Annotated in this window: 53 protein-coding genes (2 of these 53 only partly in view); 37 read left to right on the plus strand and 16 right to left on the minus strand. The window is 68.9% G+C overall.

The genetic code is table 11. The annotated features are described in order from the left end of the window. On the minus strand, nucleotides 1-1775 hold the 5' portion of the coding sequence (gene uvrB / locus J2X21_RS17915; RefSeq protein WP_310330859.1) for an excinuclease ABC subunit UvrB. 355 nt of this gene lie to the left of the window's left edge; the window shows 1775 of its 2130 coding nt (coding positions 1-1775); it begins with the start codon at nucleotides 1773-1775; the stop codon falls past the left edge of the window. A 104-nt stretch (nucleotides 1776-1879) separates the two neighbouring features. On the opposite strand from uvrB, the gene J2X21_RS17920 reads away from it, so the two are divergent. The 8 genes from J2X21_RS17920 (at nucleotide 1880) to J2X21_RS17955 (ending at nucleotide 7929) form a co-directional block, all read left to right on the plus strand. Then, entirely contained in the window at nucleotides 1880-3067 is a 1188-nt protein-coding gene (locus J2X21_RS17920) for an amino acid aminotransferase (protein WP_310330860.1), read from the plus strand. A 119-nt stretch (nucleotides 3068-3186) separates the two neighbouring features. Continuing rightward, entirely contained in the window at nucleotides 3187-4518 is a 1332-nt protein-coding gene (locus J2X21_RS17925) for a polyhydroxyalkanoate depolymerase (protein WP_310330862.1), read from the plus strand. Continuing rightward, entirely contained in the window at nucleotides 4515-5159 is a 645-nt protein-coding gene (gene rsxB, locus J2X21_RS17930; RefSeq protein ID WP_310330865.1) for an electron transport complex subunit RsxB, read from the plus strand. The genes J2X21_RS17925 and rsxB overlap by 4 nt, the downstream gene beginning before the upstream one ends. A gap of 11 nt (nucleotides 5160-5170) precedes the next feature. Continuing rightward, nucleotides 5171-5815, plus strand: a complete 645-nt coding sequence (gene nth / locus J2X21_RS17935; RefSeq protein ID WP_310330867.1) for an endonuclease III — start codon at nucleotides 5171-5173, stop codon at nucleotides 5813-5815. Between the two features lie 12 nt (nucleotides 5816-5827). Next, nucleotides 5828-6040 carry a DUF904 domain-containing protein gene (locus tag J2X21_RS17940; RefSeq protein WP_310330869.1) on the plus strand — a complete coding sequence of 71 codons (213 nt, stop codon included), beginning with the start codon at nucleotides 5828-5830 and terminating at the stop codon, nucleotides 6038-6040. After that, nucleotides 6037-6336, plus strand: a complete 300-nt coding sequence (locus tag J2X21_RS17945) for a cell division protein ZapA (RefSeq protein WP_310330871.1) — start codon at nucleotides 6037-6039, stop codon at nucleotides 6334-6336. Before J2X21_RS17940 ends, J2X21_RS17945 begins: the two co-directional genes overlap by 4 nt. A 325-nt stretch (nucleotides 6337-6661) precedes the next feature. After that, on the plus strand, nucleotides 6662-7120 hold the full coding sequence (locus J2X21_RS17950; protein ID WP_310330873.1) for an EVE domain-containing protein: 459 nt from the start codon (nucleotides 6662-6664) through the stop codon (nucleotides 7118-7120). Then, nucleotides 7117-7929, plus strand: a complete 813-nt coding sequence (locus J2X21_RS17955; RefSeq protein WP_310330874.1) for a sulfite exporter TauE/SafE family protein — start codon at nucleotides 7117-7119, stop codon at nucleotides 7927-7929. The genes J2X21_RS17950 and J2X21_RS17955 overlap by 4 nt, the downstream gene beginning before the upstream one ends. Here the strand turns inward: J2X21_RS17955 and J2X21_RS17960 are convergent. Next, entirely contained in the window at nucleotides 7926-8924 is a 999-nt protein-coding gene (locus J2X21_RS17960) for a GGDEF domain-containing protein (protein WP_310330878.1), read from the minus strand. The genes J2X21_RS17955 and J2X21_RS17960 overlap by 4 nt on opposite strands. 218 nt (nucleotides 8925-9142) lie before the next feature. Here J2X21_RS17960 and J2X21_RS17965 point away from each other — a divergent pair, with 218 nt between their 5' ends. From J2X21_RS17965 to J2X21_RS17990, 6 genes are all read left to right on the plus strand, one after another. Continuing rightward, the gene (locus J2X21_RS17965; RefSeq protein WP_310330882.1) at nucleotides 9143-10372 is read left to right on the plus strand and encodes a BaiN/RdsA family NAD(P)/FAD-dependent oxidoreductase; all 1230 of its coding nucleotides are present in this window, start codon (nucleotides 9143-9145) and stop codon (nucleotides 10370-10372) included. A gap of 157 nt (nucleotides 10373-10529) precedes the next feature. Then, nucleotides 10530-10742 (plus strand): 30S ribosomal protein S21, encoded by a 213-nt coding sequence (gene rpsU / locus J2X21_RS17970; RefSeq protein WP_012346814.1) that lies wholly within the window; start codon nucleotides 10530-10532, stop codon nucleotides 10740-10742. Nucleotides 10743-10842: 100 nt separating this feature from the next. Next, a complete protein-coding gene (locus J2X21_RS17975; RefSeq protein WP_310330884.1) occupies nucleotides 10843-11289 on the plus strand; it encodes a GatB/YqeY domain-containing protein in 447 nt (148 codons plus the stop codon). A gap of 9 nt (nucleotides 11290-11298) precedes the next feature. Continuing rightward, nucleotides 11299-11643 carry a TIGR01244 family sulfur transferase gene (locus J2X21_RS17980; RefSeq protein ID WP_310330885.1) on the plus strand — a complete coding sequence of 115 codons (345 nt, stop codon included), beginning with the start codon at nucleotides 11299-11301 and terminating at the stop codon, nucleotides 11641-11643. Nucleotides 11644-11741: 98 nt separating this feature from the next. Then, on the plus strand, nucleotides 11742-12350 hold the full coding sequence (locus J2X21_RS17985; RefSeq protein ID WP_310330888.1) for a TRAP transporter small permease subunit: 609 nt from the start codon (nucleotides 11742-11744) through the stop codon (nucleotides 12348-12350). Then, the gene (locus J2X21_RS17990) at nucleotides 12350-13924 is read left to right on the plus strand and encodes a TRAP transporter large permease (protein WP_310331233.1); all 1575 of its coding nucleotides are present in this window, start codon (nucleotides 12350-12352) and stop codon (nucleotides 13922-13924) included. Before J2X21_RS17985 ends, J2X21_RS17990 begins: the two co-directional genes overlap by 1 nt. 69 nt (nucleotides 13925-13993) lie before the next feature. Here the strand turns inward: J2X21_RS17990 and J2X21_RS17995 are convergent, their stop codons facing one another. The 3 genes from J2X21_RS17995 to J2X21_RS18005 form a co-directional block, all read right to left on the minus strand. After that, nucleotides 13994-15076: a TRAP transporter substrate-binding protein gene (locus tag J2X21_RS17995; protein WP_310330891.1), complete on the minus strand. Its 1083-nt coding sequence runs from the start codon at nucleotides 15074-15076 to the stop codon at nucleotides 13994-13996. A 99-nt stretch (nucleotides 15077-15175) separates the two neighbouring features. After that, nucleotides 15176-16543 (minus strand): metalloprotease PmbA, encoded by a 1368-nt coding sequence (gene pmbA / locus J2X21_RS18000; protein WP_310330893.1) that lies wholly within the window; start codon nucleotides 16541-16543, stop codon nucleotides 15176-15178. 46 nt (nucleotides 16544-16589) lie between these two features. Next, nucleotides 16590-18083: a serine hydrolase domain-containing protein gene (locus J2X21_RS18005; RefSeq protein ID WP_310330896.1), complete on the minus strand. Its 1494-nt coding sequence runs from the start codon at nucleotides 18081-18083 to the stop codon at nucleotides 16590-16592. A gap of 57 nt (nucleotides 18084-18140) precedes the next feature. On the opposite strand from J2X21_RS18005, the gene yjgA reads away from it, so the two are divergent. Next, a complete protein-coding gene (gene yjgA, locus J2X21_RS18010; RefSeq protein WP_310330897.1) occupies nucleotides 18141-18677 on the plus strand; it encodes a ribosome biogenesis factor YjgA in 537 nt (178 codons plus the stop codon). Then, a complete protein-coding gene (gene mog / locus J2X21_RS18015) occupies nucleotides 18670-19239 on the plus strand; it encodes a molybdopterin adenylyltransferase (protein WP_310330900.1) in 570 nt (189 codons plus the stop codon). Before yjgA ends, mog begins: the two co-directional genes overlap by 8 nt. On the opposite strand, the gene J2X21_RS18020 is transcribed toward mog, so the two are convergent. The 3 genes from J2X21_RS18020 to J2X21_RS18030 all read right to left on the minus strand — a co-directional run bounded on the left by J2X21_RS18020 (nucleotide 19236) and on the right by J2X21_RS18030 (nucleotide 24111). Continuing rightward, nucleotides 19236-22493 carry a two-component regulator propeller domain-containing protein gene (locus J2X21_RS18020; protein WP_310330902.1) on the minus strand — a complete coding sequence of 1086 codons (3258 nt, stop codon included), beginning with the start codon at nucleotides 22491-22493 and terminating at the stop codon, nucleotides 19236-19238. The genes mog and J2X21_RS18020 overlap by 4 nt on opposite strands. Nucleotides 22494-22557: 64 nt before the next feature. Next, nucleotides 22558-23334, minus strand: a complete 777-nt coding sequence (cysE, locus tag J2X21_RS18025) for a serine O-acetyltransferase (RefSeq protein ID WP_310330903.1) — start codon at nucleotides 23332-23334, stop codon at nucleotides 22558-22560. A gap of 42 nt (nucleotides 23335-23376) precedes the next feature. Continuing rightward, entirely contained in the window at nucleotides 23377-24111 is a 735-nt protein-coding gene (locus J2X21_RS18030) for an RNA methyltransferase (RefSeq protein ID WP_310330905.1), read from the minus strand. 273 nt (nucleotides 24112-24384) lie between these two features. Here J2X21_RS18030 and J2X21_RS18035 point away from each other — a divergent pair, with 273 nt between their 5' ends. Both J2X21_RS18035 and J2X21_RS18040 read left to right on the plus strand, forming a co-directional pair. Then, nucleotides 24385-25323 (plus strand): inositol monophosphatase family protein, encoded by a 939-nt coding sequence (locus J2X21_RS18035; RefSeq protein WP_310330908.1) that lies wholly within the window; start codon nucleotides 24385-24387, stop codon nucleotides 25321-25323. 224 nt (nucleotides 25324-25547) lie between these two features. Further along, a complete protein-coding gene (locus tag J2X21_RS18040) occupies nucleotides 25548-25862 on the plus strand; it encodes an energy transducer TonB (RefSeq protein ID WP_310330910.1) in 315 nt (104 codons plus the stop codon). Nucleotides 25863-25911: 49 nt separating this feature from the next. On the opposite strand, the gene J2X21_RS18045 is transcribed toward J2X21_RS18040, so the two are convergent. From J2X21_RS18045 to J2X21_RS18055, 3 genes are read right to left on the minus strand one after another with little or no spacing between them, the layout of a single operon-like run. Further along, nucleotides 25912-27243: a hypothetical protein gene (locus J2X21_RS18045; RefSeq protein ID WP_310330911.1), complete on the minus strand. Its 1332-nt coding sequence runs from the start codon at nucleotides 27241-27243 to the stop codon at nucleotides 25912-25914. Beyond that, nucleotides 27240-28469 (minus strand): PEP-CTERM sorting domain-containing protein, encoded by a 1230-nt coding sequence (locus tag J2X21_RS18050; protein WP_310330913.1) that lies wholly within the window; start codon nucleotides 28467-28469, stop codon nucleotides 27240-27242. Before J2X21_RS18050 ends, J2X21_RS18045 begins: the two co-directional genes overlap by 4 nt. 21 nt (nucleotides 28470-28490) lie before the next feature. Continuing rightward, complete coding sequence (locus J2X21_RS18055; RefSeq protein WP_310330915.1) at nucleotides 28491-29561, minus strand: porin; 1071 nt, start codon at nucleotides 29559-29561, stop codon at nucleotides 28491-28493. 153 nt (nucleotides 29562-29714) lie between these two features. On the opposite strand from J2X21_RS18055, the gene J2X21_RS18060 reads away from it, so the two are divergent. From J2X21_RS18060 to J2X21_RS18110, 11 genes are all read left to right on the plus strand, one after another. Continuing rightward, nucleotides 29715-30635 (plus strand): LysR family transcriptional regulator, encoded by a 921-nt coding sequence (locus J2X21_RS18060; RefSeq protein ID WP_310330918.1) that lies wholly within the window; start codon nucleotides 29715-29717, stop codon nucleotides 30633-30635. Then, complete coding sequence (locus J2X21_RS18065) at nucleotides 30628-31566, plus strand: Bug family tripartite tricarboxylate transporter substrate binding protein (protein WP_310330920.1); 939 nt, start codon at nucleotides 30628-30630, stop codon at nucleotides 31564-31566. Before J2X21_RS18060 ends, J2X21_RS18065 begins: the two co-directional genes overlap by 8 nt. Before the next feature lie 126 nt (nucleotides 31567-31692). Further along, entirely contained in the window at nucleotides 31693-34254 is a 2562-nt protein-coding gene (gene mutS / locus J2X21_RS18070) for a DNA mismatch repair protein MutS (RefSeq protein WP_310330922.1), read from the plus strand. Further along, nucleotides 34251-35039 carry an alpha/beta fold hydrolase gene (locus tag J2X21_RS18075; RefSeq protein ID WP_310330924.1) on the plus strand — a complete coding sequence of 263 codons (789 nt, stop codon included), beginning with the start codon at nucleotides 34251-34253 and terminating at the stop codon, nucleotides 35037-35039. The genes mutS and J2X21_RS18075 overlap by 4 nt, the downstream gene beginning before the upstream one ends. A gap of 198 nt (nucleotides 35040-35237) precedes the next feature. Then, nucleotides 35238-36869, plus strand: a complete 1632-nt coding sequence (locus tag J2X21_RS18080) for a CTP synthase (RefSeq protein WP_310330925.1) — start codon at nucleotides 35238-35240, stop codon at nucleotides 36867-36869. Between the two features lie 5 nt (nucleotides 36870-36874). Continuing rightward, nucleotides 36875-37732 carry a 3-deoxy-8-phosphooctulonate synthase gene (kdsA, locus tag J2X21_RS18085; RefSeq protein WP_310330927.1) on the plus strand — a complete coding sequence of 286 codons (858 nt, stop codon included), beginning with the start codon at nucleotides 36875-36877 and terminating at the stop codon, nucleotides 37730-37732. A 4-nt stretch (nucleotides 37733-37736) separates the two neighbouring features. After that, nucleotides 37737-38027: a DUF1330 domain-containing protein gene (locus J2X21_RS18090; protein WP_310330929.1), complete on the plus strand. Its 291-nt coding sequence runs from the start codon at nucleotides 37737-37739 to the stop codon at nucleotides 38025-38027. 83 nt (nucleotides 38028-38110) lie between these two features. Next, nucleotides 38111-39397 (plus strand): phosphopyruvate hydratase, encoded by a 1287-nt coding sequence (gene eno / locus J2X21_RS18095; protein WP_310330932.1) that lies wholly within the window; start codon nucleotides 38111-38113, stop codon nucleotides 39395-39397. Between the two features lie 21 nt (nucleotides 39398-39418). Then, on the plus strand, nucleotides 39419-39709 hold the full coding sequence (locus J2X21_RS18100) for a septum formation initiator family protein (RefSeq protein WP_310330934.1): 291 nt from the start codon (nucleotides 39419-39421) through the stop codon (nucleotides 39707-39709). Next, the gene (gene pnuC / locus J2X21_RS18105) at nucleotides 39709-40326 is read left to right on the plus strand and encodes a nicotinamide riboside transporter PnuC (RefSeq protein WP_310330935.1); all 618 of its coding nucleotides are present in this window, start codon (nucleotides 39709-39711) and stop codon (nucleotides 40324-40326) included. Before J2X21_RS18100 ends, pnuC begins: the two co-directional genes overlap by 1 nt. After that, on the plus strand, nucleotides 40323-40844 hold the full coding sequence (locus tag J2X21_RS18110) for an AAA family ATPase (protein ID WP_310330938.1): 522 nt from the start codon (nucleotides 40323-40325) through the stop codon (nucleotides 40842-40844). Before pnuC ends, J2X21_RS18110 begins: the two co-directional genes overlap by 4 nt. Here the strand turns inward: J2X21_RS18110 and J2X21_RS18115 are convergent. From J2X21_RS18115 to J2X21_RS18125, 3 genes are all read right to left on the minus strand, one after another. Continuing rightward, nucleotides 40823-44347: a hypothetical protein gene (locus J2X21_RS18115; RefSeq protein ID WP_310330941.1), complete on the minus strand. Its 3525-nt coding sequence runs from the start codon at nucleotides 44345-44347 to the stop codon at nucleotides 40823-40825. The two genes, J2X21_RS18110 and J2X21_RS18115, sit on opposite strands and share 22 nt — an antisense overlap. A 121-nt stretch (nucleotides 44348-44468) precedes the next feature. Next, entirely contained in the window at nucleotides 44469-45431 is a 963-nt protein-coding gene (hslO, locus tag J2X21_RS18120) for an Hsp33 family molecular chaperone HslO (protein ID WP_310330943.1), read from the minus strand. Further along, the gene (locus tag J2X21_RS18125) at nucleotides 45428-45952 is read right to left on the minus strand and encodes a gamma carbonic anhydrase family protein (RefSeq protein ID WP_310330944.1); all 525 of its coding nucleotides are present in this window, start codon (nucleotides 45950-45952) and stop codon (nucleotides 45428-45430) included. The genes hslO and J2X21_RS18125 overlap by 4 nt, the downstream gene beginning before the upstream one ends. Nucleotides 45953-46505: 553 nt before the next feature. Between J2X21_RS18125 and J2X21_RS18130 the strand changes: the two genes are divergently transcribed. From J2X21_RS18130 to J2X21_RS18165, 8 genes are all read left to right on the plus strand, one after another. Beyond that, nucleotides 46506-47288, plus strand: a complete 783-nt coding sequence (locus J2X21_RS18130; protein WP_310330946.1) for a ferritin-like domain-containing protein — start codon at nucleotides 46506-46508, stop codon at nucleotides 47286-47288. Next, a complete protein-coding gene (locus J2X21_RS18135) occupies nucleotides 47288-48205 on the plus strand; it encodes a DMT family transporter (RefSeq protein WP_310330949.1) in 918 nt (305 codons plus the stop codon). Before J2X21_RS18130 ends, J2X21_RS18135 begins: the two co-directional genes overlap by 1 nt. A 35-nt stretch (nucleotides 48206-48240) precedes the next feature. Continuing rightward, complete coding sequence (aptA, locus tag J2X21_RS18140) at nucleotides 48241-49557, plus strand: omega-aminotransferase AptA (RefSeq protein WP_310330951.1); 1317 nt, start codon at nucleotides 48241-48243, stop codon at nucleotides 49555-49557. 257 nt (nucleotides 49558-49814) lie between these two features. Then, nucleotides 49815-51005, plus strand: a complete 1191-nt coding sequence (locus tag J2X21_RS18145) for an esterase-like activity of phytase family protein (RefSeq protein WP_310330953.1) — start codon at nucleotides 49815-49817, stop codon at nucleotides 51003-51005. Further along, on the plus strand, nucleotides 51005-51892 hold the full coding sequence (locus J2X21_RS18150) for a DMT family transporter (RefSeq protein ID WP_310330956.1): 888 nt from the start codon (nucleotides 51005-51007) through the stop codon (nucleotides 51890-51892). The genes J2X21_RS18145 and J2X21_RS18150 overlap by 1 nt, the downstream gene beginning before the upstream one ends. A gap of 9 nt (nucleotides 51893-51901) precedes the next feature. Then, a complete protein-coding gene (locus J2X21_RS18155; protein ID WP_310330957.1) occupies nucleotides 51902-52753 on the plus strand; it encodes a PIG-L deacetylase family protein in 852 nt (283 codons plus the stop codon). 4 nt (nucleotides 52754-52757) lie between these two features. After that, a complete protein-coding gene (locus J2X21_RS18160) occupies nucleotides 52758-53738 on the plus strand; it encodes a succinylglutamate desuccinylase/aspartoacylase family protein (RefSeq protein WP_310330960.1) in 981 nt (326 codons plus the stop codon). A gap of 4 nt (nucleotides 53739-53742) precedes the next feature. Continuing rightward, entirely contained in the window at nucleotides 53743-54645 is a 903-nt protein-coding gene (locus J2X21_RS18165) for a substrate-binding periplasmic protein (RefSeq protein ID WP_310330962.1), read from the plus strand. Here the strand turns inward: J2X21_RS18165 and J2X21_RS18170 are convergent. Both J2X21_RS18170 and yghU read right to left on the minus strand, forming a co-directional pair. Beyond that, nucleotides 54642-55271, minus strand: coding sequence for a glutathione S-transferase family protein (locus J2X21_RS18170; protein WP_310330965.1), 630 nt, complete (start codon nucleotides 55269-55271; stop codon nucleotides 54642-54644). The two genes, J2X21_RS18165 and J2X21_RS18170, sit on opposite strands and share 4 nt — an antisense overlap. Continuing rightward, nucleotides 55268-55828, minus strand: the 3' portion of a protein-coding gene (yghU, locus tag J2X21_RS18175) for a glutathione-dependent disulfide-bond oxidoreductase (protein ID WP_310330969.1). 309 nt of this gene lie beyond the right edge of the window; the window shows 561 of its 870 coding nt (coding positions 310-870); its start codon lies beyond the right edge, outside the window — the gene reads right to left on this strand; its stop codon occupies nucleotides 55268-55270. Before yghU ends, J2X21_RS18170 begins: the two co-directional genes overlap by 4 nt.

Below are 55828 nucleotides of genomic sequence, written 5' to 3' on the forward strand. Positions count from 1 at the left end.
GTCTCGCCGATGGCCTTGCGCATGGACTCGGTGATCTTGTCCGCGTACAGGATGGCCTTGCCGTTCAGGTTGCGCGCGGCCCGGCCTATGGTCTGGATCAGACTGCGCTCGGCGCGCAGAAAGCCTTCCTTGTCCGCATCCAGGATGGCCACCAACGACACCTCGGGGATGTCCAAGCCCTCGCGCAGCAGGTTGATACCCACCAGCACGTCGAAGGCGCCCAGCCGCAGGTCGCGCAGGATTTCGACGCGCTCCACCGTATCGACGTCCGAGTGCAGGTAGCGCACCTTGACGCCGTTGTCGCTCAGATAGTCGGTCAACTGCTCGGCCATGCGCTTGGTCAGCGTGGTGATCAGCACGCGTTCGTTGGCTTCGACGCGCAGGCGGATCTCCTGCAGCACATCGTCCACCTGGTGCGTAGCCGGCCTCACCTCGACGATGGGGTCCACGAGCCCGGTGGGCCGAACGACCTGCTCGACCACCTGACCCGCGTTGTCCTGCTCGTACTGGGCCGGCGTGGCCGACACGAAGATGGCTTGGCGCATCTTGCGCTCGAACTCGGCGAACTTCAGCGGCCGGTTGTCCAGCGCGGATGGCAGGCGGAAGCCGTATTCCACCAGCGTCGTCTTGCGCGCCCGGTCGCCGTTGTACATGCCGCCGAACTGGCCGATCAGCACATGGCTCTCGTCCAGGAACATGACGGCATCTTTGGGCAGGTAGTCCACCAGCGTGGGCGGCGGGTCGCCAGGCTCGGCCCCGGACAGGTGGCGCGTGTAGTTTTCGATGCCCTTGCAGTGACCCACCTCCTGCAGCATTTCAAGGTCGAAGCGGGTGCGTTGCTCCACGCGTTGCGCCTCGACCAGCTTGCCTTCCTTGACGAAGAATTCGACGCGCTCACGCAACTCCTGCTTGATCGCGTCGGCCGCCGCCAGCACGCGCTCACGCGGCGTCACGTAATGGCTGCTGGGGTAGACGGTGAAGCGCGGGATCTTCTGCCGCACCTGGCCGGTCAGCGGGTCGAACAGCGACAGCGCCTCGATCTCGTCGTCGAACAGCTCGATGCGGATGGCCAGCTCCGAGTGCTCGGCAGGGAACACGTCGATGGTGTCGCCGCGCACGCGGAAGTGGCCACGGCTGAACTCCATCTCGTTGCGCGTGTACTGCATGCGGATCAGGTGCGCGATGACATCGCGCTGCCCTATCTTGTCGCCCACCCGCAGCGTCATGACCATCTGGTGGTAGTCCGCCGGCGAGCCGATGCCGTAGATGGCCGAGACCGACGCCACGATGACCACGTCGCGCCGCTCCAGCAGACTCTTGGTGCAGCTCAAGCGCATCTGCTCGATGTGCTCATTGATCGCACTGTCCTTCTCGATGAACAGGTCGCGCTGCGGCACATAGGCCTCGGGTTGGTAGTAGTCGTAGTAGCTGACGAAGTACTCGACGGCGTTCTTGGGGAAGAAATCCTTGAACTCGCTGTACAGCTGCGCGGCCAGTGTCTTGTTGGGCGCGAAGACGATGGCCGGCCGCCCCAGGCGGGCGATGACGTTCGCCATCGTGAAGGTCTTGCCCGATCCGGTCACGCCCAGCAGCGTCTGGTAGCTGAGGCCATCGTTGATGCCCTCACAAAGCTGAGCGATGGCCGTGGGCTGATCCCCCGCCGGAGGGAAAGGCTGGAACAGCTGGAACGGGGAGCCTTCGAAGCTGACGAATTCGCCCTTGCGTTCCTCGGTGTCCCCGTCGGAGGCGGTCTGGGCGTTCAGGGCGTCTTGCATGGGGGAATCCTGGGAAAATCTCTGCTTGCGCAACCCGTCAGCTTAAGCGCAGTACCCCGCTGACCGCCCTCCCCCTGCTGCCAACGCCTATTCAGGAATCCGTCATGTCTTTGTTCGCCGACGTCGCCCTCGCCCCCCGTGATCCCATCCTCGGTCTGAACGAGCAGTTCAATGCCGACACCCGCCCGGGCAAGGTCAACCTCGGCGTCGGCGTCTACTACGACGCCAACGGCAAGCTGCCGCTGCTGAAATGCGTGCAGGAAGCCGAAGCCGCCATCGCCGCCACCCCAAAGCCGCGCGGCTATCTGCCCATCGACGGCATCGCCGCCTATGACAAGGCCGTGCAGAAGCTGGTGTTCGGCGCCGAGCGCAAGGATGTGGCCACCGTACAGGCGCTGGGCGGCACCGGCGCGCTGAAGATCGGCGCCGACTTCCTGAAGCACCTGAACCCCGGCGCCAAGGTGCTGATCTCCGACCCCAGTTGGGAAAACCACCGCGCGCTGTTCACGCAGGCCGGCTTCACCGTCGAGACCTATCCGTACTACGACGCCGCCAACAAGGGCATCAACTTCGCCGGCATGCTGGCCGCGCTGAATGCTGCCCCGGCCGGCACCGTCGTCGTGCTGCACGCCTGCTGCCACAACCCGACCGGCTACGACATCACCGCTGCCCAATGGGGCGAGGTGGTGGCCGTCGTCAAGGCCAAGGGCCTGACACCCTTTCTGGACATGGCCTACCAGGGCTTCGGCTTCGGCCTGAAGGAAGACGGCGAGGCCGTGCGCCAGTTCCTGGCCGCCGGCATCGGCTTCTTCGTGTCCACCAGCTTCTCCAAGAGCTTCTCGCTGTACGGCGAGCGCGTGGGCGCGCTGAGCGTGGTCTGCACCAGCGACGACGAGGCCGCCCGCGTGCTGTCGCAGCTGAAGATCATGATCCGCACCAACTACTCCAACCCGCCCACCCATGGTGCGCAGGTTGTCGCCGCCGTACTGTCCGACGACAGGCTGCGCGGCCTGTGGGAAGAAGAGCTGGCCGGTATGCGCGTGCGCATCAAGGCCATGCGCGGTGCGCTGGTCGAGGCGCTGAAGGCCGCCGGCGTCACGCAAGACCTGGGCTTCGTCACCGAACAGCTGGGCATGTTCAGCTATTCGGGCCTCACCGCCGCCCAAATGCAGCGCCTGCGCAGCGAGTTCGGCGTCTACGGCGTGGACTCCGGCCGCATCTGCGTGGCCGCACTGAACGAGGGCAATCTGCCCGTCGTGGCCGCCGGCATGGCGGCCGTCATCAAGGGCTGAATGCACCGTTGAAGTGCCAAGGATTGGCGGTTTGACCGCCAATCCCATGTTGCAGCGCACAAGGCCGCAAGCGTTTTCTGGCACTATTGGCGCATCCAGTCCCTCGTCCAAGGCCGGTCATGCTGTATCAGCTCTTCGAAACCCAGCGCGCGCTGCTCAGCCCGTTCTCCGAGTTTGCCGCCGCATCGGCCAAGCTCTACAGCCACCCGCTATCGCCGTTCGCGCACACACCGATGGCGCAGCGCCTGTCGGCCGGGCTGGACCTGATGCACCGGCTGGCCAAGGACTACGAGAAGCCCGAGTTCGACATCAAGTCCGTCGAGGTGGATGGCGCCGACGTCGCCGTGCAGGAACTGGTGGCGCTGGAAAAGCCCTTCTGCCGCCTGCTGCGCTTCAAGCGCTACACCGACGACCTGACCGTGCTGGCCAAGATGAAGGACCAGCCCACCGTGCTGGTCGTGGCGCCGCTGTCCGGCCACCACGCCACGCTGCTGCGCGAGACCGTCAAGCAACTGTTGAAGGACCACAAGGTCTACATCACCGACTGGACCGACGCGCGCATGGTGCCGTTGGACGTCGGCCCCTTCCACCTGGACGACTACATCCGCTACGTGCAGGAGTTCATCCGCCACGTCGGTGGCGCGGACTGCCACGTCATCTCCGTCTGCCAGCCCACGGTGCCGGTGCTGGCGGCCATCTCGCTGATGGCTTCGGCCGGCGAGGAAACGCCCCGCAGCATGACCATGATGGGCGGCCCCATTGACGCCCGCAAGAGCCCGACGGCCGTCAACAATCTGGCCATGAACCGCAGCTACAGCTGGTTCGAGAACAACGTCATCTACCGCGTGCCGACCAACTTCCCCGGCGCCGGCCGCGAGGTCTACCCGGGCTTCCTGCAGCACACCGGCTTCGTCGCGATGAACCCGGACCGCCACCTGTCCTCGCACTACGACTATTTCCTGGACCTGGTGCGCGGCGACGACGAAGGCGCCGAGGCGCACCGCCGCTTCTACGACGAGTACAACGCCGTGCTGGACATGCCGGCCGAGTACTACCTGGACACCATCAAGACCGTGTTCCAGGACTTCGCGCTGGTCAACGGCACCTGGGAAGTCGACGGCGCCTTCGTGCGCCCGCAGGACATCAAGACCACGGCCCTGCTCACCGTCGAAGGCGAGCTGGACGACATCTCCGGCGCCGGCCAGACCAAGGCCGCCCATGACCTGTGCGCGGGCGTGCCCAAGCAGCACCAGTTCCACTACGACGTCATCGGCGCGGGCCACTACGGCATCTTCTCCGGCCGCCGTTGGCGTGAGCACGCCTACCCGCAGGTGCGTGACTTCATCGCCACCTATGAAGCCTCGCCGCTGAAGAAGACGGCCAAGGCCGCCCCCGTGAAGGCCAGCGCCAAGCCCGCGGCCAAGCGCACGCGCAGCACCCGCAAAGCGTGAGCCTCGCGGCCCTGATCGACGCCGCACTGCCGCAGACCCAATGCACCCGCTGCGGCTACCCGGACTGCCGCGGCTACGCCGACGCCGTCGCGGCGGGTGAAGCCGAGATCAACCAATGCCCGCCCGGCGGCGCCGAAGGCGTTGAACGACTCGCGGCACTCACCGGCCGCGCCGTGCTGCCGCTGAACCCCGTCAATGGCATCGAAGCCACGCGCGGCGTCGCCGTCATCGACGAGGCCTGGTGCATAGGCTGCACGCTGTGCATCAAGGCCTGCCCGGCGGACTGCATCGTCGGCGCGCCCAAGGCCATGCACGTGGTGGTCGCGGCCCAGTGCACGGGCTGCGAGCTGTGCGTGCCGGCCTGTCCGGTGGACTGCATCACGCTGCCCGAGTTGACGACCGCCACCGGCTGGGCCGCGTGGAGCCAGCCACAGGCCGACGAGGCCCGCGAGCGCTATGTATTCAAGCAGTTCCGCCGCCACCGCGAGGCCCAGGAGAACGACGCCCGCCTGGCCGCCAAGGCGCAAGCCAAGCTGGCCGACCTGCCCGCCGCGTCAGCCATCACCGACGCCGCACAGTTGGATCGCAAGCGTGCCGCCATCGAAGCCGCACTCGCCCGCGCCCGCGCGAAACGGACCTGACAATGCGCAGCATGAACGCCGCGCAGATCGAACGCTTCTTCGCCACCCTGAAAGCCGCGAACCCGGCGCCGCAGACAGAGCTGGAGTTCTCCAGCGTGTTCGAGTTGCTGACCGCGGTGCTGCTGTCAGCCCAGGCCACCGACGTGGGCGTCAACAAGGCCACGCGCAAGCTCTTCGCCGTCGCCAACACGCCGGCTGAAATCCTCGCGTTGGGCACCGAAGGCCTTGAAGCTCATATCAAGACCATCGGCCTGTACCGCAGCAAGGCCAAGCACCTGCTGCAGACCTGCCAGATGCTGATCGACCTGCATGGCGGCGAAGTGCCTCGCTCGCGCACCGACCTGGAAGCCCTGCCCGGCGTGGGCCGCAAGACGGCCAACGTCGTGCTCAACGTCGCCTTCGGCGAGCCCACGATGGCGGTGGACACGCACATCTTCCGCGTCGGCAACCGCACCGGCCTGGCGCCGGGCAAGACACCGCTGGCCGTCGAGTTGGGTTTGCTCCAGGGGGTGCCCGAGGCCTATCTCGTCGACGCCCACCACTGGCTGATCCTGCACGGCCGCTATGTCTGTCAGGCGCGCAAGCCGCTGTGCAACGTCTGTGCGGTGATTCAGGAGTGCGACTACGGCCGCGCCCTAAAATCCGCAGTTGCCTGACACCCCTCATCCATGGCCAGCCTGACCGACCTGACCGACCGCGTGGAGCGATTGCTCCTGCGTCACGACGAAATCCTGCGCACCAACCTGCTGCTGCAGGTGCAGCTCACCGCCATCACGCAGGAGCGCGACAGCCTGCGCTCGCGCCTCAACGCGGCGCGCGCACGCGTCGACGCGCTGCTGGAGCGCTTGCCCGTCGACACGCCCAAGGAAGACCAGCCATGAAGCAGATGGAAGTGACCATCATGGGCCAGAGCTACCTGCTGGGCTGCCCGGCCGGTGGTGAAGCGGCGCTGACCGCCGCGGTGGCACAGGTAGACCGCGAGATGAGCGCCATCCGCGATGCCGGGAAGGTCAAGGCACGCGAGCGCATCGCCGTGCTGGCCGCGCTGAACCTGGCCTATCAGCTCGCCGACTCGCCGCGTGAGACTCCGGCCCTGGCGCCTGTTGCAAGCCCCGATGTCGATGCCCTCATCAAGCGCCTGGATGAAGCGCTGGGACACGACGGACAGCTGCTGTAGGCCTTAAAATACACCCCGTCCATCGCTTTCCTCTGGGGCTTTATTTCCTTCATCCGATGCTCTATGAGCAAGGGCTTGGAAAATTCCGGACGGGCGTGAGCGTCTCGCGTCAGATGAACCCGAAGTCCGGCTGACTTCGCCCACCTGATTACCCCTGGGTGTTCAGGATCTCGGCCCCCAGGATTGCGGTGGACACCCCTATTCACGAGCCCACCCCCTACCGGCTTCGCCGGCCCCCTCAAGGGGGCGAACTCAGCGGCCTGGCAAAGCCAGTTCCGCGAGTTCCGCTGGGTAAGGCACTACGTCTTATCCAAGCAGAGGTGCCATGCGCTACTGGCTGATGAAGTCCGAGCCCGACGAGGCCTCCATCCTCGATCTGCAGAAGGCCGGCACCCTCCCCTGGACCGGCGTGCGCAACTATCAAGCGCGCAACTTCATGCGCGATGACATGCGGTTAGGCGACGGTGTTCTGTTCTATCACTCGTCCTGCCCCGAGCCCGGTATCGCTGGCCTCGCCGAGGTCTGCAGGGCGGCCTATCCGGACGCGACGCAGTTCGATACCAGCAGCCATTACTACGACGCCAAGTCCAAGCCCGAGGCACCGCGCTGGGTGCATGTGGACGTGCGCTGGCGTGAGACGACGCGTCTGCTGAGCTTGAAGGAAATGCGCGAGGCGCCCGAACTGGCCTCCATGCGCGTGCTGGAGCGCGGCAGCCGGCTGTCGATCACGCCCGTCACGCCCGCCGAGTGGCAGGCCGTGCTGAAGCGGCTGCGCCAGGCATGACCGCCGGCCTCACCGCCGAACTGCTGGCCTTGGGTCTTGCAGCCGGCTTTCTTGCCGGGCTGCTGGGCATAGGCGGTGGCATGTTGCTGGTGCCTTTCCTGACCTTCATCCTGAGCCAGCGCGGTGTCGAGCCGGGCATGGCCGTGAAGATGGCCATCGCGACGTCCATGGCCACCATCATGTTCACATCGCTGTCCAGCGTGCGCGCCCATCACAAGCGCGGCGCCGTGCGCTGGGACCTCGTCAAGGGACTGGCGCCGGGCATCCTGGCCGGCGGCCTGCTGGCGGGCGCCGGCCTGTTCGCGCTGCTCAAAGGCGCCTGGCTGGCCCTGGTGTTCGGCGCCTTCGTCAGCTTCTCCGGCTGGCAGATGCTGCGCAACAAGCGCCCCGCTCCCAGCCGCCAGATGCCTGGCGCCACGGGCCAGTTCTGCGCCGGCTCGGGCATAGGCCTGCTGTCGGGCTTGGTGGGCGCCGGCGGCGGCTTCGTCAGCGTGCCCTTCATGGTCTGGTGCAACGTGCCAGTGCATCTGGCCGTGGCCACCAGCGCCGCGCTCGGCTTTCCGATCGCGGTGGCCAACACGCTGGGCTACGTCGTAGGCGGATGGGGCATGGAGCCCGCATTACCGGGCGCCGTCGGCTATCTGTACCTGCCGGCGCTGGCGTTGATTGCCGCCGCCAGCGTGACGATGGCGCCGCTGGGTGCCCGAACCGCTCACGCGATGGACGTCTCGCAGCTGAAAAAGGCCTTCGCGACGCTGCTGTTCGCGCTCGCCGCCTACATGCTCTGGAAGGGCTTCAGCGAGCTCTAGCTGAACGCGATGGAGGCCAGCACGACCTGGTTGCCACCGCGGCGCTGGGCTTCGTGCACGGCGTTCTCGCTGGCCGCCATCAGTTCGTCCTGGCGCGACGCCGTGTGCGGGAAGCTGGACACGCCCATGGAGATAGACAGACCCAGGTCCTGACCATTCAGCACGACGATCTGCGCGGCGCACTGCCGGCGCAACTGCTCCATGCGCGCATGCGCCGTCGCCAGGCCCACACCCGACAACAGTACGGCAAACCGCTGCGCGCCAATGCGGCAGGCCGAGTCCATGGCGCGCGTGTTGGCGCGCAGCATGCGGCCTATGCCCTCGAGCAGGCGCTGTTGCGCCTCATCGCCCAGCTCAGCGATGGCGGGTGACGCGTCCAGCGCGATGACCACCAGCGCGAACTCGCGGTGCTCGCGCGATGACAGGTCGATCTCGCGCAGCAACTGATCGTCGAATTGCGGCCGCAGGTAGAGACCGGAAACCTCGTCGCGGCCCGAGCCATGCTGCAGTTCGCGGCGGATCTGTTCGATGGCACTTTGCTGCTGCTCTATTTGACCCAGCGCTCGCTGCAACTGCGATTCACGATGGCGCTCCTCGGTGCGCTCGTGCCAGACGGACAGCAGGAAGTCCTGCCCCAGTGCGAGCCGCGTGACGCTGAACTCACGCCGCCGGCCCTTGATCTCCAGCTTGTGCTCCGACACGACCGGATGGCGCTGCGCCATCACCGTCTGCTCCACGCGCCGCAGCGCCGTGGTCTCGTCGGCCTTCAGCAGCTCGGCGTCGGTATGACCCACGACGACTTCACACTCGAACATGTGAGCCAGGCCGGCGCTGGCGAACACATAGCGCCCGCTGGCAGCGGCCTTGATTGCGGCCTGGCTGCCCAGCGGCTCGATCAGCGCGACCAGCCCGGCCAGTGCCTCACCGCCCAGTTCGGCATGCCCGGCCAGCCATTGCGCCAAGCTTGCGGGCTGCGACGACGAGGGATCGGTCATGTCCATGGAATCGTTTGAATGCGATCACGTGCCAACGGCGGGGAACCGGGCTTGCCCTGTGTCAAGGGACTGTAGTGGGGCGCGAGCACGGCCAGCAAGGCCAGCTCACCCCACGAATCGGGCCTCCCCCCTAAGACGCCCGTCGGATCAGCTGGCAGCCATCCTACAGAGTTTCAACCCCACCGCCCGCGACAATCAGCCCCCTGGACGGGAGGCTTATGCAGGGATTCGATGTGGTGGTGGTAGGGGCGGGCGCGGCGGGCCTGTTCTGTGCGGGGCTGGCCGGGCAGGCGGGCCTGCGCGTGCTGCTGGTGGATCACGACTTGCGGCTGGCCGAAAAAATTCGTATCTCGGGCGGCGGGCGTTGCAATTTCACCAATCGGGAAGCCGGACCGGCCAACTTCCTGTCCGAGAACCCGGCGTTCTGCCGCTCGGCGCTGGCACGCTACACGCCGCAGGACTTCATCAAGCTGGTGCAGCGCCATGGCATCGCCTTTCACGAGAAGCACAAGGGCCAACTGTTCTGCGACGACTCCAGCGAGCAGATCATCCAGATGCTGCTCAAAGAGTGCGAAGCCGGCGGCGTCACGCGCTGGCAGCCTTGCACGGTGGCGGACGTGCGCCCGTTGCCCGACGGCGGCTTCGAACTCGACACCAGCCAGGGGCCCGTGCGCGCACTGCGCGTGGTGGTGGCCACCGGCGGCCTGCCCGTGCCCAAGATCGGCGCCAGCGACTGGGGGCTGCGCCTGGCCAAGCGCTTCGAGCACGCCATCGTGGAGCCCAGGCCCGCGCTGGTGCCGCTGACCTTCGACGCCGACGCCTGGGCGCCGTTCGCCGCACTGGCCGGCTTGTCGCTGCCCGTCGAGGTGTCTTGCGGCAGCGGCAAGCAACGCATGCGCTTCCTGGAAGACCTGCTGTTCACGCACCGCGGCCTCAGCGGCCCGGCCATTCTGCAAATCTCCAGCTACCGCGCCGCCGACCAGGCTCTGCAGATCAACCTAGCGCCCGAGCTGCGGCTGGAGCAGGAGTTGGTGGAAGCCAAGACTTCGTCGCGCCGGCAACTGGGCAACGAGTTCGGCGCCCGCCTGCCGCAACGACTGGCTGCGGCCTGGCTGGAGCGCTCGGGGCTGGACGGAGGCCGGGCGCTGCCCGAATGCCGCGACGCCGACCTGCAGCGGCTGGGGCGCAGCGTGCACGAATGGCAGCTGATGCCCAGCGGCGACGAAGGCTGGCGCAAGGCCGAGGTGATGCGCGGTGGCGTGTCCACACGCGATCTCAGCTCGCAGACGCTGGAGAGCAAACGGGTTCCAGGCCTGTACTTCATCGGCGAGGTTGTCGACGTTACGGGATGGCTGGGGGGCTACAACTTCCAGTGGGCCTGGGCCAGCGCCGCCGCCTGCGCGGCAGCCATGGCGGCCGCTTCCAGCGATGCTTCAGTCGGGGCCTGAGCAAATCTTGGCAAGTCCTTGATTTCCCGGCTACAATCCCCGGCTTTGCTAGCAAACCCCGCGCGTCGATTCGCAGGCATCACAAGGTGATGCAGCAATCCGGAACCTGCTGCTGATACTGAAGCCGCGAACACCGAGCGCAATCTGAAGGAAATACATGACCACCATCCGCGTCAAGGAAAACGAGCCGTTCGACGTCGCCCTGCGTCGCTTCAAGCGCACCATCGAAAAGCTGGGCCTGCTGACCGAACTGCGCGCCCGCGAGTTCTACGAGAAGCCCACCGCCGAGCGCAAGCGCAAGAAGGCTGCCGCCGTGAAGCGCCACTACAAGCGCGTTCGCAGCATGCAGCTGCCCAAGAAGCTGTACTGATCGGCCTCTGACGCGATCCGGAACCTTGCGTTCCGGTGAACTCCAAAACCCGCCACAGGACGCTGTCGCGGGTTTTTGTCTTTTTGAACCGGATTTCCCCATGAGCCTGAAAGACCGCATCACCGAAGACATGAAGGCCGCGATGCGCGCCAAGGAAGCCGACCGCCTGCTGACCATCCGGGGCCTGCTGGCCGCCGTGAAGCAGAAGGAAGTGGACGAGCGCATCGTCGTGGACGACGCCGGCCTCGTGGCCATCGTCGACAAACTGATCAAGCAGCGCAAGGACTCCATCGGCCAGTTCGCGGCGGCCGGCCGCGACGACCTGGTGGCCAAGGAGACCGCCGAGCTGGCCGTGCTGCAGGTCTACCTGCCCGAACGCCTGTCCGCCGAGGCCGTGGCCGAGAAGGTCGCCGCCATCGTGGCCGAGCTGGGCGCCACCGGCCCCGGCGACATGGGCAAGGTCATGGCCGCCGCGAAGGCCGCCCTGGGCAATTCCGCCGAGATGAGCACGATGTCCGCTGCGGTCAAGGCCGCGCTGGCCAAGTAAGGAGCCCCCATGAGCCTGCCCCTGCAAGCGCTGACGCCCGACATCTGCGTGGCCCCTCAACTGACGCCCGAGGCCATGGCCGAAGCCGCGGCCGCGGGTTTCAAGAGCGTGGTCAACAACCGCCCGGACTTCGAGCACGGGCCTGACCAGCCCACGTCGGCCGCCATCCAGGCCGCCGCCGAGGCCGCCGGTCTTGAATACCGCCACCTGCCCGTGGCCGGCGGCTACCAGTCCCCCGAGGAGATCGCCGCGTTCGCGCAGCTGCTGGAAGAACTGCCGCGGCCGCTGCTGGTGTTCTGCCGCTCCGGTGCGCGCTCGACCCGTCTGTTCGTGCAGGCGCAGCAACTCGGCTGAACCCCCTCGGGGCTTTCCCTGAACGACGGCCCAACGAAGCCGTCGCCCCTCTGGCGGTCGCTACATTGGCGACCGCTTTTGCATTACCGCCTCCCTCCATGAACGCCCTGCTCTCCCTGGCGCGGCGCATTGACGGCCTGAACGACCGCTTCGGCACGCTTGCCGCCTGGGCCGTGCTGCTGTCGTGCTTCATCAGTGCTGCCAATGCCGTCGTCCGCTACACATTGGACTACTCCTCCAACTCTTTCCTGGAGATCCAGTGGTATCTGTTCGCCGTCTGCGTGATGCTGGGTGCCTCGCAGGTGCTGCGGCTGAATGAGCATGTGCGCGTGGACCTGGTCTACAGCCGCCTGACGGGCCATGGCAAGGTCTATGTGGACCTGTTCGGCCTGGTGTTCTTCCTGCTGCCGGTCATCTGCTACATGGCCTGGCTGTCCTGGGGACTGTTCATCGTCAAGCTCAGCACGGGCATGGGCGCGGGTGACTCCATCGCCAGCCTGGGCTTCACGGGCTACTTCGCCAAGCTGCTGACCACCGGTGAGGTGTCCAGCAACGCCGGCGGCCTGATCCGCTGGCCGGCCGTGCTGACGCTGCCGCTGGGCTTCGCGATGGTGGCGCTGCAAGGCGTGTCCGAAATCATCAAGCGCGTCGCCTGGCTGGCGCACCGCTACGAAATGGACACGCATTACGAGAGGCCGCTGCAATGATCTCGATGGAGCATTTCCCCCCGCTGATGTTCGCGGGGCTGATCGTGATCATGCTGATCGGCTTCCCCGTCGCGTTCTCGCTGGCGGCGCTGGGCCTGGCCTGCGGCTTTTTCGCGGTCAGCCAGGGCTGGTTCCCGCCGGAGTTCATGAGCGCGCTGCCGCAGAACGTGTTCGGCATCCTGTCCAACGAGCTGCTGCTGGCCATTCCCTTCTTCACGCTGATGGGCGCGCTGCTGGAGAAATGCGGCCTCGCGGAAGACATGCTGGACTCCATGGGCCAGCTGTTCGGCCCCGTGCGCGGCGGCCTGGGCTACTCGGTCATCATTGTCGGCTTCATCCTCGGCGCCATCACCGGCACCGTGGCGGGGCAGGTCATCGCGATGGCGATGATCTCGCTGCCGGTCATGATGCGCTACGGCTACAACATGCGCTACGCGACCGGCGTGCTGGCCGCGTCCGGCACGATCACGCAGCTGGTGCCGCCCTCGCTGGTGCTGGTGGTGCTGGCCGACCAACTGGGCCGCTCGGTGGGCGACATGTACAAGGGCGCCTGGGGCCCGTCCATCCTGCAGGTGCTGATCTTCGCGCTCTACACCTTCGTGCTGAGCCGCGTGAAGCCGCACCACGTGCCGGGCGTGCCCAAGGAGGCACGCACGCTGCAGGGCTGGGCGCTGTGGGCCAAGTGCCTGCGCGGCATCATCCCGTCGGCCATCCTGATCTTCGCCGTGCTGGGCTCCATGGGCGGCCTGCCGGGCATCAACACCGCCATCTGCACGCCGACCGAAGCCGGCGCGATGGGCGCGGTGGGCGCCTTCATCCTGGCCGGCATCCACAAGCGCCTGTCCTGGCCGCTGGTCAAGGAAGCCATGAAGGGCACGATGCGCATCACCGCGATGGTGGTGTTCATCCTGATCGGCTCGCGCACGTTCTCGCTGGTGTTCCAAGGCGTGGAAGGCGGCCACTGGATCGAGAACATGCTCAGCGACCTGCCCGGCGGTCAGATTGGCTTCCTGATCGCGGTCAACCTGTTCATCTTCTTCCTGGCCTTCTTCCTCGATTTCTTCGAGATCGCCTTCATCATCCTGCCGCTGCTGGGCCCGGTGGCCGACAAGATGGGCATCGACCTCGTCTGGTTCGGCGTCATGCTGTGCGTGAACATGCAGACCAGCTTCATGCACCCGCCGTTCGGCTTCGCGCTGTTCTACCTGCGCGGCATCTCGGACACCTTGTTCAAGAACGGCGCGCTGCCGCGCAAGGTGGAGTCCAAGGACATCTACATGGGCTCCATCCCGTGGGTGTTCATGCAGCTGGTGCTGGTGGCCATCGTCATCTTCTTCCCGCAGACGGTGACCGCCTTCCTGGACAAGGAAAAGGCCGTGGACATGAACCAGGCGTCGGAGCTGCTGCAGCAGATGAGCAACCCCAACGACAAATCGGGAAGCGACATGAGCGCCGACGACGCCAGCAAGCTGTTCGCGCCCGAGCCCGCGGCCTCGGCGGCGCCCAGCGCGTCGGCGCCCGTCGACGAGTCGGAGGCGCTGCGCCGCATGCTCGAAGAGAACAGCAAGAAGTAGCGCTTCAAGCGCCCATGAAAAAAGCCCCGCATCACGGGGCTTTTGCTTTGCTGCGGCGCGCTACTCAGGTCAGAGCTTCTGGTTCTGCATGAAGTCGTCGAAGCCGGCCTCGGCGAAGCGGAACCACAGGTTCTGGTCGCGGCGGAAGTTGGCGTAGTCCTCGTAGACCTTCTTCCAGTTCGGGTTCTTGGCCGACAGCTCGGCGTAGATGGCCATGGACTCCTTGAAGGCCGCTTCCATGACGTCCTTGGGGAACTTGAACAGCTTGGTGCCCGAGCCCACCAGCTGCTTCAGCGCAGCCGGATTCTTGGCGTCGTAGCGGGCCTGCATCTCGACATGGGCCAGCGCCGACGCGGCTTCAACAACAGCCTTGTATTCAGCCGACAGCGAGTCGTAGGCCTTGGTGTTGATGAAGAAGTCCAGTTGCGGACCGCCTTCCCACCAGCCCGGGTAGTAGTAGTTGGGCGCAACCTTGTTGAAGCCCAGCTTCTGGTCGTCGTACGGGCCTACCCATTCAGCGGCGTCGATGGTGCCCTTCTCCAGCGCGGAGTAGATCTCGCCGCCGGCGATCTGCTGCGGCACCGCGCCCAGGCGCTCGACGACACGGCCGGCGAAGCCGCCAATGCGGATCTTCAGGCCCTTCATGTCGGCGATGCTCTTGATCTCCTTGCGGTACCAGCCGCCCATCTGCGCGCCGGTGTTGCCGCCGGGGAAGCTGATGATGTTGTAGTTGCGATAGAAGTCGCGCATCAGCTTCAGGCCGTTGCCTTCCACCATCCAGGCCGTCATCTGGCGGCTGTTCAGGCCGAAGGGGATGGCGCAGCCCAGCGCGAAGGTCTCGTCCTTGCCGAAGAAGTAGTACGGCGCGGTGTGCGCGATCTCGACCGTGCCGGCCTGAACCGCGTCAACGACCTGCAGCGCGGGGACGATCTCGCCACCCGCATGCACCGAGACCTGGAACTTGCCGCCGGTCATCTCCGAGACCTTCTTCGCAAACACGTCGGCGGCGCCGAAGATGGTGTCCAACGACTTCGGGAAGCTCGACGCGAGGCGCCAGCGCACCTGCGCCTGGGCTTGCACGATGGCCGGGGCGGCACCGGCGGCCAGCACGCCGGCGAGGCCGGCCTGGCGGACGAAGGAACGGCGTTCCATGAGGGTCTCCTGTTATCGGGTTTGCTACAAAAAAGCTGGCCGATTCTAGGAAGCGCGCCGGGCCGCACCGGACCCGTGCTTACCCGTGCGCAGCGGGTGTCAGTTCCCCGCCAGCTTCATGCCGGTGACCAGCACGGAGCCCACGGTTTTGGTGCCCATCGAGTACTCGTCAGAGCCGATGCCGACGATGTTCTGCAGCATGTCCTTGAGGTTGCCGGCGATGGTGACCTCATGCACCGGGTAGGCGATCTCGCCGTTCTCGACCCAGTAGCCACTGGCGCCGCGCGAGTAGTCGCCGGTCACGTAGTTGACGCCCTGCCCCATCAGCTCAGTGACCAGCAGGCCGCGCCCCAGGCGGCGCACCATCGTCGCCAGATCATCCCCGGGCGCCGTCGCGCGGCTGGTCATGCGCAGGTTGTGCGAGCCGCCGGCGTGACCGGTGGTCTGCATGCCCAGCTTGCGCGCCGAGTAGCTGGACAAGAAATAGCCCTGCAGCACGCCGCCCTGCACGACGGAGCGCGCCCGCGTGACGACGCCCTCGTCGTCGAACGGCGAGCTGCCCTTGCCCTTCTTCACATGCGGGTCCTCGCTGATGTCGACGTGCGAGGCCGTGACCGGCTTGCCCAGGCTGTCCAGCAGGAAGCTGGTGCGACGGTACAGCGCGCCGCCGCTGGTGGCCTGCACCAGCGCGCCCAGCAGGCCGATGGCCACCGTGCTCTCGAACAGCACCGGCACCTCGGCCGTCGCGACCTTGCGTGCCTTCAGGCGCGACAGCGCGCGCTCGGCGGCGTAGCGGCCCACAGCCTCGGCCGAAGCCAGGTCGGCGGCGTCGCGCATGGAGCTGTACCAGGCGTCGCGCTGCATGTCGTTGCCACGGCCGGCGATGGGCGCGACCGAGATGGAATGGCGCGAGCTGGCATAGCCGCCGCTGAAGCCGCGCGTGTTGCCCATCCAGAAATGCGACTGCTGCGCCGACACCGCCGCGCCCTCGCTGTTGGTGATGCGCTTGTCCACGCCCAGCGCCGCCGCCTCGCAGCGCAGCGCGATCTCGGCAGCGGTGGCCGCATCGACGGCCCAGGGGTGGAACAGGTCCAGCTCCGGCCGCTGGGCGGCGTCCAGCGCCAGATCGGCCGCGTCGGGCAGGCCGGCGAACTCGTCCTCGGCCGTGAAGCGCGCGATGTCGTAGGCCGCGCGCACCGTGTCGCGTATGGCCTGGGCCGAGAAGTCCGACGTGCTGGCGTTGCCGCGGCGCTGGCCCAGGTAAACCGAAATGCCCAGCGACTTGTCGCGGTTGCGCTCCACGTTCTCCAGCTGGCCCAACCGTGCCGAGACCGACAGACCGCAGCCCTCCGACACCTCGGCGCCGGCATCGCTGGCGCCCAACTTCTTCGCCTCGGCGAGGGCATCTGCGATCCACTGCTGGAACTGCGCGGGACTGTAGGCGAAACCGTCTTGGGCGTGGGACATGAAAGGCACTGAATCGGGGTGGACGGCAATCATAGGCCTCGGGAAATCACGGCTTGGCGTCCGGCTCCCGCACGCCCTGCTGGCCGTAGAGCTGCAACGTGACGGCGCCATCGGCACCACGCATAAAGCCGGCCCGCACGCCGCTGCCAGCATGGATGAACTGCAGCGGCTCGGGCGCCGCGATGGGCGTCAGCACGTAGCGGTCGCCGTTGGGGAAGACCAGCGTCAGCTCGGCCTGCGCCCGCTCGACGACGACGCGCGGCCCGGACGCGCCGAATGCGTAGCGCCCGCCGAGCCCCTCGACGGCCGCGGCCTCGACGGCGGCGCGCCGCACACGCGTCTCCTGGAACTGCGACCAGCCATAAGCACGCGCCAGCGAGGCCAGCACCTCGCCGCCCAGTCCGCGGCCGCCCTCGCCGTTGGCCAGGTAGACCGCACCATCGCCCGTGCGCAGGTTCAGCACCATGCCGGCGTTGTAGCCGGTGGTGCCGCCGTAATGCACCAGAAAGCGCGCATCGCCCTCGCCCATCAGGCGAAAGCCATAGACGTGACCGTAGACGGGCGTCGCATCCAGCAGCGCGCGCATGCTGGCCTGCTGGAACACGGCACTGCGGCCGTGATAGCCCTTCCAGACCTCCGTCAGCAGCTGGGCCAGGTCGCTCGCGCTGGACCACAAGCCGGCCGCGGCGCTCTCCGGCAGATGCAGCCAGCCGCCCGGCACCGGCGAGCCGTCACCGGCGTGTCCCTCGGCAATGTCGCCACGGGCCGTGGCCTGCTGTAGCGCAAACGTCGCCGCACTGAGCTTCACGGGCTGGAACAGCCAGCGCCGCATCAGCGGCTCGAACGCCAGGCCTTGCGTGTCCTGCAGCGCTATCTGCGCCAGCGTGTAGCCGCCGCCGGAATAGCGCAGGTTGGCGCCCGGCCTATCCACCACCTCAGCCCGCGGCGTGTTGGCGCCGGCCGCGCCGCTGGCGATGTCGACCGGCGACGGCACCGGGCCGCCCTGCGCGTAGCCGGGATAGCCGCCCGGCGTGATGCCCGCCGTGTGGGCAAACAGGTGGCGCAGCGTCACCGGATGCTCGGCGCTCTGCTTGCCGGCCGGCAGGCGCACGCTGCGCAGCAGCGCGTCCACGTCACGGTCCCAATCCAGCCGTCCGGCATCGGCCAGGCGCAGCGCCGCAAAGACGGTGACCGGCTTGGCCAGCGAGCCGGCCTGGAACAAGGTGGCGCACGACACCGCCGGCTTGCCCGCCGCGCGCACGCCGTAGACGGCGCTCCAGTCCAGCTGGCCCGCGCGTATCACCGCCACGCCCAGACCCGGCACGCGCTGTTCCGCCATGCGCTGGCCCAGCGGCTGCGGCTGCGTCTCGCCCTCGAACACCACGCTGGGCGTCATGCCCTGCTCGAACACCACACGCCGCGCCGCGGCGCCGGGCTGCTGCGCGCAGACCCGCTCCTGCACGGTGGTCTGCCCGGACGCATGGGCATTGACAACAACCGAAGCACAACCGAGCAACAACAGGCGTGAGACGTGATTCATGAGGGCACCGAAACAGGGTGGGCGACAATATCAGGCCTCGCCCGAACACGGCCACCGATGCAAGAACAAAACCCCGAATTCGAAGACGACGACGACTTCGACCGCCCCAGCAAGTCCCAGATGAAGCGCGACATGACCGCGCTGCAGAAGCTGGGCGACGAACTGCTGGCCCTGCCCGAGAGCCGCTGGGAGCCGCTGGCGCTGCCGGAGATCCTCTACGACGCGCTGAAGGCCGCCAAGAAGATCACCAACTTCGAAGGCAAGCGCCGGCAGATGCAGTACATCGGCAAGCTGATGCGCAAGGTCGACCCGGAGCCCATCCGCGAAGCGGTCGCCGCTTTCAAGCTGGGCCATGCGCAGGACAGCCTGAGGCTGCACCAGTCCGAGCGCTGGCGCGAGCGCCTGCTGGCCAGCGACGATGCGCTGCAGGAGTTCCTGGCCGAGCACCAGGACGTGGACATCCAGCAGCTGCGCAACCTGGTGCGCGCAGCGCGCAAGGACGCGGCCAACGCGCCCGAAAAGCGCAGCGGCCGTGCGTTCCGCGAGCTGTTCCAGTTCATCAAGGCGTCGGAAGCCGCGGCTGACGATGAGTGATCCGGTTCGCATCGGCATCGTCTCCATCAGCGACCGCGCATCCAGCGGCGTCTATGAAGACAAGGGCCTGCCCGCGCTGAAGGACTGGTTGACCGGCGCGCTGCTGAACCCCATAACGTTCGTGCCGCGCCTGATCCCCGACGAGCAGTCCGGCATCTCGGCCGCGCTGATCGAACTGGTCGACAACGAGCACTGCGACCTGGTGCTGACCACCGGCGGCACCGGCCCCGCGCCGCGCGACGTGACACCCGAGGCCACGCTGGCCGTGGCGCACCGCGAGATGCCGGGCTTCGGCGAGCAGATGCGCCAGATCTCGCTGCACTTCGTGCCCACGGCCATCCTGTCGCGCCAGGTCGCCGTCATCCGCGGCAAGACGTTGATCATCAACCTGCCCGGCCAACCCAAGGCCATCGCCGAGACGCTGGCCGGCCACGAGAAGGCCAGCGGCATCTTCGCGGCCGTGCCCTACTGCATCGACCTGATCGGCGGGCCTTACCTGGAAACGCGCGACGAGGTGTGCAAGGCGTTCCGGCCCAAGGGCGCGCAGCGGCCTGCGACCTAAACGACCGCGTCCGGCTCCGCTGGCGACGCCAGCGCCGCGGTCACTTCATCCAGCGGCCGGTTGCTGCTGACACCGAAGCCGCCCACCACCTGGCGGCCGATGGCGCCGCGGCCGTGTGCCGTGTGCACGCCCACCCAGGCGTTGCGGCCCGAGCGTTTGGCGGCGTACAGCGCCAGGTCGGCCAGGTTGACGACCTGCTGCCAGCTGCGCGCCTGTGGCCGCTCCAGCTCGAAGGGCACGCAGGCGAAGCCGACGGAGCAGGTCACGGCGATCTCGCCGCCATCGTCGAGCTGGAACGGCTCGGCCGCGATGACGCCGCGCATGCGCTCGGCCAGTTCCTCGGCCTGGGCGCGGTCGGTGTCGCGCGCCACGGCCAGGAACTCCTCGCCGCCCCAGCGCACCAGGTAGTCGGACTCGCGCAGCACCGAGCGCAGCCGCGCGCCGAACTGCACCAGCACCGCGTCGCCGGCCGCATGGCCATGGCGGTCGTTGATGCGCTTGAACGCATCCACGTCCAGCAGCAGGAACACGCTGTCGGTGTCCAGCGGCTGGCCGCCGGCCGCCAGCGTCTCCTGCGCGCGGCGCAGGCTGGCCGCCAGGTCTTGCTCGATGTGGTCGGTCAGGAAGCGGCGGTTGTGCAGGCCGGTCAGCGGGTCGGTGACGCTGCTCATCTGCAGCTCGGCCGATTTCTGCTCCAGCGTGCGGTGCAGCGCCTCCAGCTCGGCGGTGCGCTGGCGCACCTTGTCTTCCAGCTCACGCTGGCGCTGGCGCAGCAGCCGCGTGCGCAACCGCACGGCGGTCAGCAGCAGCAGCCCGGCCCCCAACGCCACGCCGGCGCGGAACCACCAGGTCTGGTGCCAGGCCGGCAGCACGCGGATGGGCAGCGCCAGCTCACGCTCACTCCACTGGCCATCGCGGTTGGACGCGCGCAGCCGCAGCCGGTAGTCGCCTGGCGGCAGGTTGGCATAGGCCGCCAGCCGGCGCGACGCATCGGTGGGTACCCAGCCGGCGTCATAACCCTCCAACTGATAGGCAAATCGGTTGCGCTCGGGCGCCGAGAAATCGGTGGACGAGAACTCCACGGCCAGGCTGTTGGCGTCGGGCTTCACTGTCAGCGCGCCACCGGCCGGGTTCAGTGGTAGGGGCTGGCCGCCCAGCTTCACGTCGGTGACCAGCACGGTGGGCCGGTAGGTCCAGGCCTGCAGCTTCTCGGGCAGCACCACCGTCATGCCGCCGGCGCCGCCGAACAGCAGTTCACCGCGGGCCGTTCGTGCGGCCGAACCGGTCCAGTAGGTCGGGAACACGACCCCCTCGGCACGGCGCAGCGCCGTCACGGCGAGCGTCTGCGCGTCGATGCGAGCCAGGCCGTTGTCGGTGCTGGCCCAGATGCGCCCTTGCAGGTCTTGCAGCATCGCGTTGACCGTGCTGTCCGGCAGGCCCTGGCCGGTACCGAGACGCAGCGGCGCATCGCCGCGCGACAGCAGCACGTCGATGCCGCCGCCATAGCTTCCCACCCACAGCCGGCCGCGGTCGTCGGTCAGCAGCGCGGTGATGAAGCCGGCCGACAGCGCGCCGGCCCCCACGGGCCCCGGCAGCCATTGCGACACGCGGCGCCCGGCCAGCGTGACGCGGTTCAGGCCATGCCGTGTGCCCACCCACAGCACGCCGGCCTCGCGGGTGTCGCGCGCCAGCACGGTGATGCGCTGGTCGCTAAGCCCCGGCGCCGCCAGCGCGACGGCCTCGCCCTGCCCCGACCGCAGGTCCAGCCGCCACAGGCCGTCGGCCTGACCGCCCACCCACAGGTCGTCGCCATCGGCCAGCAGCGTCCAGACGGAGGCGGCCGGGTCACGTCCCGGCAATGCGACGCGGGTCACGCGCCGCCCGGCGCCGTCCGCGCGATAGAGGCCGCGCTTCGTGCCGAGGAAGACGCTGCCGTCAGGCGCCGGCGCCATCGCCAGCACGATGTCGGCCGGCAGCGCGGTATCGGGCCGGGCGGCGTCGGGCCGCAGCGCGCCCACGCGACGGCCGGTGGCATCGAGGATGTCCACGCCGCTCTTGTGCGTACCCAGCCACAGGCCACCATCGGGGCGCGGCTCTATCCAGCTGATCTCGGTGCTGACGAAGCGCGCATCTAGCGCGTCGCCGCCATCGGGCGTCACTCCGAAGCGCGACAGCACGCCGCTCTGGCGCGGGTCATGGCGGCTGAGGCCGCGGTTGGTGGCCACCCAGACGAGGCCCGCGCGATCGCGGTACAGCGCGCGCAGCGCGTTGTCGGCCAGGCTCATGGGCCAGGCGGGCACGTGGCGGATGCGGCGCGTCTCGGCCTGGTCCAGGTTCACGGCCACCAGGCCTTGCGCCTGCGTCGCGATCCACATCTCGCCCGGCTGCACCTCGGCCAGGCCGGCGATCTGGCTGTCGCGCAGCACGTCCTGGCCGTCTGGCATCGCGCGCTCGCGCACCGGCGACGCGGGCGCGCGGCCTTCGTCGGCCAACACGAACACGCCATGCTGCAGGCTGCCTACCCAAATGCGGCCGGCGCCGTCCTGGCGCAGCACCTCGGGCTGCACCGTCACGCCGCCGCGCAGCGGCACGGCGACGACGCCAGTCGCACCCGGCTCGCGCCGGAACAGGCCCGCGGCACTGCCCAGCCACAGCGCGCCGCGACGGTCGCGGAGCAGCACGCGCACCTGCGCGCCGGCTGCCACGGCCCAGCCGCGGCTGGCGTGCTCGATGCGGCCGCTGGCCGGGTCCAGCCGGTCCAGCCCGCCGTCGGTGACGATCCACAGCCCGCCGTCGCCGTCGTCCAGCACCTGGCGCACGCTGACATGGCTGAGGCCGCGCCCGCCGCCGGCCGCATAGCGCACGAAGCGGTCGGTCGCGGGGTCGTGGCGCAGCAGGCCGGCCGACGTGGTGCCCACCCACAGCCGGCCCTGGGTGTCGCCGTGCAGCGCCTGCACGTAGTTGTCAGGCAGCGCCCCGTCGCGCAGCGGGTCGGCCTGGTAAACGCGGAAGCGGTAGCCGTCCCAGCGCGACAGCCCGCCCGGGCTGCCTATCCACAGAAAGCCCTGGCCGTCCTCGGCCAGCGTCGTCGCGATGGCATTGGGCAGGCCCTGATCCTGCGTGACATGCTGGAAAGCGATATCGGCAAGCCGGTCGTGCTGCGGCTCCGGCGCGGCATGCAAGCCGTGGCCTGCACCCGTCAGGGTCAGGCCGACCAGCAGACATCTCAGGCCACAGCGCAGGGAGTAGAGCACGGGCGTCGGCGACTCGCGGGACTTGGACAGCCTGCGATTGTGCGCGAGCGCCGCACCGCCGGCTCTACTTCACGAGCCGGTTCATCTCCGCGGCGTCGAACTGCTCGTCGCGCTGCGCATCGTCGGGCACGCAGTCGCCGATGGGCCGGCCCTGCTGCGTCGACAGCTTGCAAACGGCGCTCCACAGCAGCGCGATCTGGTGCTCATGGCCCGAGGCGCTGTCGATCAGCCCGCGCATGGCCAGCGCGACCGGGTCGTCGCCCTGGGTCACGCCATAGGCCGAGAAGCCCATCTTGGCGGCGGCCTCTTCGCGCGCCTGCTCGCTGGCGGCCTCGATGATGCGGGCCGGGTTGCCCACGGCCGTGGCACCGGCCGGCACCGGCTTGGTGACGACGGCGCCCGAGCCGATGCGCGCGCCCGCGCCCACCGTGAAGCCGCCCAGCACGCTGGCGTTGGCGCCCACGATGACACCGGGGCCCAGCGTCGGGTGGCGCTTGGCGCCCTTCACCAGCGACGTGCCGCCCAGCGTCACGCCCTGGTAGATGGTGCAGCCCTCGCCGATCTCGGCCATCTCGCCGATGACGATGCCCATGCCGTGGTCGATGAAGACGCGGCGGCCGATCTTGGCGCCCGGGTGGATCTCGATGCCGGTCAGGAAGCGGCTCCAGTGCGAGGTCCAGCGGCCCAGCCACTTGAAGCCGCGCGTCCAGAACCAGTTCGCGCGCCGGTGCATCCACAGCGCATGCAGGCCCGGATAACAGGTCAGCACCTCCCACGCCGAACGGGCGGCCGGGTCGCGTTCGAGGATGAGGGCGATGTCTTCGCGCAGGCGCTGGAACATGGTGCTGCCGAGGGAGAAAGGCAGGCCAGTGTAGGCGGCGGGTCAAGAACCCGCTGGACCTGCGGTCTTCGTCATCTGCCGCGCGATGCCACGCAGGATGTGAACCTCTTCGTTGGTCAGCCCGGCCCGGTTGAACAACTGGTTCAGGCGCGGCATCAGCTTCTTGGGTGCTGCCGGGTCCAGATAGCCGATGTCCGTCAATGCCGTCTGCAGGTGCTCCAGCAGGCCCTGCACGGCGCGCGCATCGGCCAGCTCGGCATCGGGCGTGCGCGGCTGCACGCCGAAACCACCCAGCGCCTGGCGCAGGTCATAGGCCAGCAGCTGCACCGCCTGCGACAGGTTCAGCGAGCCATAGTCGGGGTGCGTCGGGATGCTCAGCACCGCATGGCAGCGGTACACGTCCTCGTTGGCCATGCCGTAGCGCTCGGAGCCGAACACCAGCGCCAGGCGCGGTGGCGATTCGCGCGCGGCCAGCTCGGTGAACAGCGCGCGCGGCTCATACGTGGGCGGGCCGAAGTCGCGCGGCGTCATCGCGGTGGCGCAGACAAAGTCCACGCCGTCCAGCGCGTCGGCCAGCGTAGTCACGACGCGGGCGCGGGCCAGGATGTCGGCCGCGCCGCTGGCCATGGCCACGGCCTCCTCGTGGCACAGCACGTCCGGGAAGCGCGGCGCCACCAGCACCAGATCGCCGAAGCCCATCACCTTCATGGCCCGCGCCGTGGCCCCGACGTTGCCCGCGTGGCTGGTGTTGATGAGGACGAAGCGTGTGGATTCCACGGGTTTGTACGGTTGGGGTCTGTTGGCACTGCGGCAATGGGTCTTCCCGAAGGGTTGTGAGCAGAAAGGCCGTAGGCTGCGTTGCAAATCCTCGCCGGGTGACCAACCGGCTCCGGTTTGCGCCTTGCCTGCGGCCTTTCTGCTCACAACGCGGCCCATTGCCGCAGTGCCAACAGACCCCTTTGGCTAGAATCACGCCATTATCCGGGCCTGGACTCCAGCCGCCCGACGCTCTTTCCTCCTGTCAGCCCCTTCTTTCCAGCGAGTGCACGCATGCAGCAAACGTCTCTTCATCCCATGCTCAATGTCGCCATCAAGGCGGCGCGTGCAGCCGGCGCCATCATCAACCGCGCCTCGCTCGACCTGGAAGCACTGCGGATCAACACGAAGAGCCCGAACGACTTCGTGACCGAGGTCGACCACGCTTGCGAAGGGGTGATCATCGAGACGCTGCTGGGCGCCTACCCCGACCACGGCATCCTGGCCGAAGAGTCTGGCCGCACCCACGGCGCCAAGCATTCCGAGTACGTGTGGATCATCGATCCGCTGGACGGCACCACCAACTTCATCCACGGCCTGCCCGTGTACTGCGTGTCCATCGCGCTGACATTCCGCGGCAAGGTCGAGCAGGCCGTCGTCTACGACCCGACCCGCAACGACCTGTTCTACGCGACCAAGGGCCGCGGCGCCTTCCTGAACGACAAGCGCCTGCGCGTGTCCAAGCGCACCCGCATGAGCGACGCGCTGATCGGCACGGGCTTCCCGTTCCGCCGTGGCGACAACTTCAAGCGCTACGTGAAGATGTTCGAGGAGGTCATGCAGCAATGCGCCGGCCTGCGCCGCCCGGGCGCGGCCGCGCTGGACCTCTGCTACGTGGCCGCCGGCTACTACGACGCCTTCTTCGAGACCGGCCTGCAGCCCTGGGACGTCGCGGCCGGCTCGCTGATCGTCTCCGAGGCCGGTGGCCTGATCGGCAACTTCACCGGTGAAGCCGACTACCTGCACCAGCGCGAAGTGCTGGCCGGCTCGCCCAAGATCTACGCGCAGCTGGTCACCACGCTGGCGCCCTACACCCGCGTCATCAAGGAAGAAGACCTGGCCGCCGCGCCGGCACCTGCCGCCGAAGCCGCCCCGACCGCGGCCCCCGTGGCCAAAAAGCGTGGCCCCGTGCGCATCAAGAAGAACGAAGCCGGCGACGACGCGCCCCTCTGATCTCTAGGCTCTGTGCCACCCCGAAGCCCTCGCCCGCGAGGGCTTCGCCGTTTCTGGCGTGAACAAGTTGGCAAGGATGCCAACCAAGGGCTAACCCGCACTCGCCAACGTGACATACGCACGGCCGCCCCCCTTACCCGTGGGGGGAGGACTGGCCAGAATGCACCTCGTTACACGGCAACCGCCGCGACAGATCAACTTCACCACAAGTCAGAAAGATCCCGATGTTCGTTCGCACCGCCCTCGCCATCGCCCTCGCCGCCGCTGCCACCCTGGCCCAGGCTGACGTCAAGGTCCTGAAGAAGGTGCCGCCGGAGTACCCCAACGAAGCGGTCAAGAAGAACATCAGCTCCGGCAGCGTGCGCGCCAAGATGAGCATCGCCGGCGACGGCAAGGTGTCCAACGTGGAAGTCGTGGAAGCCGAACCCAAGCGCGTGTTTGATCGCGCCGCCATCGAAGCGCTGAGCCAGTGGAAGTTCGAAGGCACGGGCGCCGCGCAGACGCACGAAGTCAAGCTGGTGTTCAAGTCGGAAGACTAATCAGACGCTTCGCTGAATCGACAAGGCCCGCAATGCGGGCCTTGTTCTATTAGGGCTTGGCGCGCGCCGGTACGCGGGTGTCCAAGGGCTTGGGCACGTAGCCTGGCTCGAAACGACAGGTCGACCCGAGCGCCGCCCTCGCCTTCTCGCAGCCGGCCGCGATGCCTTCGGGCGTGGGCTTCGCGCCCTGCGTTGTCCAGGCGGCCAGCGCCTCCATCAGCGCCGCGTAGCTCGGGTCGCTGAGGTAGCTGTGGTCGCGGTCACCGGTGTAGGTCTGCACCAGGCCGTCGCCGCGCCCGGCCGCGGCCATCGTGCGGCCGAAGCTGTGCTGCAGCTCCACAAACGCCGTGCCGTCGTGGATGGCATGCACCGACAGCACGGGCACCGGGATGCGCCCGCCCAGGTCGGCATCCGCCGCCAGTGTCGCCACCGCTTTCGGGTCGGCGGCATAGCGCGCTACGCCGGCGTTCAAAGCCGCGTCGTCCGTCGACCCCGCATAGACCACGCCCATGTTGCCGAAGGGGCTGGCGCCGCCGGTGCGCTTGTGCGTGACGTCCTGGAAGTGCCAGGTCGCCCAGTTCAGATGTGCGCCGATGCTGCGCTCCGGGATGCGGATCACGTCGGTGATGACCTTGACCTTGGCGGCCTGCTCCGGCGTGCGCTCGGCGGGCTTGCCGAGCGCCAGGCACTCGTCGGTGCGTCGGGCCAGTTCCGCCTGCGTCAGCTTCGCGTCCGCGGGCAGGCCGATGTTCAGCGGGTACTGCGGCTCGGTGGGCAGCGGGTGGTTGCGGCACAGGTGCTGGTAGACGACGCGCAGGTCCAGCCGGAAGTCGTAGCTGCGCGTGCCGCCGCCCAGCACGCCGGCCGTCAGCAGCACGGCGTCGTAGGGCTTGCCGGCGGTGAACAGCTCCGCGCCCTTGGCGGCCACGCTGGCACCCCAGGACTGGCCATGCAGATAGACCTGGCGCGGCTTGGCGACCTTGGCGATGAAAAGCTGCCGCAGCCGCTCGTTGTCCTCGGCCGCCGCCGTGACGGCAACGCCACCCTGGCGGTAGCTGGAGCCGGCCCATGCATAGCCCAGCCGCGGCATGATGGACCAGCGCTCCAAATCCTCCGCCGTGCGCTTGGCCGTCGGTGCGCCGAGGAAGGGGCCGCCGTGCGCATGCAGCACGAGGTCGCCGTTCCAGGCCTTGGGCATCGCGACCAGGTAGAAGGCGCCGGCGCTGTCCTGGCCGGCCAGGCAGGTCGTGCCCTCGCCCACGCCCGGCGGGCAGGCGGCTGGCGCGGGTGCGGCCTCGGCGGCCATGTCGAAGCGCGCGGCAAGCGCCGCGGCGCTCAGCGACAGCAGCAAGGCGCTGCACAGGATGTGTCTCGGCGTCATGCCTGCTCCCCTTCTTTCCGGCTGCGTTTCAGCCACAGCACCCCCAGACCCAGGCCCGCCAACACCCAACTGCTGGGCTCGGGCACAGGTGCCGAAAAGCCCAGCTGCTCGCTGGCCACGCGCTGCAGCAGCACGGCATCGCGGGCGCTGATGCCCAGGTCGCGCGCGGCGATCTCGCCGGCGCCCAGCACCGACGGGTTCACGCCGGTGATGGTGCCGAACAGCGTCAGCGCGCTCAGGTACGAGCCGTACTTGCTGGCATGCGTGCCGTCGTCGAACCACAGGTCCACCCGCCCGTCCGTCGCCGCACCGGGCGCGTACATGTCGGGCGTGGCGACGCCCGACGCGATCGCGCGCATGAAGGCCTCGCCCACCGGCGCGATGCCGGCAAAGCCGCCCGAACCGTCGGCAGCGGCCGCGAGTGCGGTGGCCTCGAACGACTGCTTCAGGTCCGCCGTCATCGCCTGCAGCGACGGGAAGAACGAGGGTGCCGGCTCGCCGGTGTAGGTCACGGCGCCGGTGTGCTCGTCGGTGATCGTCTTGCTGGGTGCGTTGACGAGGTTGGGCCGCGCCCAGGTCTGGTACAGGTAGACCTCGGCGGCCGCGTTGGCATTCGCGTTCGCGGCCACGTTGCGCAGCAGCGAGCAGCTGCCGGTGGACGCGCCCGTGATCTCCGCGCACTTCGCATTCGTGCCGCCGATCAGGTCGCGCTCGCGGTAGCTCAGCGCCTGGCCCTGATGCACCCAGTTCTCGATCAGGTTCGCGTAGGTGCCGAAGTAGGCCGGGTTCGAGGCCAGGCCCGGCTGTTTCGTCAGCGGCTCGTCGCTCTGCTCCTGCAGCACCACCTGGTCCCAGCGCTGCGCGCCGATGTTGCCGCGCAGGTCCCAGCCGGCGCTGTTGGTGTTGAGGAAATGCCCGCGCAGCGAGGCCGCGTTGCGCGTGGACAGGGACACGTCGTAGTCCAGCCCCGCCTGCACGGTGAACTGCTTGAAGATGCCGGCGACACCACCCCAGGGGTGCGGCTCGAAGCTGTTCGCGCCGCTGGGGTTGGCGGCATGCATGGCCGCCGTCAGGTCGTGCACGGCGGCGGCGTTGTAGCTCATCACCGGGTCGACGCGGCCGAAGGTGTAGCTGTTGCCGACGAACAGGATGCTCGTCGGCGCGCCGGCGGCGGCGGGCGCGAGCGCCGCCACCGCCAGCGCGGCGAGCCAGTTGCGCAAGATCATGGTCATGCTCCTCGTTGAAGGTCAGAAGCTGTGGCGCACGCCGGCTTCGACGCCGCCGCTGTTGCCACCGGGCAGCGTCGTCGCCAGGCCCACGTTGAAGCGCACGCCCGCGGCCTTGTTGTCGATGCGGGCGACGTTGCCGTACAGCGCCGTGCGCTTGGAGAGGTCGTGCACATAGCCCAGCGCGATGTGCGTGGCATCACTGGCCACGTTGCGGGCCTTCAGCTGCGTGTAGGCGAAGCGCACCTCGCCCTGCGCGCTGACCTCCCACTGCGTGCCCACCATCGTCGCGGTCGTCTTCGTCACGCCGATCTTGTTCTCGCCCCACAGCGCCATCAGCCGCGCCGGGCCCCACTTGTACGAGGCGCCGACATTGCTCTGCGTGTAGTTGCCCGTGGCGTAGCGCGTCTTGGACACGGCCGCCGACGCGTTGAAGCCGTCGTTGCGCCAGCCGATGCGCACGCCCTGCAGCTGGCCGTCCTTGCGCGTCGCGCCCGGGCCCTGCTCGCCCAGCGCCACCATCGCGTGGCCGTACAGGCCGCCCAGGCCCGCCGGCAGGAAGTAGCCGATGGAGTTGGACGCCCGCACCTGCGTGCGGGCCGTCGTGCCACCGGCCGGCACCGGGTAGAACATCAGGCCCGAGCTGCCGACGCCGTTGGTGCCGAAGGGATGCATGGACGTCGTCAGGTTGCCGAACGACGGCACGTAGTCGCGCCCCAGTCGCAGTTCACCCCAGGGGCCTGACAGCTGCAGCGTCGCGCGCCGGCCCCAGGTCAGGCCGCCGCTGACCGAGTCCTTGTTGTTGGTGCTGGTGGCGCCACTGGTGCCGTCATCCACCGTGACGGCCGATTCCAGCCAGAAGCCGGCCTTCAGGCCGCCGCCCAGATCCTCGGTCCCGCGCACGCCGAAGCGGCTGGATGTGTTGCCGTCGCTGTTCAGGAAATAGCGCCGCTCGGTGCCGCTGGCCTTCAGCATCTGCACGCTGGCGTCCAGCAGGCCGAAAACCTGCACGCTGCCGCTCTGTGCTTGGGCGCCCGCTGCCGCCGCGGCGGCCAGCGCCAGGCCGGTCACCCTCGAAACCGTGTTCTTCATCTTTGTCTCCGTGGTTGTTGTGTGGCCTCGTCCGCACCCCTCGTACGGCTCGGCTCGCTGAATCCGGGGCGGACCTTAGTGACGCCACTTCATAGCGTCAAATACACTAAACAGCAGATTTCAAGACGAAACGGATATGGAGACACACCGCTCATGGACCTACGGCAGCTGCGCTATTTCGTGACCGTGGCCGAGACCGGCCACGTGACCCGTGCGGCCGAGCTGCTGGGCATGCAGCAGCCGCCGCTGAGCCAGCAGATCAAGGCGCTGGAGCAGGAGCTGGGGCTGGCGCTGCTGCACCGCCACCCCAAGGGCGTCAGCCTCACGGATGGCGGCCGGCAGTTCCTCGACGAAGCCAAGCGCCTGCTGCGCGACTACACCGAGATGCGCGACCGCATGGCGCGCCTGGCCGGCGGCCAGCATGGCCTGCTGGCCATCGGCTTCACCAGTTCAGCCGCGGCCCATGCATTCACGCCGGCCGTGCTGCGCGCCTGCCGCGGCGAGCATCCCGGCATCGCGCTGACCATGACCGAGGACCACGCGGCCGGCCTCATCGACGCCGTCGTCAAGTCGCGGCTGCACTGCGCCTTCCTGCGCGTGCCGGTCGCGCGGCCCGACGGCATCAGCTTCGAGACGCTGCTGACCGAGCCCGCGCTGCTGGCCCTGCCGCTGGACCACCGGCTCGCGCAGGCGCCCCGGCCCACGACCACGCCCGTGCCGCTGGCCGAGTTGCAGGACGAAGACCTCATCCTCGTGCGCCGCCCCGGCGCGCCGGGCCTGTACGCCAACCTGCTGGCGCTTTGCGAGCGCCACGGCGTCAGGCCGCGCAGCTTCATCGAGGTGGACCGCATGATGATGAACCTGAATCTCATCGCGGCCGGCGCGGGCATCTCGGTCGTGCCGGCGTCGATGCGCGGCATGCATGCGCATTCCGTCGTGTTCCGGCCGCTGGAGAAGCAGGCGCGGCTGGAGGCGCCGCTGACGCTGGCCTACCGCAGCCATGACCAGGAAGGCCCGACGGCCACCTTCCTGGCGCTGGCGCGGCGTATCGCGCAGGACCATCGCGATGCGTAGGCGCACCTTGCTGGCCGCCGGCCTGGGCAGCTGCGGCGCCTTGCACGCCGCCCCCGAGCCGTGGCCGGCGCGGCCGCTGCACCTGCTCGTGGCCTATCCGCCCGGCGGCGTCAGCGACGACACGGCGCGCGGCCTCGCGCAGTTCATCAGCGTGCGGCTGAAGCAGACCGTCATCGTCGAGAACCGCGCCGGCGCCGGCGGGCTGACGGCGCTGGAGGCCGTGGGCCGCGCCGCTCCTGACGGCTACACGCTGGCCTACTGCGCGATCTCGCCGCTGGTGTTCGCGCCGACCCCGCCCAGCGGGCCGCTGCGCGACGTGGCACCCGTCGTCAGCATCATGGACACGCCTGTGCTGGTGCTGGCCCATCCTTCCTTTACGCCCGCCAGCTTCGCGGCGCTGCTGGCCGCCGCGCGCGCCGCGCCGGGCCGCCTGCGCTGGGCCACGTCCGGCCACGGCACGGTCGGGCACATGGTGCTCGCGCAGATCCGCGCGACGGCAGGCGTGGACATCACGCACATCCCGTACAAGGGCGGTGGCCAGCAGCTGACCGATGCGCTGGGCGGCCAGTTCGAGCTGCTGTCGTCCAACGTGGCCGCGCAGCAGCTGCAGTACGTGCGCCAGGGGCGTCTCAAGGCATTGGCCATCGGCTCGCCGACACGGCTGCCCGTGCTGCCCGACGTGCCCACGCTCGCCGAGCTGGGCTTCCCGGAGGCCAACCTCGTGTCCACCTTCGGCCTGTTCGCGCCACGCGGCGTGCCGGCCGAGCGGCTGCAGCTGATCAACGCCGTTGTGAACGAGGCGCTGCGCCAGCCCGACATCCGCGCCCGCATCCTCGACGTCAGCAACCTGCCGACGGGCGGCAGCGCGGCCGACTTCGCGGCGCGTATCGCCAAGGAGCGCGAGCGCGCGCTGCGGGTGCCGGCGGACTGACAACGGTGCGTCCACGTTGCCGATGGCACCGGCCGGCTGGCCCCTGAACGGAGCGGTCGTCGCCGCGTAAACTGCCGCCCATTCTGAAGCCCTCCGCCGGGGGGCTTTCCTATTTGCCTGACGCCGATGACCCAGACCGCTGATTTCAGCGCGCACACGCCCATGATGGCCCAGTATCTGGGCCTGAAAGCCGACTTCCCGGACACGCTGCTGCTGTACCGGATGGGCGATTTCTACGAGGTCTTCTACGACGATGCCCGCAAGTGCAATGCGCTGCTGGACATCACGATCACGACGCGCGGCCAGAGCGCGGGGCAGCCGGTGGTCATGGCCGGCGTGCCGGTACATTCGCTGGAGAGTTATCTCGCCAAGCTGATCAAGCTGGGCGAGGCGGTGGCGATTGCCGAGCAGGTGGGCGAGGTTGGCGCGAGCAAGGGGCCGGTGGAGCGCAAGGTCGTGCGCGTCGTCACGCCGGGCACCATCACCGACACCGAACTGCTGGCCGACAAGCAGGACGCCGTGCTGCTGTCCGTCTCCGGCCACGGGCGCCGCCATGGCCTGGCCTGGCTGTCGCTCACCCAAGGTGAGATTGGTCTCGCCGAATGCAGCGATGCCGAGCTGCCGGCCTGGCTGGCGCGGCTGATGCCGGCCGAGATCCTCGTCAACCGAGAGCAGCAGCCGGCGGGCGTCATGCGGGCGCGCTTCCCGGTGACCAACCGGCCCAGCTGGCAGTTCGACGGCGCCCTGGGCCAGCGCAAGCTGTGCGAGCAGCTGGGCGTGGCCAACCTGCAAGGCTTCAACGCGCATGAGCTGACGCTGGCTCATGCCGCCGGCAGCGCGCTGCTGGCGTTTGCCGAGCACACGCAGGGCCGGGCGCTGGCGCACGTGCGCAGCTTGCGCGTGCAGCGCGCCAGCGAGCTGATGGACCTGCCACCGGCCACGCAGCGCAACCTGGAGCTGGTACAGACGCTGCGCGGCGAGTCGTCGCCCACCCTCTTCTCGCTGATCGACACCTGCAAGACCGGCATGGGCAGCCGCATGCTGCGTCAGTGGCTGCTGCATCCCAAGCGCGAGCGCGGCGAGGCAATGGCGCGGCACAACGCCATCGCGGCGCTGCAGGCCGAAGGCTTCGAGCCGCTGCGCGACGCGCTGAAGTCGGTCAGCGACGTGGAGCGCATTTCCGCTCGCATCGCGCTGCGCCAGGTGCGCCCGCGCGAGCTGACCGGCATCCGCGCGACGCTGCAGGCGCTGCCTCAACTGCGCGCGGCCACGCCGGCCGCGTTGCGCAGCGACGCGCTGAACCCGCCGGCCGACATCCTCGAGCTGCTGGAACGCGCGATCGCCCCCGAGCCGGCGCTGCTGCCGCGCGACGGCGGCGTCATCGCCGATGGCTTCGATGCCGACCTGGACGAGCTGCGCGGCATCCAGCAGAACTGCGACGGCTTCCTGCTGGACCTGGAGACCCGCGAGCGCGCCCGCACGGGCATCGCCAACCTGCGCGTGCAGTTCAACCGCGTGCACGGCTTCTACATCGAGGTCACGCAGGGCCAGGTCGACAAGGTGCCGATGGACTATCAGCGCCGCCAGACGCTGAAGAACGCCGAGCGCTACATCACGCCGGAGCTGAAGGCCTTCGAGGACAAGGCGCTGTCCGCCAACGAGCGGGCGCTGGCGCGCGAGAAGCTGCTGTACGAACAGATCATCGACGCGCTGCTGACCCGCCTGGAGCCGCTGACCGCGCTGGGCCGCACGCTCGCAGGCCTGGACGCGCTGGCCGCGCTGGCCGAGCGCGCCATCACGCTGAACTGGTGCCGGCCGGAATTCGTGTCGCAGCCCTGCCTGGACATCGAGGCGGGCCGCCATCCGGTCGTGCAGGCGCGCCTGGCCGAGACCGGTGGCACCGAGTTCATGCCCAACGACTGCAAGTTGGATGCGCGCACCCGGCTGCTGGTCATCACCGGCCCCAACATGGGCGGCAAGAGCACCTTCATGCGTCAGGTGGCGCTGATCGCGCTCCTCGCCGCGATTGGCTCCTACGTGCCGGCCACCAGCTGCCGCCTGGGGCCGATGGACGCCATCCACACCCGCATCGGCGCGGCGGACGACCTGGCCAATGCCCAGTCCACCTTCATGCTGGAGATGACCGAGGGCGCGGCCATCCTGCATTCGGCGACCGACCAGTCGCTGGTGCTGATGGACGAGATCGGCCGCGGCACGTCCACCTTCGACGGCCTCGCGCTGGCCTCCGCCATCGCCACCCATCTCCACGACAAGACCCGTGCCTTCACGCTGTTCGCGACGCACTACTTCGAGCTGACCGAGTTCCCGGCCAAGCATGCGATGGCGCAGAACTGGCACGTGTCGGCCGTCGAGAGCGGCGAGGACATCGTGTTCCTGCACGAGCTGCAGGCCGGCCCGGCCAGCCGCAGCTACGGCGTGCAGGTCGCCAAGCTGGCCGGCATGCCCGCCAGCCTGGTGCGTCAGGCGCGCGCCACGCTGGAGGCGCTGGAGGCACGCCAGAACGCGGCCGACGACCAGTTCGACCTGTTTGCCGCGCCGCCTGCCCCGCCGCCGCTGCCGGAGCCCAGCGAGCTGGTCGCGACGCTGGACGGCATCGACCCCGATGCGCTGTCACCACGCGAGGCGCTGGAGGCGCTGTACAAGCTGAAGCGGATCGCCAAGGCATGAAGACGCTGGTCTTCTCGCACGCCAACAGCTACCCAGCCGGCTGCTACCGCGTGCTGTTCGAGCGCTGGCGCGCGGCCGGCTGGCGCGTGGAGGCTCTGGACCGCTTCGGCCACGACCCGCGCTTCCCGGTCACCGGCGACTGGCGCCGACTGCGCGACCAGTTGCTGCACTTCATCGAGCACGAGGTCCGGCCCGAGGGGCAGGTTGCGCTGGTAGGCCATTCGCTGGGCGGCATGCTGAGCCTGATGGCGGCCTGCCGCCGGCCCGAATGGGTCAGTGGCCTGGTGATGCTGGACTCGCCCGTGGTGGCCGGCTGGAAGGCGGCCGCCGTCGCCGCGGCCAAGACGACCGGGCTGATCCACCGCTACGGCCCGTCCAGGATCGCCCGAGAGCGCCGCCACGTCTGGCCCGACCGCGACGCGGTGCGCGCCCATTTCGGCGCCAAGAAGATGTTCGCCCGCTGGGATCCACGCGTGCTGGCCGACTACGTCGATGCCGGCTTCGAGGAGGCCGACGGCCAGATGCGGCTGCGCTTCACGCGCGAGGTCGAGGCCCACATCTACCGCACGCTGCCCCACCACCTGCCCCTGCTGCTGCGCCTGCGCCCACCGCAATGCCCGGTGGCCTTCGTGGGCGGCACGCGCTCGGCCGAACTGCGCCAGGCGGGTGCCGCGCCATCCAAGAAGCTGGCCGGCGAGAACTGGCGCTGGATGGAAGGCTCGCACCTCTATCCCTTCGAGAAGCCGCAGGAAACGGCGGACCTCGTCTTGGAACTGCTGGCTTAAACCGCGGGCAGAGCGCCGGACCGCTCCCAAGCCGGCCTGCGGGCGATGTGCTTTTGGCCCAATGCCAAAAGCATCGCCGTCCCCTCGGGGGACCGGTCAGGCAAGCCGGCGTCCAGCCCGGCGGGACTGGACGAGGGGCCAACGCATTTACAATCGCAATTTCCCACCACAGCAGCCTGTTCTGGGCTGCTGCAAGACATGACCAAATACGTCTTCGTCACCGGCGGTGTGGTGTCCTCTCTCGGCAAGGGCATCGCGTCGGCCTCCCTGGCAGCCATCCTCGAATCGCGCGGCCTCAAAGTCACCCTGATCAAGCTGGACCCGTACATCAACGTGGACCCCGGCACGATGTCGCCCTTCCAGCATGGCGAAGTCTTCGTCACCGATGACGGCGCCGAGACCGACCTGGACCTGGGCCACTACGAGCGCTTCATCACGACGCGGATGAAGAAGGCCAACAACTTCACCACGGGCCAGATCTACAAGACCGTGCTGGAGAAGGAACGCCGCGGCGACTATCTTGGCAAGACGGTGCAGGTCATCCCGCACATCACCAACGAGATCCAGGAATACATCAAGCGCGGTGCCGAAGGCGTCGACGTGGCCATCGTGGAAATCGGCGGCACGGTGGGCGACATCGAGTCCCTGCCCTTCCTGGAAGCCGTGCGCCAGATGAGCCTGCGCGCCGGCCCGACGAACACGGCCTTCGTGCACCTGACCTACGTGCCCTGGATCGCCGCCGCCGGCGAGCTGAAGACCAAGCCCACGCAGCACACCGTGCAGAAGCTGCGCGAGATCGGCATCCAGCCCGACGCGCTGCTGTGCCGTGCCGACCGCCGCATCCCCGACGACGAGCGCGAGAAGATCTCGCTGTTCACGAACGTGCCCGAGTACGGCGTGATCTCGATGTGGGACGTGAACACCATCTACAAGGTGCCGCGCGTGCTGCACGAGCAGGGCCTGGACCAGCTCATCTGCACCAAGCTGCAGCTCAACACCAAGAGCACGGACCTGAAGCGCTGGGACCACCTCGTCAACGAGGTCGAGAACCCCAAGGAGCAGGTCACCATCGCCATGTGCGGCAAGTACACCGACCTGTCGGACTCGTACAAGTCGCTCAATGAGGCGCTGCGCCATGCCGGCATCCACAACCATGCCGGCGTGAAGATCGAGTACGTCGACAGCGAGACGCTGACGCCCGAGACCATCGGCGAACTCGGCAAGTTCGACGCCATCCTCGTGCCCGGCGGCTTCGGCAAGCGCGGCGTGGAAGGCAAGATCCTGGCCGCGCAGTACGCCCGCGAGCACAAGCTGCCGTATCTGGGCATCTGCCTGGGCATGCAGGTCGCCACCATCGAATACGCCCGCCACATGGCCGGCCTGGACGGCGCGAACTCCACCGAGTTCGATCCCGAGACGCCCCACCCCGTCATCGCGCTGATCGACGAGTGGCAGGACGCCGACGGCAGCATACAGAAGCGCGATGCCAACTCCGACCTCGGCGGCACGATGCGCCTGGGTGCGCAAAGCTCCGACGTCAAGGCCGGCACGCTGGCCCACGACATCTACGGCCCGGTCGTCAACGAGCGCCACCGCCACCGCTACGAGGCCAACGAGCACTACCTGGATCGCCTGCAGAAGGCCGGTCTGGTCATCTCCGCCATCACCCAGCGCGAGAAGCTGACCGAGATGGTCGAGCTGCCGCGCGAGGTGCACCCCTGGTTCGTCGGCGTGCAGTTCCACCCCGAGTTCAAGTCCACGCCCTGGGGCGGCCACCCGCTGTTCACGGCCTTCATCAAGGCCGCGCTGGACCACAAGCAAAAGGCCTGATCACCATGAAGCTCTGCGGATACGACGTCGGCCTCGACAAGCCCTTTTTCCTGATCGCCGGCACCTGCTCGATCGAAAGCCAGCAGCTGTCGCTCGACGTTGCCGGTTTGCTGAAGGAAGCCTGCACGACCCTCGGCATCCCGCTGATCTACAAGGGCTCGTTCGACAAGGCCAACCGCTCGTCCGGCACGACCAAGCGCGGCCTGGGCATGGAAGCCGGCCTGAAGATCCTCGACGAGGTGCGCCGCCAGACCGGCCTGCCGGTGTTGACTGATGTGCATGACGAGTCGCAGGTGGCCGAGGTCGCCAGCGTCGTCGACGTGCTGCAGACGCCCGCCTTCCTGTGCCGCCAGACCGACTTCATCCGCGCCGTTGCGCAGTCGGGCAAGCCGGTCAACATCAAGAAGGGCCAGTTCCTCGCGCCCTGGGACATGAAGAACGTCATCGACAAGGCCCGCGCCGCTGCCGCGGAAAAAGGCCTGCCGCAAGACAGCTTCCTGGCCTGCGAGCGCGGCGTCAGCTTCGGCTACAACAACCTCGTCGCCGACATGACCAGCCTGGCCGAGATGCGCAATTCCGGCGCGCCGGTGGTGTTCGACGTGACCCACTCGGTGCAGAAGCCCGGCGGCCTGGGTGGCTCCAGCGGCGGTGCCCGCGAGATGGTGCCGGTGCTGGCGCGTGCCGGCGTGGGCGTCGGCGTGGCGGGCCTCTTCATGGAGACCCACCCCAACCCGGCCGAGGCCTTCAGCGACGGCCCCAATGCCGTGCCGCTCAAGCACATGAAGACGCTGCTGGAGCAGTTGGTGGCGCTGGACCGCGTGGTCAAGCAGCAGCCCTTGTTGGAAAACGACTTCTCCTGCTGAACCCATGCCGTCCGCGTACATCCTCGCCAACATCACCGTCACCAACCCAGCCCAGTACGAGGAGTACCGCAAGTTCTCCACGCTGGCCATGCAAGCGCATGGCGCCGAGCCGTGCATCCGCGGCGGCGCGGTGCAGGTGCTGGAAGGCGACTGGACGCCCGAGCGCGTCGTGCTGCTGAAGTTCCCGTCGCGCGAGGCCGCGCAGGCCTTCTACGACTCGCCCGAGTACACCCGTGCAAGACAGGCCCGCGAAGGTGCGGCCGTCATGCGCATGGTTTTGATTGAAGGGGCCTGACGCCCCCGAATGTTGTGACGCGGTAACGCCTGATCGGCACACTTGCGCCGCCCTGTTTTTTTCATTTTCCTGGAGACATCTGAATGAGCGCCATCGTTGACATCGTCGGCCGAGAAATCCTCGACAGCCGCGGCAACCCCACCGTCGAATGCGACGTGCTGCTGGAGTCCGGCGTCATGGGCCGTGCGGCCGTGCCGTCGGGCGCGTCGACCGGCAGCCGCGAAGCCATCGAGCTGCGCGATGGCGACAAGAGCCGCTACCTGGGCAAGGGCGTGCTGAAGGCCGTCGAGCACATCAACACCGAGATCAGCGAAGCCGTGCTGGGCCTGGACGCCTCCGAGCAGGCCTTCCTGGACAAGACGCTGATCGACCTGGACGGCACCGAGAACAAGAGCCGCCTGGGCGCCAACGCGATGCTGGCCGTGTCCATGGCCGTGGCCCGCGCCGCCGCTGAAGAGTCCGGCCTGCCGCTGTACCGCTACTTCGGTGGCATGAACGGCAACCAGCTGCCCGTGCCGATGATGAACGTCATCAACGGCGGCGAACACGCCAACAACAATCTCGACCTGCAAGAGCTGATGATCATCCCCGTGGGCGCGCCGTCGTTCCGCGAAGCGCTGCGCTGGGGTGCCGAAGTCTTCCACGCGCTGAAGAAGATCCTGCACGACAAGCACATCAGCACGGCCGTCGGCGACGAAGGCGGCTTCGCGCCCAGCGTCGAGAACCATGAAGCCGCGATCCAGATGATCCTGGAAGCGATCGACAAGGCCGGCTACACCGCTGGCGAGCAGATCGCCCTCGGCCTGGACTGCGCCGCCAGCGAGTTCTACAAGGACGGCAAGTACGTGCTGGAAGGCGAAGGCGGCATCCAGCTGACCTCGCAGGAGTGGACCGACATGCTGGCCACCTGGGTCGACAAGTACCCCATCATCTCCATCGAAGACGGCATGGCCGAAGGCGACTGGGACGGCTGGAAGATCCTGACGGACCGCCTGGGCAAGAACGTGCAGATCGTCGGCGACGACCTGTTCGTCACCAACACCAAGATCCTGCAGGAAGGCATCGAGAAGGGCATCGCCAACTCCATCCTGATCAAGATCAACCAGATCGGCACGCTGACCGAGACCTTCGCCGCCATCGAGATGGCCAAGCGCGCCGGCTACACGGCCGTCGTGTCGCACCGCTCGGGCGAAACCGAAGACAGCACCATCTCCGACATCGCCGTCGGCCTGAATGCCGGTCAGATCAAGACCGGTTCGCTGTCGCGCTCGGACCGCATGGCCAAGTACAACCAGCTGCTGCGCATCGAGGAAGACCTGGGCGACGTGGCGGTGTACCCCGGCCGTGCCGCGTTCTACAACCTCAAGTAAACGCGCTTGAAGGCGTTGGCCTTGGTCCTGGCGGTCTTCCTGATCGCCATTCAAGCCCAGCTCTGGGTGGGCCGGGGCAGTCTTCCGTACGTGGCCCACCTCCGGGAGGAGGTGGCGGCGGCGCGCGCCGACAACGAGCAGGCGCGCGCGCGCAACGACCAGCTGCAGGCCGAACTGCGCGACCTGCGCGAAGGCCTGGAGATGGTCGAGGAGAAGGCCCGCTTCGAGCTGGGCATGATCAAGGCCGATGAGGTCTTCGTGCCGCTGGCGCCGTCGCGCCCGGCCTCCGCCCCCACCAACGCCACGCGCTGATGCTGGCCACCGCCTGGGCCGCGCTGCTGGCGCCGGCCTTCACCGCCTTCGGCAGCCCCATCTCCTGGCTGGAGCTGGTGGCCTTCGTGCTGGCCGTGTGGATGGTCATCTGCAACATGCGCGTGAAGCTGCTGGCCTGGCCGCTGGCCCTGGTCAGCTCGCTGATGTATTTCGCGCTGTTCTGGGACGGCAAGCTCTATGGCGAGGCCGCGCTGCAACTGCTGTTCGCGTCGCTGGCCATCTGGGGCCTGTGGCAGTGGCGCTTCGGCCGCACCCGCGACGGCCACACGCTGACCGTGCGCCGCCTGGGCCTTCAGGGCCTGCTCAAGCCCGCGCTGCTGACGCTGGCGGCCTGGCCGCTGCTGGGCTGGTTCCTGGACCGCTTCACCGACAGCCCTCTGCCCTACTGGGACGCCTTCCCCACCGTGGCCAGCCTGCTGGGCCAGTGGCTGCTGGCGCGCAAATACGAGGAGAACTGGCCCACGTGGATCGTCGTCAACGCGGTCAGCGTCGTGCTGTTCGGCCTCAAGGGCTACTGGCTGACGGTCATCCTCTACGCCGCCTTCATTCCGATGAGCGTGATGGGCTGGCGCGCGTGGCGGCAGGCCGCCGCGTGAGCGCGAGACGGGTCGCGCTGCTGGGCGCGGAATGCACCGGCAAATCCACGCTGGCGGAGGCGCTGGCGCGCCACTTCAACGCCGGGCTGGTCACCGAGTACCTGCGCGAATGGTGCGACACGCACGGCCGCACGCCGCAGCGGCATGAACAGGCGCACATCGCCGCCGTGCAGGCCGAACGTATCGAGGCCGCCGCCCGCGAGCACACCCTGGTGATCTGCGACACGACGCCGCTGATCACCGCGCTGTGCAGCGAGCACTACTTCGACGATGACTCGCTGACCGCCGAGGCCCTCGCCTTCCAGCGCCGCTGCGACCTCACGCTGCTGTGCGCGCCCGACCTGCCTTGGGCAGCCGACGGCTTCCTGCGCGACGGGCCCGCCGTGCGCGAGCGCTTCGATGGCCGTATCCGCACCGCGCTGACGGCAGGCGGCATCGCCTGGATCGACATCGTCGGCAGCGACGCCGAGCGCAGCGCGGCGGCCATTGCGGCCGTTCAGCGCCCCAACAGCAGGTAGTCGAACAGCTGCGTGCCACCGGCGCCGCCCAGCGGCACCAGCATGGCCTTCAGCAGCGGCTGGTCGAAGTACGGCGCGAACGCGCCGCGCTGGTTGTTCTCCACCTGCGCGATCAGCCGCTTGAACGGCTCCACCAGGTCGGCCAACGGCTTGCCGCTCCCCGCCAGCCAGCGCAGGTCGGCCTGCATGGACTCCAGCGCGCGCTTGCGCGTCGCTTCGGCCGCCTGCTTCAGCAGCACGGTCAGCCCGATCAGCGCGACGACGTAGAAGCTCACGCCGATCGCGATCGCCGGCGTCAACGCCCAGTTGTCGAACAGGCGGCTGCGCGCCACCACCAGCAGCGCCAGCACGACGAAGGGCCCGATGACCAGCCGCGCGACCGGCGCACTGCGCCGCGCCACCACCTGCACGTCGATCCAGTCGTCCAGCAGCGTGTGCATCGTGAAGCCGCCACCGTCCTTGCTGCGCTCCTCGGGCCGCGCACTGAAGCGCTGGGACCACAGCGCCTGGTGCTCCTCGCCCAGCGAGCGGGCGAACACCGCGATGGTCGCGTCCGGGTAGAAGCTGCGGCCCGCGTTCAGGTGGCGCACGAAGCGCAGCAGCAGCACCGTCGCATCCGCCACCGCGACGATGAGCAGCGGCAGCAGCAGCAGGATCACGTAGAGCGTGGCCTTCACGATCTGGCGGTGCTCGTCACCACGCACCGGCACTTCGGGGATCTGGCCCTCGGACAGTCCCAGGAAGATCAGCCCGACCAGTGCGATGGTCAGCACGAACCACACCAGCGTGCGCGCCGCCCGCGGCCGCGCCTCGCCGCGCTCGCCATACTCCTGCCACAGCTGGGCGAAATCGCAGCTGAAGCCCACGCCGGGCCGCCAGAACAGCACGCTGACATGGTCGAACCAGCCGCGCACCAGGCCGCGCAGGTTGGTGCGCACCATCGCCTGCGGCTGCGGCCGTGGCAGGCGCAGCCAGTCGGAGTCCTCGCGCAGCAGCTGCAGCGAACTGGCCCAGGCCCAGTCCAGCGTCCACAGGATGGCGAACAGCGCCAGCAGGTGGATGAGGTGCGACGGCCAGGCGCTGACGCCCTCCAGCCAGGCCACCGGCTCGCAGGTGCCGCAACTGCCGCCGCCGCGCCAGCCGCTGGCGGGCCAGGCCAGCCACAACCACACGCCGGCCACCATGGCCAGCACCACCAGATGCAGCCGGTCCACGCTGGCCGGCTGGTCCGGCGGCGGTGGCTGCTCGCGCCGCGCCGACAGCAGCGCCGGCAGCACGGCCAGCAACGCGCCGAACGCCGCCAGGCTGGCCAGCAGCAGCGCATGGATGAAGTCCAGCCGGCTGGGCAGCACGAACTCGATGAGGCTGGCCAGCACATAGGAGAACAGCCCGGCGTGCAGGGCCACCAGCACGATGGCCGTCATGTCCATCTGCGGCTGGTTGGCCAGCGTGGGCTCGCGCAGGAACACGCGGCGCGCCTGCCGGATGGCCGGCGTGGACGGCCACACCAGCAGCAGCGTGCCCGTCACCGCGATCATCAGCACCGCCACCAGCACGCGGCCCGCACCGCTGGCCGCCGGCCGTGCCTCCAGCGCATAGCCGGCCAGCGGCACGGCGCTGCTGCGGCCCACCTCGTACAGCGACGGGTTGGCCAGCGCCAGATCTAATGCGGCGCGCTCGCGCTGCTTGCAGGCCTCGTCGCGGCAGGCCGCGCGGCGGGCGGCGGCGTAGGTGCTGGTCTGGTAGATGTCGCGCAGCGGCGGTGTTCCGGCCTGCAGGTTGAGCGCCTCGGCGCCACCCTTGGCCGCCGGCGGCGGCGCGTAGAACGCCAGCGGCAGGCTGCTGGCCACGACCAGGTTGCGCGTGAACGCCTGCGTGCGCGGGTGCAGGTAGCGCGCGTCCATGTCGGTCGTGAAGAACATCTTGTCCGGGAAGTCCTCGTGCAGCGCCTGAAGCACCAGCAGCTTGTCGTGCACGTCGGTCGCGAAGATGCCGATGGCGCCGATCTGCGGCCGCCCGACGTCGATCTCGCTGCGTTTGAGATCCGCACCCAGGCGGCGCAGATAGTCCAGTTGGTCCCGGCTTTCGGGCCATTCCAGCGTGGCGGCCTTGGCTGTGGTCGGCGCTGCGCTCTCGCGCGTCGTCACGCCGTCCAGACCGCGGAAGAAGTAGACGACCTCCAGCTGCAACCGGTCTTCGCCGCCCTGCCCCAGCCGGTGTTTCAGTTCGGACACCAGCGACTGCGCATACAGCGAGTCCCGCTCCGCGACGATCACCACGCGGCGCCGGCTGTCCGCCGACAGGCGCAGCCGCAGCTCCGCATCCAGCTTGCGGATCAGCTCGCCGTCGTTGCCCACGGTGCGCTGCAACTGCACGATGCCGCTGTCGCCGGTGATGCGCTTGAACTGCTCGGTGACGAAGGCGTCCAGGTCCTGCTTGTTCAGCTCGGCCAGCATGCGGTTGGGCGCCGTGGAGGCCGAGTTGTAGAACTCGGCGCGCGACAGCAGCCGGTAGCCCTCCAGCACCTCGGGCGCCAGGCCTGTCTGTTCCTGCAGGCCCGGCGCGGCACAGCGCGCGGCCGCGGCCGATGCGGCTGGCGAGGCGCTGCTGCGGTCGGCCGCGCAACGCAGGTCGGCCAGCGCCAGGCGCAAGGCATCAGTGGACGACGGCCCGATGACCGCCAGCCCGGGCTGGCCACCGGGGCCGTACTTGAAGCTGGCGTTGTCCAGCGCCTGCGTGCCCATCAACTGCTGCGTCAGCTGCGCCAGCGCGTCCAGCTTGCGGTGCGGCAGTGCGTTCTCGTCCACCCACAGCACGGCCACCTGCGCGTAGCGGCTGTCTGCGCCGGTGCGGCTGCCCGGCTTGTCGCGGTGCCCGGTGCGCAGCGACAGCAGCTCGTAGGGCACGACAAACGGCGGCCGCAACCGGCCGGGCTGGCTGGCCGCGCTGGCCGGCGCTGTTGCAGCCTGGACGGGCTTGGCGGCCGCGATGGGCTCCAGCAGGTCGAACTCCAGCAAGCTCAGCCGCTCGGCGTTGTCGGGCACGTAGTCCATCGCCTGCAGGCCCGCCAGCGCCGCATAGCGCACGCGCCGGCGCGCCTCCTCGGCGCCGACGAAGTCCGCGCCGGGCAGCAGGCCCAGCACGATGAGGGTGTCGTCCAGGCGCTGGTCGTGGTCGCGGTCCAGCTTGGCCAGCATCTGACGCGGGTCGCGCGCTTCGGCCACGCCGTCGCGGCAGTCACCGCCCTTGGCCGACTGCTTGCGCACCTGGTCGCAGCGCTCACCGCGTTCGGTCTCGTAGCGCCGCAGCGCGGCGAAGGGGTCTTCCCACAACCGCGCGTTGAGCTCCAGCTCCGGGTCCAGCGGCGCCTGCGCGCGCGGCTTCTCGGCGGGCCGCAGTGGCTCGAATGCATGGGGCACCAGCTGTGTGCTGGCGATGAAGGCCACCAGCACCGCCGCGCTTGCCCACGGAAAGCCGCCAAAGCCGCTCTTGGAGTCCGCCATTGCCTACTCCCGGCCCTTGCGAAACCGGGCCAGCCGCCCAAGGTCTCAGCTCAGAGAGGCGGCGTCAATCGCCAGCGGCGTGCACGTCCATAGAACACATGACGCGCCCGTTGCTCTGCAGCTACTGCAGGCTGCCGCCCGCGCTGCCTTCAGGCGGGTTGCCGCCCGGCGTGAACAGCGCGCCCACATCCACCGCATCGAAGCGATAGTGCCGACCGCAGAAGTCGCAGCCGATCTCGACATCGCCGCGCTCGGCCAGCACGCTGTCGATCTCCTCGCGGCCCAGGCCACGCAGCATCTGGCCCACGCGCTCGCGCGAGCAGGTGCAGGCGAAACGAGGCGCCTGGGGTTCGAAGCGAGTCACCGTCTCTTCCCAGAACAGGCGGCGCAGGATGGTGTCGGCGTCCAGCGTCAGCAACTCCTCGGCCGTCAGCGTGCCGGCCAGGATGGCGATGCGGTTGAAGCCTTCCGAAAGACCGATGTCGTCCTCATTGCGCTTGCCTTCCAGGTTGCCCTCGCCCTCCACCGGCAGGCGCTGGATCAGCAGGCCCGCGGCGATGTCGCCGTTGGCGGCCAGCACCAGCCGCGTGTCCAGTTGCTCGGACTGCAGCATGTAGTGCTCCAGCACCTCGCTCATCTTCTGCAGCGGCTCGCGCTGGTCGCCATGCAGCGGCACCACGCCCTGGTAGGGCTGCTGGCCGGGAAACTTGTCCTTCGGGTCCAGCGTGATCGCGCAGCGGCCCTGGCCGCGCACATTGACCATGGCCTCCAGCGTCGCGCCGGGCTCCACCGTGCCCACGCACTTGGCCGTCGCGCGAAAACTCAGGTCGGGCTGTGCCTCGGCCACGGCCAGCTTGACCGGCCCGTCGCCCATGACCTGCAGCACCAGCGCGCCGTTGAACTTGATGTTGGCCTGCATCAGCACGGCCGCGGCGCTCATCTGGCCCAGCATGTCGCGCAGTTCGGGCGGGTATTCCTGGCCGGGCTCGCGGCGGCTCAGCATCTCCTGCCACTCGTCGGTCAGCCTCACCAGCATGCCGCGCACCGGCAGGCCATCGAACAGGAACTTGTGCAATTCACTCATGAGATTCTTTTCAGGCCAGCCGAATAGCGGCGGCCGTTGTTCACGTAATGGGCCGCGCTGACCTTGAGCCCGGCGATCTGCGCCTCGCTCAATTCGCGCACGACCTTGGCCGGCGCGCCCACGATGAGGCTGCCGTCCGGAAATTCCTTGCCCTCGGTGACCAGCGCGCCCGCGCCAACGATGCAGTTGCGGCCGATGCGTGCGCCATTCAAGACCACCGCCCCGATGCCGATCAGGCTTTCGTCGCCCACCGTGCAGCCATGCAGCATGACCTGGTGGCCCACGGTGACGTTCTGGCCCAGCACCAGCGGAAAGCCGTGGTCGGCGTGCAGCACCGAGCCGTCCTGGATGTTGCTGCCCGCGCCAATCGTCAGCGTGTCGCTGTCGCCGCGCAGCACGGCGTTGAACCAGACGCTGACGCCCTCGCCCAGCGTGACGCGGCCGATGACCTCGGCGCTGTCGGCCACCCAGGCGGTGTCGGCGATGTCGGGAATGTGCTCGTCGAGCTGGTAGATCGCCATCGTGCGCCCGTGTTGTTGGCCCAGAGGGCGAAGCGGCGATTTTATGGGGCTGCCCCACTCCCCGCGGGCACCGCGATGGTGCTCGAATGGTCTGCACACCCCGCCCCCCCCACCATGCTCCTGCGCCGTCTGCTCCTTCGCCTGCTGCTCGCTGCCACTCTGTCGGCTCAGCCGCGGCCATGGTGGTCACGCTGCGTCAGCCGGAGAGCGACACCGACACGCGCCAGGCCTATGACGACGCGATCATCCGGCTGGCCCTGGACAAGACCCTGGCCACGCACGGCCCCTACCGCGTAGAGAGCGCGCCGGCCATGAACATCCAGCGCGCGCTGGTCAGCGTCGAACAGCTCCGCTACCCCAACGTCCTGGTCGTGTCCAGCCCCGACCCGGCCCGCGCCGCCGCCGGCCTGGTGCCGGTGCGCTTCCCGCTGCAAATGGGCGCGGTGGGGCATCGCGTCTGCTCCGTGTCGCCGCAGGTCCAGGCCGCCGTCGCCCAGGCGCGCACGCTGGCGGAGCTGCGACGCTTTCGCCGGCTCGCCGACAATCGCGGCCAATGGAAATCCGTTCCCGCGCCCTCGCCGTCCTGCTCATCGCCGACCCCATCGCCAAGGCCGCCGCGGCCCAGGCGCTGGACGCCTCGCTGCCGGTCGACACGCTGGCCCAGATCGCCGAGCCCGCCGGCATTCCCGGCCGGCCCGAGCGGCCGCGCCTCGTCGAGCACATCACGCTGAAGCCGCCGTCCATGCGCACGCCGGCCGGCATCGCGGCGCTGGTGCACGCCATCGCGCACATCGAGTTCAACGCGATCAACCTGGCGCTGGACGCCTGCTGGCGCTTCCCCGGCATGCCGGAGGCCTTCTACCGCGACTGGCTGCGCATCGCCCAGGAGGAAGCCAAGCACTTCACGCTGCTGCGCGACCACCTGCTAGGCCTGGGCTTCGATTACGGCGACTTCGACGCCCACAACGCGCTGTGGGACATGGCCGAGCGCACCCGGCATGACCTGCTGGCCCGCATCGCGCTGGTGCCGCGCACGCTGGAGGCGCGCGGGCTGGATGCGTCGCCGGCCGTCAAGCGCAAGCTGGTCGGCGCCGGCGACCACCGCGCCGGCGAGATCCTCGACGTCATCCTGCACGACGAAGTCGGCCATGTGCTGGCCGGCAACCGCTGGTACCGCTTCCTGTGCGAACAGCGCGGGCTGGAGCCCGTCGCCACCTACGCCGAGTTGGCCGCCCGCTACCAGGCGCCCAAGCTGCGCGCGCCCTTCAACCTCGAGGCCCGCCGCGCGGCCGGCTTCGACGAAGCGGAACTGGCCGCCCTGCAACAAGCTTCCTGATGTCCCGCATCCAAGCCAATCTGCTGCTCACCCTGGTCGCGCTGGTCTGGGGCTCGGCCTTCGTCGCCCAAAGCCAGGGCATGGCCGATGTCGGCCCGCTGCTGTTCACCGGCGTGCGTTTCCTGATCGGCGCGTTCGTCGTGCTGCCGCTGGCGGTGCTGGAGTGGCGCCGGGTGGGCCGCCAGGACCGGCCGCTGCAGCGCCGCGACGGCTGGCAGATCGCCGGCCTGGGCGTGCTGATGACGCTGGGCGCCGCCATGCAGCAGATCGGCATCCAGTACACCAGCGTCACCAACGCCGGCTTCCTGACCGCCGTCTATGTGCCGCTGGTGCCGGTGCTGGCCTGGCTGCTGCTGGGGCAGATCGCGCACTGGTCCGTGTGGCCCGCGGCGGCCGGCTGCCTGGCGGGTGCCTTCCTGCTGTCGGGCGCGCACGAGTTGAACGTCGGTCTGGGCGACCTGTGGGTGGCCGGCTCGGCCATCCCCTGGGCCGTGCACGTGCTGATGGTGGGCCGCTGGGCCGACCGCATGGGCGCGCCCTTCCTGGTTGCCTGCGGCCAGTTCGCCGTCTGCGGCGTGCTGTCGCTGGCCGCGGCGTTCGTCATGGAGCCGGTGCGCTGGGCCGGCCTGCAGGCCGCCGCCTGGCCCATTGCCTACACCGGTGTGCTGTCGGTGGGCATTGCGTTCACCGCCCAGGTCGTCGCGCAGCGCTACGCGCATGCGGCGGACGCGGCCATCATCCTGTCCGCCGAGACGCTGTTCGCCGCCGCTTTCGGCTACGCGCTGATGGGGGAGCGCCTCAGCACCACCGGCCTCGTCGGCTGCGGCCTGATGCTGGCCTGCGTGCTGCTCGTGCAACTTGTGCCTTTGGTGGGAACCCTGAGGCGACGCCAAATTCTGACAACCCAGTCAAATTAACTTCTAGACTTTGGGCTTCCCCTGAGGAGCCCTGCATGAGCGCTGACGTTTCCAAGCTGGATGCCTACTGGATGCCCTTCACTGCCAACCGGCAATTCAAGCAGGCGCCGCGCCTGCTGACGCAGGCCGACGGCATGTTCTTCCGCGACGACAAGGGCCGCGAGGTGCTGGACGGCATCGCCGGCCTGTGGTGCGTGAATGCGGGCCACAACCGCCCGAAGATCGTCAAGGCCATCCAGGAGCAGGCCGCCGAACTGGATTTCGCGCCGCCGTTCCAGATGGGCCACCCCAAGGCCTTCGAGCTGGCCGAGCGGCTGGCAGCCATCGCGCCCGCGGGAATGAACCGCGTGTTCTTCACGAACTCGGGTTCCGAGTCGGTGGACACCGCGCTGAAGATGGCCATCGCCTACCACCGCGTGCGCGGCGAAGGCGCCCGCACCCGCCTCATCGGCCGCGAGCGCGGCTACCACGGCGTCAACTTCGGCGGCATCTCGGTAGGCGGCATGGTGGCCAACCGCAAGATGTTCGGCAGCCTGCTGGCGGGCGTGGACCACATCCGCCATACGCACGACCCGGCGCGCAATGCCTTCTCGGTCGGCATTCCGCAACATGGCGCCGAGTTCGCCGACGACCTGGAGCGCCTGGTGGCGCTGCATGACGCAAGCACAATAGCCGCCGTCATCGTCGAACCCGTCGCCGGCTCCACCGGCGTGCTGATCCCGCCGGCCGGCTACCTGCAGCGACTACGCGACATCTGCGACAAGCACGGCATCCTGCTGATCTTCGACGAGGTCATCACCGGCTTCGGCCGCACCGGCAACCCGTTCGGCGCGCAGACCTTCGGCGTGACGCCCGACCTGATGACGGTGGCCAAGGGCATCACCAACGGCTGCGTGCCCATGGGCGCGGTCTTCGCGCAGCAGAAGATCCACGATGCCTTCATGACCGGGCCCGAGCACCTGATCGAGTTCTTCCACGGCTACACCTACTCGGCCCACCCGCTGGCCTGCGCGGCCGGCATTGCCACGCTGGACACCTATGCGGACGACGACCTGCTGACTCGCGCCGCGCGCATGCAGGGCGAGTTCGCCGAGGCGCTGCACTCGCTGCGCGACGAGCCCAACGTCATCGACGTGCGCAACATCGGCCTGGTGGGCGGCATCGAGCTCAAAGCCCTGGACGGCCAGCCCGCCAAGCGCGCCTTCAACGTGTTCCTGGACTGCTGGGACAAGGGCCTGCTGATCCGCACGACCGGCGACACCGTCGCGCTGTCGCCGCCGCTCATCATCGAAAGCAGCCACATCGAACGCATCATCGACACGCTGCGCGGCGCGCTGCGCCGGGCGGCCTGAGGTGAAGTTGAAGCCCCTCGCCCAGTCCCGCGTCGCTGAACGCGCGCGTGCCCCGGTCGGTCCCCCGGGGGGACGGCGATGCTTGCGGCATCGAGCCGCAAGCACATCGCCCAACGCGGGCCGGCTTGGGGCGGCCCGGCGCTCGGCCCGCAAGCTTCCGCGACGCGGGTCACTCCCTGCGCAACGGAGCCCCTGACATCAAGCCCGGCTAGACTGCGCGCCCGCCGGCGGCCACGAGCCGCTGCTCAAGGATTCCGATGAAGTTGTTCGCCCCTTTCGCACGGCTGGCTCTCGCCGCCTCCCTGGCGCTGACCGCCCTGCCCACCCTCGCCCAGACGCTGACCTACCTGGGCCAGCAGATCGTGCCCACCGGCGCGAGCTTTCGCGGCCTGCCGCTGGGCGGCCTGTCCAGCATCGATTACGTGCCCGCCACCGGCCGATACCTGGCCATCTGCGACGACCGGAGCGACCGCGGCCCCGCGCGCTTCTACGAGTTCACGCTGGACCTGTCCAAGTTCCGCCGCAGCGCCACGCCGGGCGACGCCGGGGTCGGCTGGGTCAACATGACCACGATGCAGGACCTGGACGGCCAGCCCTTCGGCCGCAACCAGGTCGACCCCGAAAGCCTGCGTCTGGACACGCGGCGCAACCTGATCTACTGGGCCAACGAGGGGCAACGCATGTCCAACGGCCTGCAGAACCCCACGCTGCGCCGCATGCACCCCGATGGCCGGCCAGCCGGTGAGTTCGCCGTGCCAAGCTATTTCAACCCCGGCGGCAGCGCGGGCGGACTGGCCGCGGGCGACACAGGTGCGTACAACAACCTCGCCTTCGAGAGCGTCGCCATCACGCCGGACGGCAAGACACTGTGGAGCATGTCCGAGAACGGCTTGGCCCAGGACAGCCCGCCCACGGCCGTGAACCGCGGCAGCCGCGCGCGCATGCTGTCCTTCGACCTGGAGACCGGCAAGCCGGGCGCCGAGTACATCTACGACGTGGGCCCGGTGCCGTTCGCGCCGGCCCGCGTAGGCGACTTCTCGACCAACGGCGTGCCCGACATGCTGGCGATCTCCAGCACCGAGTTCCTCGTCATCGAGCGCGCCTTCGCCGTCGGTGCGCAGACGCCCGGCGTCGCCGCGCACACCAAGCTGCCCACCAGCAACACGATCAAGATCTTCCGCATCGACACACGCGGTGCCACCGACGTGTCCGGCTGGCCCACCATCAAGGGCCGCGAGGTGGTGCCCGTCAAGCGCACCATGCTGCTGGACCTGTCTTCGCTGACCAACGACGACGGCAGCGTGCTGGCGCTGGACAACATCGAGGGCATCACCTTCGGCCCCGTCGTCGACGGCAAGCGCACATTGATCCTGCTATCGGACAACAACTTCAACCCGGCCCAGTTCACGCAAGTCATTGCCCTGACCATCGACGGGCCGCTGCCCTGATGCATCCGGTCCCCTGGCGCGCCTACGCGCTGCTGGCGGCCAGCACCAGCCTGGTCGGCAGCTATGTGGGCCTGTCCAAGCTGCTGGTCGCCGCCTTCCCGATCTTTCTGCTGGCCGGCCTGCGCTTCGGCTTCGCGGCCGTGCTGATGCTGCCCTGGCTGAAGAAGCCCGCCGACGAAGCGCCGCTGGACGCGCGTTCGCGCTGGCTGCTGTTCCTGGAATCCTTCCTCGGCAACTTCCTGTTTTCCATCTGCATGCTGTTTGGCCTGCGGCAGAGCTCGGCCGTCGTGGCCGGCGTCATCATGGCCGGCATCCCGGCGGCCGTGGCGCTGCTGAGCTGGGTCGTGCTGCGCGAGCAGTTGAGCCGGCGCGTGCTGGCCGGCATCGCCTGCGCCGTGGGCGGCATCGCGCTGGTGGCCTTCGGCAGACAGGGCGGCGCCGAGACCACGCCGCTGGGCGCGCTGCTGCTGCTGGCAGCCGTGTTCTGCGAGGCCTGCTACGTGGTCATCGGCAAGAAGCTGACGGCCGGCCTGACGCCCAAGCGCATCAGCGCGCTGATCAACCTGTGGGGCCTGGTGCTGGTCGCGCCGCTGGCGATCTGGCAGGGCCTGAGCTTCGATTTCTCCGCGCCACGCGCCGTCGACTGGCTGCTGCTGGCCTATTACGCGGCCACGGCCAGCGTCATCACCGTGTGGCTGTGGATGGCCGGCCTGCAAGGCTTGCCGGCGGCGAAGGCGGGCGTGTTCATGGTGTTTTTGCCCATCAGCACCGCGCTGATCGGGCTGGCATTGGGCGAGTCCATGTCGACGGCCCAGGCGCTGGCCTATGGCCTGGCCTTATCGGGGGTGCTGCTGGCCACATGGCCGCGCCGGGCCGGGCCTCGGTAGGATGACGGCATGTCCCTGGATGCCGATCTCGCGCGCTGGCGCGAGCACCTGACCCGTTTTTCCGCCCTGCTGGGCAGCCCGCCCGACCGGCGCACGCCGCCCCGGCCTGAAGCGGCGCCCGGCCACTGCCTCATCTTTGCGCCGCACCCGGACGATGAATGCATCGTCGGCGCGCTGCCGCTGCGGCTGCAGCAGGAGGCCGGCTGGCGCGTCAGCAACGTGGCCGTCACGCTGGGCAGCGACGTCGACCGCCGCGCCGCCCGCTGGGCCGAATTGCAGGACGCCTGCGCCGTGCTGGGCTTCGACTGCATCGCCGTCGGCGCCAATGGCCTCAGCGACGTGCGCGCCGACACCGCCGAGCGCGAGCCCGCGCTGTGGGCCTCGCATGTGGACGCCATCGCCACGCTGCTGGCCCGCCATCGCCCCGCGCTGCTGCTGCTGCCGCACGAGCTGGACGACAACCCCAGCCACCGCGGCGTGTACCGACTGGTTGTCGAGGCCGTCGCGCAGGCGCGGCTGGATACCGTGCTCGCCCACACCGAGTTCTGGTCCACGATGGCCGCGCCCAACGCGTTGGTGCAGACCAACATCGCCGACACGGCCCGCCTCATCACCGCGCTGGAACGCCACACCGGCGAGATCGCACGCAACCCCTACCACCTGCGCCTCCCGGCCTTCCTGGCCGACGCCGTGCGCCGCGGCGGCGAGCTGGTGCTGGGCGCCGGCGAGGCGCCGCCCGACTTCGCCTTCGCCACGCTGTACCGCCTGGTGCCCTATCGCGCGGGCCAGCCCGTGGCCGACCTGCCGCGCAGCGTCTGGCCGGCCGACCGCGCCCTGTCTTCCGTCCTGCTCATGCCCTGACCCCATGTCCAGCCAGCCGACCCATATCCGCATCCACCAGTACGCCGGCCTGCTGCCGGGGCCCCGCTTCCTCGTCACCGGCGCCGTGCACGGCAACGAGATCCACGGCACCCAGGCCATGGCCGAGATCATGCGGCAGCTGGACGCTGGCGAGCTGGTGCTGCAGCGCGGCACGCTGACCTTCGTCCCCATCGTCAACCCGCTGGCCCACCAGCTGAACCGCCGCGAGGGCGACCGCAACCTGAACCGCAACCTCCGCCCGCCCGTCATCGCGCAGGACTTCGAGGACCGCATCGCGCGCGTGCTGTGCCCGCTGATCGCGCAGCACGACGGCATCCTGGACCTGCACAGCTTCCAGGGCAACGGCCCGGCGTTCGCGATGATCGGCCCGCGCAACAACAGCGGCGAGCTGGAGCCGTTCACGCAGGAGTCCACCGAGTCCCAGCTGGCCGCCGCTCTGGGCGTGGGCCGCATCGTTGAGGGCTGGCTGTCCACCTACGCCTTGGGCCTGCAGCGCCGCCAGCAGCGCACGCACGATGGCTCGCGCCGCGCGTCGCTCATCAGTGACCCGCACTACGGCGTCGGCACCACCGAATACATGCGCTCCACCGGCGGCTGGGCCATCACGCTGGAATGCGGCCAGCACCTGGACCCCAAGGGCCCCGAGGTCGCGCGGCTGGCCATCCTGCGCTCGCTGGTGTTCCTGGGCATGCTCCCTGAATCAGCCGTCGAGCCGCACCGCCCCTCGCAGCCGCCGGAGCTGCTGCAGCTGTACGACGTCATCGACCGCGAGGACATGGGCGACGGCTTCGAGCGCGAGTGGGCCAGCTTCGACGCCATAGAGAAGGGCCAGCGCATCGGCACCCGCGCCAGCGGCGAAGCCGTGCTGGCGCCCAGCGAGGGCCGCATCGTGTTCCCGAATGTGAAGTCCCAGCCCGGCACCGAGTGGTTCTACCTGGCACGACCCAGCGACCGCAAGCTCTGACCCCATGAAGTTCCTGGCGGCCCTGCTGCTGGCCGTGTTCGGCGTGCTGCCGGGCATGGCCGCACCAGCGCAGCCGCCCGCACAGGTCGTGACCATTCCCTACATGGAGAGGGAGGCGCCGCACCGTGTCTATGCCGACCGGCTGCTGGCGTTGGCACTGGCCTTGTCACGCGACCGCTACGGCCCCTACCGCATCGAGCAGCAGCGGCAGGAAAGCGTCATCCGCCGCCAGTTGCTGGAACTGGAACCCGGCGGCAGCCTCAACGTGGCGGTGGCCATCCCATCACCGGAGTGGCTGGAGCGCGCCACGCCGGTGCGGGTGCCGCTGATGAAGGGCCTGTCCAGCTTCCGCTTCTTCCTCGGCAGCCAGGCCAACCAGGCGCTGTACGACGGGGTCAAGGATGTCGAGGACCTGAAGCGCCTGACCATCGGCCAGGGCCCCGGCTGGTCCACCGTCAAGCCGCTGGAGGACAACGGCTTTCGCATCGCATTCGGCGGCGCCCATGCGACGCTGATCCCGATGCTGCACTCGGGCCGCTTCCAGCTGCTGATGCGCAGCGTGTTCGAGGTGCAGCCGGAGCTGCAGGCGCATCGCGCGGAGCACCCCGACCTCATGATCGTGGACCGCTTTGCCGTCTTCACCTACATGCCCATGTACTTCTTCGTCGCACGCGACCAGCCCCGGCTGGCCGAGCGCCTGGAGTACGGGCTCAAGCGGGCCCATGCCAACGGCCAGCTGGACCGGCTGTTCAACCAGTACTTCGGCGCCAGCCTGCAGTTGCTGAAGAACCGCCAGCTGAAGGTCTTCCACTTGCCCAACACCAACATCGACCCGGGCTTCTTCGAACGCGACCGGCCCTATCTGCTGGACAGCGTGGTGACGCACGAGCGTGCGGCGAGGCGCTAGCCCATCGTTCCCCGCGCCTGCATCGCCTCGCGCCAGCGGCGCAGTTCGCCGTGCTCCTCGGTCGGCTTGAGGCGGACTGCCCGCGCGAAGTCCACGACGACGACGGCCGTGATATCGGCCAGGCTGAAGCGGTCCGTCGCGATGAACTCCCGCCCCTTGAGGTGCGCATCCAGCGCCGCGAGGAAATGCCGTGCCCGTGCGACGCCACGCTCGGCCAGCGCCGGGATCTGCGCGTGGTCGTGTGGCCCTGTCAGCGCACGGTTGGCCATGGCCGGGCTGCCATTGCGAAAGCCCTCGGCGATGGCCAGCAGGCCCTCCAGCTCGATGCGCGCCTGCCAGCCAGCAATCTCCGCCTTCTCCAAGGGCGTGAGGCCCAGCAGTGGTGGCTCGGGAAAGCGGGCCTCCAGGTAGGCCGCGATGGCGGCGTTGTCGGTCAGCACCGGGCCTTCCTCCGTCACCAGTGCCGGCACGGTGCATTGCGGGTTGATGCGCCGGTAGGCCTCGCCCAGTTGCTCGCCGCCGCGCAGGTCCACCTGCACGGTCTCGTACGGCACGCGCTTCTCGGCCAGCAGGATGCGTGCACGGCGCGGGCTGGGCGCGGTGGCGCAGTCGTAGAGCGTGATCATGGCGAAGGTGTCAGCTTGTCTTGCGTCTTCAGCTCGAAGTCGCTGGCGTCATGGCGCTCGTGCAATTGGCTGCCCGGCTCGCCCCAGGTGCGGTTGACCTTGCGGCCGCGCTTCACGGCCGGCCGCTGGGCGATCTCATCGGCCCAGCGGATGACGTGACCGTACTCGTGCACGGACAGGAACTCGCCCGCGCCATAGAGCTGCCCCTTCGCCAGTGCGCCGTACCAGGGCCAGGTCGCCATGTCGGCGATGCTGTACTGCTCGCCGGCCAGGTAGCGGCGCTCGGCCAGCAGGCGGTTCAGCACGTCCAGCTGGCGCTTGACCTCCATGGCGTAGCGGTCGATGGGGTACTCCTGCTTGGTCGGCGCATAGGCATAGAAGTGGCCGAAGCCGCCGCCCAGGAAGGGCGCGCTGCCCATCTGCCAGAACAGCCAGCTCAGCGCCTCGGCGCGCTCTGCGCCGCCCGCGGGCAGGAAGGCACCGCCGAACTTCTCCGACAGATACATCAGGATAGCCGCCGACTCGAACACGCGCACCGGCGCCGGCCCGCTGCGGTC

Origin of the sequence: Roseateles asaccharophilus, assembly GCF_031458115.1 — a bacterium.
GTDB lineage: Bacteria > Pseudomonadota > Gammaproteobacteria > Burkholderiales > Burkholderiaceae_C > Pelomonas > Pelomonas asaccharophilus_A.

Coding starts and splice junctions, on each gene's coding strand:
- J2X21_RS18005 (WP_310330896.1), bottom strand. CDS start 18,083: ATGAATCACGTCTCACGCCTGTTGTTGCTCGGTTGTGCTTCGGTTGTT.
- J2X21_RS17960 (WP_310330878.1), bottom strand. CDS start 8,924: ATGACCGATCCCTCGTCGTCGCAGCCCGCAAGCTTGGCGCAATGGCTG.
- J2X21_RS18160 (WP_310330960.1), top strand. CDS start 52,758: ATGTCCAGCCAGCCGACCCATATCCGCATCCACCAGTACGCCGGCCTG.
- J2X21_RS17925 (WP_310330862.1), top strand. CDS start 3,187: ATGCTGTATCAGCTCTTCGAAACCCAGCGCGCGCTGCTCAGCCCGTTC.
- J2X21_RS18050 (WP_310330913.1), bottom strand. CDS start 28,469: ATGATCTTGCGCAACTGGCTCGCCGCGCTGGCGGTGGCGGCGCTCGCG.
- eno (WP_310330932.1), top strand. CDS start 38,111: ATGAGCGCCATCGTTGACATCGTCGGCCGAGAAATCCTCGACAGCCGC.
- J2X21_RS18090 (WP_310330929.1), top strand. CDS start 37,737: ATGCCGTCCGCGTACATCCTCGCCAACATCACCGTCACCAACCCAGCC.
- J2X21_RS17940 (WP_310330869.1), top strand. CDS start 5,828: ATGGCCAGCCTGACCGACCTGACCGACCGCGTGGAGCGATTGCTCCTG.
- pnuC (WP_310330935.1), top strand. CDS start 39,709: ATGCTGGCCACCGCCTGGGCCGCGCTGCTGGCGCCGGCCTTCACCGCC.
- J2X21_RS18060 (WP_310330918.1), top strand. CDS start 29,715: ATGGACCTACGGCAGCTGCGCTATTTCGTGACCGTGGCCGAGACCGGC.
- J2X21_RS18055 (WP_310330915.1), bottom strand. CDS start 29,561: ATGAAGAACACGGTTTCGAGGGTGACCGGCCTGGCGCTGGCCGCCGCG.
- J2X21_RS17950 (WP_310330873.1), top strand. CDS start 6,662: ATGCGCTACTGGCTGATGAAGTCCGAGCCCGACGAGGCCTCCATCCTC.
- J2X21_RS17980 (WP_310330885.1), top strand. CDS start 11,299: ATGAGCCTGCCCCTGCAAGCGCTGACGCCCGACATCTGCGTGGCCCCT.
- J2X21_RS17945 (WP_310330871.1), top strand. CDS start 6,037: ATGAAGCAGATGGAAGTGACCATCATGGGCCAGAGCTACCTGCTGGGC.
- pmbA (WP_310330893.1), bottom strand. CDS start 16,543: ATGTCCCACGCCCAAGACGGTTTCGCCTACAGTCCCGCGCAGTTCCAG.
- mog (WP_310330900.1), top strand. CDS start 18,670: ATGAGTGATCCGGTTCGCATCGGCATCGTCTCCATCAGCGACCGCGCA.
- J2X21_RS18080 (WP_310330925.1), top strand. CDS start 35,238: ATGACCAAATACGTCTTCGTCACCGGCGGTGTGGTGTCCTCTCTCGGC.
- rpsU (WP_012346814.1), top strand. CDS start 10,530: ATGACCACCATCCGCGTCAAGGAAAACGAGCCGTTCGACGTCGCCCTG.
- J2X21_RS17965 (WP_310330882.1), top strand. CDS start 9,143: ATGCAGGGATTCGATGTGGTGGTGGTAGGGGCGGGCGCGGCGGGCCTG.
- aptA (WP_310330951.1), top strand. CDS start 48,241: ATGAGCGCTGACGTTTCCAAGCTGGATGCCTACTGGATGCCCTTCACT.
- J2X21_RS17985 (WP_310330888.1), top strand. CDS start 11,742: ATGAACGCCCTGCTCTCCCTGGCGCGGCGCATTGACGGCCTGAACGAC.
- mutS (WP_310330922.1), top strand. CDS start 31,693: ATGACCCAGACCGCTGATTTCAGCGCGCACACGCCCATGATGGCCCAG.
- J2X21_RS18170 (WP_310330965.1), bottom strand. CDS start 55,271: ATGATCACGCTCTACGACTGCGCCACCGCGCCCAGCCCGCGCCGTGCA.
- J2X21_RS17975 (WP_310330884.1), top strand. CDS start 10,843: ATGAGCCTGAAAGACCGCATCACCGAAGACATGAAGGCCGCGATGCGC.
- J2X21_RS18150 (WP_310330956.1), top strand. CDS start 51,005: ATGCATCCGGTCCCCTGGCGCGCCTACGCGCTGCTGGCGGCCAGCACC.
- kdsA (WP_310330927.1), top strand. CDS start 36,875: ATGAAGCTCTGCGGATACGACGTCGGCCTCGACAAGCCCTTTTTCCTG.
- J2X21_RS18145 (WP_310330953.1), top strand. CDS start 49,815: ATGAAGTTGTTCGCCCCTTTCGCACGGCTGGCTCTCGCCGCCTCCCTG.
- J2X21_RS18075 (WP_310330924.1), top strand. CDS start 34,251: ATGAAGACGCTGGTCTTCTCGCACGCCAACAGCTACCCAGCCGGCTGC.
- J2X21_RS18155 (WP_310330957.1), top strand. CDS start 51,902: ATGTCCCTGGATGCCGATCTCGCGCGCTGGCGCGAGCACCTGACCCGT.
- nth (WP_310330867.1), top strand. CDS start 5,171: ATGAACGCCGCGCAGATCGAACGCTTCTTCGCCACCCTGAAAGCCGCG.
- J2X21_RS18040 (WP_310330910.1), top strand. CDS start 25,548: ATGTTCGTTCGCACCGCCCTCGCCATCGCCCTCGCCGCCGCTGCCACC.
- J2X21_RS17955 (WP_310330874.1), top strand. CDS start 7,117: ATGACCGCCGGCCTCACCGCCGAACTGCTGGCCTTGGGTCTTGCAGCC.
- yjgA (WP_310330897.1), top strand. CDS start 18,141: ATGCAAGAACAAAACCCCGAATTCGAAGACGACGACGACTTCGACCGC.
- J2X21_RS18130 (WP_310330946.1), top strand. CDS start 46,506: ATGGAAATCCGTTCCCGCGCCCTCGCCGTCCTGCTCATCGCCGACCCC.
- J2X21_RS18035 (WP_310330908.1), top strand. CDS start 24,385: ATGCAGCAAACGTCTCTTCATCCCATGCTCAATGTCGCCATCAAGGCG.
- J2X21_RS18125 (WP_310330944.1), bottom strand. CDS start 45,952: ATGGCGATCTACCAGCTCGACGAGCACATTCCCGACATCGCCGACACC.
- J2X21_RS18065 (WP_310330920.1), top strand. CDS start 30,628: ATGCGTAGGCGCACCTTGCTGGCCGCCGGCCTGGGCAGCTGCGGCGCC.
- hslO (WP_310330943.1), bottom strand. CDS start 45,431: ATGAGTGAATTGCACAAGTTCCTGTTCGATGGCCTGCCGGTGCGCGGC.
- J2X21_RS18115 (WP_310330941.1), bottom strand. CDS start 44,347: ATGGCGGACTCCAAGAGCGGCTTTGGCGGCTTTCCGTGGGCAAGCGCG.
- cysE (WP_310330903.1), bottom strand. CDS start 23,334: ATGTTCCAGCGCCTGCGCGAAGACATCGCCCTCATCCTCGAACGCGAC.
- J2X21_RS18165 (WP_310330962.1), top strand. CDS start 53,743: ATGAAGTTCCTGGCGGCCCTGCTGCTGGCCGTGTTCGGCGTGCTGCCG.
- J2X21_RS17995 (WP_310330891.1), bottom strand. CDS start 15,076: ATGGAACGCCGTTCCTTCGTCCGCCAGGCCGGCCTCGCCGGCGTGCTG.
- J2X21_RS17920 (WP_310330860.1), top strand. CDS start 1,880: ATGTCTTTGTTCGCCGACGTCGCCCTCGCCCCCCGTGATCCCATCCTC.
- J2X21_RS18045 (WP_310330911.1), bottom strand. CDS start 27,243: ATGACGCCGAGACACATCCTGTGCAGCGCCTTGCTGCTGTCGCTGAGC.
- J2X21_RS18135 (WP_310330949.1), top strand. CDS start 47,288: ATGTCCCGCATCCAAGCCAATCTGCTGCTCACCCTGGTCGCGCTGGTC.